This window comes from Gemmatimonadota bacterium (assembly GCA_016714015.1).
Taxonomy (GTDB): Bacteria; Gemmatimonadota; Gemmatimonadetes; order Gemmatimonadales; family Gemmatimonadaceae; genus Pseudogemmatithrix.
In genome coordinates this window covers 400,793-458,463 of record JADJNZ010000004.1, presented here as the reverse complement: position 1 = coordinate 458,463, position 57,671 = coordinate 400,793, and the positions used below count along the sequence as shown (strand labels likewise).

General features: G+C 72.0%; 41 protein-coding genes (2 of these 41 running past the window's edge). 14 read left to right on the top strand and 27 right to left on the bottom strand.

Annotated features, from left to right (window positions below; genetic code table 11):
• On the top strand, positions 1 to 239 hold the 3' end of the coding sequence (locus IPJ78_09190; protein MBK7906729.1) for a hypothetical protein. The gene continues 940 nt to the left of window position 1, outside the view; 239 of the gene's 1,179 nt are visible here — the last part of the coding sequence; its start codon lies off the left edge, out of view; its stop codon occupies positions 237 to 239.
• Here IPJ78_09190 and miaB read toward each other — a convergent pair.
• The 8 genes from miaB to alr form a co-directional block, all read right to left on the bottom strand.
• Positions 190 to 1,515, bottom strand: coding sequence for a tRNA (N6-isopentenyl adenosine(37)-C2)-methylthiotransferase MiaB (gene miaB, locus IPJ78_09185; GenBank protein MBK7906728.1), 1,326 nt, complete (start codon positions 1,513 to 1,515; stop codon positions 190 to 192). The genes IPJ78_09190 and miaB overlap by 50 nt on opposite strands.
• Before the next feature lie 111 nt (positions 1,516 to 1,626).
• On the bottom strand, positions 1,627 to 2,925 hold the full coding sequence (locus IPJ78_09180) for a MiaB/RimO family radical SAM methylthiotransferase (protein ID MBK7906727.1): 1,299 nt from the start codon (positions 2,923 to 2,925) through the stop codon (positions 1,627 to 1,629).
• Positions 2,922 to 4,142 (bottom strand): response regulator, encoded by a 1,221-nt coding sequence (locus tag IPJ78_09175; protein ID MBK7906726.1) that lies wholly within the window; start codon positions 4,140 to 4,142, stop codon positions 2,922 to 2,924. Before IPJ78_09175 ends, IPJ78_09180 begins: the two co-directional genes overlap by 4 nt.
• 10 nt (positions 4,143 to 4,152) lie before the next feature.
• Positions 4,153 to 5,292 (bottom strand): hypothetical protein, encoded by a 1,140-nt coding sequence (locus tag IPJ78_09170; protein ID MBK7906725.1) that lies wholly within the window; start codon positions 5,290 to 5,292, stop codon positions 4,153 to 4,155.
• Positions 5,292 to 6,578, bottom strand: coding sequence for a hypothetical protein (locus IPJ78_09165; GenBank protein MBK7906724.1), 1,287 nt, complete (start codon positions 6,576 to 6,578; stop codon positions 5,292 to 5,294). Before IPJ78_09165 ends, IPJ78_09170 begins: the two co-directional genes overlap by 1 nt.
• The gene (cdd, locus tag IPJ78_09160; GenBank protein MBK7906723.1) at positions 6,575 to 6,937 is read right to left on the bottom strand and encodes a cytidine deaminase; all 363 of its coding nucleotides are present in this window, start codon (positions 6,935 to 6,937) and stop codon (positions 6,575 to 6,577) included. The genes IPJ78_09165 and cdd overlap by 4 nt, the downstream gene beginning before the upstream one ends.
• Positions 6,938 to 6,990: 53 nt before the next feature.
• Entirely contained in the window at positions 6,991 to 8,157 is a 1,167-nt protein-coding gene (locus IPJ78_09155; protein ID MBK7906722.1) for a phosphopentomutase, read from the bottom strand.
• Between the two features lie 2 nt (positions 8,158 to 8,159).
• Positions 8,160 to 9,230 carry an alanine racemase gene (gene alr / locus IPJ78_09150; GenBank protein ID MBK7906721.1) on the bottom strand — a complete coding sequence of 357 codons (1,071 nt, stop codon included), beginning with the start codon at positions 9,228 to 9,230 and terminating at the stop codon, positions 8,160 to 8,162.
• A 55-nt stretch (positions 9,231 to 9,285) separates the two neighbouring features.
• On the opposite strand from alr, the gene mazG reads away from it, so the two are divergent.
• Positions 9,286 to 10,077, top strand: coding sequence for a nucleoside triphosphate pyrophosphohydrolase (gene mazG, locus IPJ78_09145; GenBank protein ID MBK7906720.1), 792 nt, complete (start codon positions 9,286 to 9,288; stop codon positions 10,075 to 10,077).
• Positions 10,078 to 10,080: 3 nt separating this feature from the next.
• Here mazG and IPJ78_09140 read toward each other — a convergent pair whose 3' ends face one another.
• The 4 genes from IPJ78_09140 to asnS are packed head-to-tail and all read right to left on the bottom strand — an operon-like array spanning position 10,081 to position 15,229.
• Positions 10,081 to 10,464 carry a hypothetical protein gene (locus tag IPJ78_09140; GenBank protein MBK7906719.1) on the bottom strand — a complete coding sequence of 128 codons (384 nt, stop codon included), beginning with the start codon at positions 10,462 to 10,464 and terminating at the stop codon, positions 10,081 to 10,083.
• The gene (locus IPJ78_09135) at positions 10,465 to 12,870 is read right to left on the bottom strand and encodes an aldehyde dehydrogenase family protein (GenBank protein ID MBK7906718.1); all 2,406 of its coding nucleotides are present in this window, start codon (positions 12,868 to 12,870) and stop codon (positions 10,465 to 10,467) included.
• Between the two features lie 14 nt (positions 12,871 to 12,884).
• Entirely contained in the window at positions 12,885 to 13,847 is a 963-nt protein-coding gene (deoC, locus tag IPJ78_09130; GenBank protein ID MBK7906717.1) for a deoxyribose-phosphate aldolase, read from the bottom strand.
• 59 nt (positions 13,848 to 13,906) lie between these two features.
• Positions 13,907 to 15,229, bottom strand: coding sequence for an asparagine--tRNA ligase (gene asnS / locus IPJ78_09125; GenBank protein MBK7906716.1), 1,323 nt, complete (start codon positions 15,227 to 15,229; stop codon positions 13,907 to 13,909).
• 173 nt (positions 15,230 to 15,402) lie between these two features.
• Here asnS and IPJ78_09120 point away from each other — a divergent pair, with 173 nt between their 5' ends.
• From IPJ78_09120 to IPJ78_09110, 3 genes are all read left to right on the top strand, one after another.
• On the top strand, positions 15,403 to 17,925 hold the full coding sequence (locus IPJ78_09120; protein MBK7906715.1) for an MASE1 domain-containing protein: 2,523 nt from the start codon (positions 15,403 to 15,405) through the stop codon (positions 17,923 to 17,925).
• 111 nt (positions 17,926 to 18,036) lie between these two features.
• Positions 18,037 to 19,191 carry an FIST C-terminal domain-containing protein gene (locus tag IPJ78_09115; GenBank protein ID MBK7906714.1) on the top strand — a complete coding sequence of 385 codons (1,155 nt, stop codon included), beginning with the start codon at positions 18,037 to 18,039 and terminating at the stop codon, positions 19,189 to 19,191.
• 22 nt (positions 19,192 to 19,213) lie between these two features.
• Positions 19,214 to 21,220, top strand: coding sequence for an EAL domain-containing protein (locus IPJ78_09110; GenBank protein ID MBK7906713.1), 2,007 nt, complete (start codon positions 19,214 to 19,216; stop codon positions 21,218 to 21,220).
• Between the two features lie 18 nt (positions 21,221 to 21,238).
• On the opposite strand, the gene IPJ78_09105 is transcribed toward IPJ78_09110, so the two are convergent.
• The 3 genes from IPJ78_09105 to IPJ78_09095 are packed head-to-tail and all read right to left on the bottom strand — an operon-like array spanning position 21,239 to position 25,505.
• On the bottom strand, positions 21,239 to 21,523 hold the full coding sequence (locus IPJ78_09105; GenBank protein ID MBK7906712.1) for a hypothetical protein: 285 nt from the start codon (positions 21,521 to 21,523) through the stop codon (positions 21,239 to 21,241).
• Positions 21,524 to 21,555: 32 nt separating this feature from the next.
• Positions 21,556 to 23,541, bottom strand: a complete 1,986-nt coding sequence (locus IPJ78_09100; GenBank protein MBK7906711.1) for a PAS domain S-box protein — start codon at positions 23,539 to 23,541, stop codon at positions 21,556 to 21,558.
• Positions 23,538 to 25,505 (bottom strand): PAS domain-containing protein, encoded by a 1,968-nt coding sequence (locus IPJ78_09095; GenBank protein MBK7906710.1) that lies wholly within the window; start codon positions 25,503 to 25,505, stop codon positions 23,538 to 23,540. Before IPJ78_09095 ends, IPJ78_09100 begins: the two co-directional genes overlap by 4 nt.
• A gap of 92 nt (positions 25,506 to 25,597) precedes the next feature.
• Here IPJ78_09095 and IPJ78_09090 point away from each other — a divergent pair, with 92 nt between their 5' ends.
• Complete coding sequence (locus IPJ78_09090; protein MBK7906709.1) at positions 25,598 to 26,707, top strand: glycosyltransferase; 1,110 nt, start codon at positions 25,598 to 25,600, stop codon at positions 26,705 to 26,707.
• Positions 26,708 to 26,717: 10 nt separating this feature from the next.
• Here the strand turns inward: IPJ78_09090 and IPJ78_09085 are convergent, their stop codons facing one another.
• Positions 26,718 to 27,209 (bottom strand): hypothetical protein, encoded by a 492-nt coding sequence (locus IPJ78_09085; protein MBK7906708.1) that lies wholly within the window; start codon positions 27,207 to 27,209, stop codon positions 26,718 to 26,720.
• Positions 27,210 to 27,357: 148 nt separating this feature from the next.
• On the opposite strand from IPJ78_09085, the gene IPJ78_09080 reads away from it, so the two are divergent.
• Positions 27,358 to 28,035, top strand: a complete 678-nt coding sequence (locus IPJ78_09080) for a hypothetical protein (GenBank protein ID MBK7906707.1) — start codon at positions 27,358 to 27,360, stop codon at positions 28,033 to 28,035.
• Positions 28,036 to 28,075: 40 nt separating this feature from the next.
• Here IPJ78_09080 and IPJ78_09075 read toward each other — a convergent pair whose 3' ends face one another.
• The 4 genes from IPJ78_09075 to IPJ78_09060 all read right to left on the bottom strand — a co-directional run bounded on the left by IPJ78_09075 (position 28,076) and on the right by IPJ78_09060 (position 30,889).
• Complete coding sequence (locus tag IPJ78_09075) at positions 28,076 to 29,023, bottom strand: alpha/beta hydrolase (GenBank protein ID MBK7906706.1); 948 nt, start codon at positions 29,021 to 29,023, stop codon at positions 28,076 to 28,078.
• Positions 29,020 to 29,991: a ParB N-terminal domain-containing protein gene (locus IPJ78_09070; protein ID MBK7906705.1), complete on the bottom strand. Its 972-nt coding sequence runs from the start codon at positions 29,989 to 29,991 to the stop codon at positions 29,020 to 29,022. The genes IPJ78_09075 and IPJ78_09070 overlap by 4 nt, the downstream gene beginning before the upstream one ends.
• Positions 29,992 to 30,053: 62 nt before the next feature.
• On the bottom strand, positions 30,054 to 30,554 hold the full coding sequence (locus tag IPJ78_09065) for an SRPBCC family protein (GenBank protein ID MBK7906704.1): 501 nt from the start codon (positions 30,552 to 30,554) through the stop codon (positions 30,054 to 30,056).
• Entirely contained in the window at positions 30,551 to 30,889 is a 339-nt protein-coding gene (locus IPJ78_09060; GenBank protein ID MBK7906703.1) for a helix-turn-helix transcriptional regulator, read from the bottom strand. The genes IPJ78_09065 and IPJ78_09060 overlap by 4 nt, the downstream gene beginning before the upstream one ends.
• A 115-nt stretch (positions 30,890 to 31,004) precedes the next feature.
• Between IPJ78_09060 and IPJ78_09055 the strand changes: the two genes are divergently transcribed.
• Positions 31,005 to 31,538 carry an SET domain-containing protein-lysine N-methyltransferase gene (locus IPJ78_09055; protein MBK7906702.1) on the top strand — a complete coding sequence of 178 codons (534 nt, stop codon included), beginning with the start codon at positions 31,005 to 31,007 and terminating at the stop codon, positions 31,536 to 31,538.
• Positions 31,539 to 31,547: 9 nt separating this feature from the next.
• On the opposite strand, the gene IPJ78_09050 is transcribed toward IPJ78_09055, so the two are convergent.
• Complete coding sequence (locus tag IPJ78_09050) at positions 31,548 to 32,738, bottom strand: asparaginase (protein ID MBK7906701.1); 1,191 nt, start codon at positions 32,736 to 32,738, stop codon at positions 31,548 to 31,550.
• Between the two features lie 109 nt (positions 32,739 to 32,847).
• Between IPJ78_09050 and IPJ78_09045 the strand changes: the two genes are divergently transcribed.
• From IPJ78_09045 to IPJ78_09035, 3 genes are all read left to right on the top strand, one after another.
• Entirely contained in the window at positions 32,848 to 33,798 is a 951-nt protein-coding gene (locus IPJ78_09045) for a polyhydroxybutyrate depolymerase (protein MBK7906700.1), read from the top strand.
• Positions 33,799 to 33,880: 82 nt separating this feature from the next.
• Positions 33,881 to 42,151: a carbohydrate-binding protein gene (locus IPJ78_09040; protein MBK7906699.1), complete on the top strand. Its 8,271-nt coding sequence runs from the start codon at positions 33,881 to 33,883 to the stop codon at positions 42,149 to 42,151.
• 23 nt (positions 42,152 to 42,174) lie between these two features.
• Positions 42,175 to 43,335 carry a DUF2911 domain-containing protein gene (locus IPJ78_09035; GenBank protein MBK7906698.1) on the top strand — a complete coding sequence of 387 codons (1,161 nt, stop codon included), beginning with the start codon at positions 42,175 to 42,177 and terminating at the stop codon, positions 43,333 to 43,335.
• Between the two features lie 22 nt (positions 43,336 to 43,357).
• Here IPJ78_09035 and IPJ78_09030 read toward each other — a convergent pair whose 3' ends face one another.
• The 6 genes from IPJ78_09030 to IPJ78_09005 all read right to left on the bottom strand — a co-directional run bounded on the left by IPJ78_09030 (position 43,358) and on the right by IPJ78_09005 (position 49,635).
• Positions 43,358 to 44,029: a hypothetical protein gene (locus IPJ78_09030; protein ID MBK7906697.1), complete on the bottom strand. Its 672-nt coding sequence runs from the start codon at positions 44,027 to 44,029 to the stop codon at positions 43,358 to 43,360.
• The gene (locus IPJ78_09025) at positions 44,029 to 45,261 is read right to left on the bottom strand and encodes a hypothetical protein (protein MBK7906696.1); all 1,233 of its coding nucleotides are present in this window, start codon (positions 45,259 to 45,261) and stop codon (positions 44,029 to 44,031) included. The genes IPJ78_09030 and IPJ78_09025 overlap by 1 nt, the downstream gene beginning before the upstream one ends.
• Before the next feature lie 108 nt (positions 45,262 to 45,369).
• On the bottom strand, positions 45,370 to 45,975 hold the full coding sequence (locus IPJ78_09020; GenBank protein MBK7906695.1) for a hypothetical protein: 606 nt from the start codon (positions 45,973 to 45,975) through the stop codon (positions 45,370 to 45,372).
• 65 nt (positions 45,976 to 46,040) lie between these two features.
• Positions 46,041 to 47,060, bottom strand: a complete 1,020-nt coding sequence (locus IPJ78_09015) for a hypothetical protein (GenBank protein ID MBK7906694.1) — start codon at positions 47,058 to 47,060, stop codon at positions 46,041 to 46,043.
• A complete protein-coding gene (locus tag IPJ78_09010; protein ID MBK7906693.1) occupies positions 47,057 to 48,244 on the bottom strand; it encodes a hypothetical protein in 1,188 nt (395 codons plus the stop codon). Before IPJ78_09010 ends, IPJ78_09015 begins: the two co-directional genes overlap by 4 nt.
• Positions 48,244 to 49,635: a GAF domain-containing protein gene (locus tag IPJ78_09005; protein ID MBK7906692.1), complete on the bottom strand. Its 1,392-nt coding sequence runs from the start codon at positions 49,633 to 49,635 to the stop codon at positions 48,244 to 48,246. The genes IPJ78_09010 and IPJ78_09005 overlap by 1 nt, the downstream gene beginning before the upstream one ends.
• A gap of 201 nt (positions 49,636 to 49,836) precedes the next feature.
• Here IPJ78_09005 and IPJ78_09000 point away from each other — a divergent pair, with 201 nt between their 5' ends.
• The 3 genes in view from IPJ78_09000 to IPJ78_08990 are tightly spaced (at most 44 nt apart) and all read left to right on the top strand, a layout consistent with a single transcriptional unit that may run on beyond the window.
• Positions 49,837 to 51,390 (top strand): aldehyde dehydrogenase, encoded by a 1,554-nt coding sequence (locus IPJ78_09000; GenBank protein MBK7906691.1) that lies wholly within the window; start codon positions 49,837 to 49,839, stop codon positions 51,388 to 51,390.
• 11 nt (positions 51,391 to 51,401) lie between these two features.
• On the top strand, positions 51,402 to 51,782 hold the full coding sequence (locus IPJ78_08995; protein ID MBK7906690.1) for a DUF779 domain-containing protein: 381 nt from the start codon (positions 51,402 to 51,404) through the stop codon (positions 51,780 to 51,782).
• A 44-nt stretch (positions 51,783 to 51,826) separates the two neighbouring features.
• Positions 51,827 to 57,671, top strand: partial view of a hypothetical protein gene (locus IPJ78_08990; GenBank protein MBK7906689.1) — the 5' portion only. Its footprint extends 155 nt past the window's final position; the window shows 5,845 of its 6,000 coding nt (coding positions 1-5,845); it begins with the start codon at positions 51,827 to 51,829; its stop codon lies off the right edge, out of view.

Below are 57,671 nucleotides of genomic sequence, written 5' to 3'. Positions count from 1 at the left end.
GCGACTCGTCCTGGATCTTCGCGGACGGTGAACCGGCGCGGAGCACCGACGCGATCGCGTTCCTTTCCACGCGGAGCGGGATCCCGCGGGACACGGCGATGGCGCGGCTGGTCGAGGGCTTCGCGGCGCGTCGACTCGCCTGTCCGGTGTCGTCGTCGCCGGGAGCGGTGACCGCACCCGGCGCTGTCGCTATCCCGCCATCGGCAACGGCGCGCGCTCCTGGACGGGCGTTCCCGTGAACGTCGCGCCCGTGGTCCCCGTGAGCTCGACGGTCAGGTAGCGGCCGATCAGTGCGGGTTCGCCCGGCACGAGGACCGTCTTGAAGTCGCGCGAGCGCGCCTGCAGGAGCTCACCCTTCCGCGCCTCCTTCTCCACGAGCACCTCCATGCGCTCGCCGAGGCGACCCATGTTCTTCTCGCGCGAGATGCCGCGGATGGTCGCGACGAGGGCCTCGTAGCGGGCATCGACGACCGCCTCGGGGATGGTCCACTCGACCGGCATGCGCGTGGCGGGCGTCCCCTCGCGCGCGGAGAACTTGAACGTGAAGGCGTCGTCGAAGCGCACCTCGCGACAGAGCGAGAGCGTGTCCTCGAACTCCGCATCGGTCTCGCCGGGGAAACCGACGATGATGTCGGTGGTGAGCGCGAGCCCGGGGATCGCCGCGCGGAGCCGTGCGACCGCGTCGAGATACTCCTCGCGCGAGTAGCGGCGCAGCATGCGCTTGAGCGTCGACGTGGAGCCGCTCTGCATCGGCAGGTGCACATGCTCGCAGACCGCGGGCGTCTCGGCCATCGCGGCGATCACGCGGTCGGAGAAGTCGTTCGGGTGCGGGCTCGTGTAGCGGACGCGCCGGATGCCGGGCACGGCGCCCACCGCGCGCAGCAGGTCGGCGAAGTCGTGCGTGCCGTCGTGATACGAGTTGACGGTCTGGCCCAGCAGCACGACCTCGGTGATGCCCTGCGCCACGACCTCGCCCGTCTCGCGGACGACGTCGGCGAGCTTGCGACTGCGCTCGGGGCCGCGGGTCGTGGGGACGATGCAGTAGGTGCAGCGGTAGTCGCAGCCGCGCTGCACGGGGATCCACGCCTTCACGCCCTCGAAGCGGCGCGCGGTGAAATCCTCGTAGTGCTCCTCGAGGTCGAAGTCGGTCGCGGTGAACCGCTCCCCCTTCTTCGCGTTCTCGATCAGCGCGGGGAGCATGCGATACGCGTCGGGACCGACGACCAGCTGCACACGGGTATCCGTCTCGAGGAGCCGAGGACCGAGGCGCTGGGCCATGCAACCGGTGACGCCGAGCACGGCGCCCGCCTTGAGGTCGCGGCGAAGCTCACCCAGCCGGCCGATCACGCGCTGCTCCGCGTTCTCGCGGATGGCGCAGGTGTTCACCAGCACGACGTCGGCGCCGTGCGGGGTGTCCTGGGTCGTGTAGCCCTCGGCGGCGAGCTTGCCGTACATGAGCTCGGAGTCGCTCACGTTCATCTGGCAGCCGTAGGTCTCGATGTATACCGAAGGCATGTCAGACGATACGGGATGCGAGGAGGGGGACGGCGATGCGGGGCGCACGGGCGGTACGGGGTACGGGGCTGGGACCGGATGCGGGGACCTTCGACTCCTGGCCGCGCTCGTTCACTTGGTGCGGAGGGCGGGGAGCGGCGGGAACAGCATCGGTTCGCTCAGCCGGGTGGTGAAGCGGGTGCCCCGGGAGGCGAGGGTCTCGGCGTGGACCTCAAGATAGTCCTCGGTCAGGCACTTCCGAAGTGCGGGATGCGGGAGGGATGCGGGGGACCTGCGAGATACGGGATGCGGGAGGGATGCGGGGGGCGAGACGACGACGAGGTCGGCCGCACCGCCGATGCGGGAGGTGGCGTACGCGCGCGCCTTCTCGGCGGCCAGCGCTCGGACCGCCGCGGCGCGGGCGCGGGCGACCGAGGCGGGGACCTCCGCGCCGAGGCGCGCGGCCGGCGTGCCCGGGCGCGGCGAGTATGGGAAGACATGGAGATGCGTGAACGGCAGCGCGCGCACCAGCTCCATCGTCGCCGCGTGGTCGGCGTCGGTCTCGCCGGGGAAGCCGGTCATCACGTCGGCCCCGAGACCGAAGACGGCGCGGTCGCGCGTGAGGCGCTCGATCGCCCGGGCGTAGGTCGAGGCCGTGTACCAGTGCCGGCCCATCCGCCGCAGGACCGCATCGCTGCCCGACTGCAACGGCGCGTGCACGTACGGACAGACTCGGTCACCACCGTCGCGGAGCAGCTCGGCAAGCTCGGCGTCGATCTCGGTCGCCTCCACGCTCGCGAGCCGGAAGCGGACCGCGCGCGTGCCGTCGACGAGCGCGCGCACGAGGCTGCCGAGCGTGCGCCCGTCTTCCGCGCCCCAAGAGCCGACGTGCACGCCGGTGAGCACGATCTCCGCATGATGCGCGCTGAGCGCTTCGGCCTCCTCGACGAGCGCAGCGACCGGGCGGGAGCGGTGCGCCCCGCGCGCGAGCGTGGTCGCGCAGAAGGTGCAGTGCTCGTCGCAGCCGTCTTGCACCCGCAGCGTGGCGCGCGCCGTCGACTGTCGCGCGGCGCGCGCGTTCGTCGCGTGGGCGACCGTCGTGTGCGGGAGTCCGACGGCCGCCGCGGTGGCGGCGACGTCGGCGCCGGGGATCACCGCGGTCACATTCGGCAGCGCGGAGATCTGTTCGCCCGATCGCGCGGCGGCACAGCCGGTCACGATCACGCGCATGGAAGGGTGTTCGCGCGCGAGCCGCCGCACGGCCTGCCGCAGGTCCGCCTCGGCGTCGGCGGTGACGGCGCAGGACGTGAGCACCGCGACCTCCGGCGACTCGTCGACCACCTGCGCGCCCGAGCGCGTGAGCAGGTCGCGCACCTGTTCCGCATCGTAGTGGTTGGCGCGGCACCCGAAGGTGCGCAGCAGGACCCTCACGCGCTCCCCACCGCCGGATACTCGCCCGTGCGGAGCGCGCGCGCCGCGCGCTCCTGCGGTTCGAGCGGGAGCAGGAGATGGAACGTGCTCCCCTGCCCCTCGGCGCTGCGCACCCAGATGCGGCCGCCGTGCGCCTCGACCGCGACACGGCAGAACGCGAGGCCGAGCCCCGAGCTGCGCACGCGCGGCGCGTTCGGGGTCCGCACCTGCTCGAACTTCTGGAAGACGAGGCCCTGATACTCCTCGGGGATGCCTGGTCCGTCGTCGGTGACGGAGAGCACGATCCCCGCCGGGTCGCGGCGCGCGCCGAGCGTGAGCGTCACCGGCACGGGACTGTGCGTGATCGCGTTCTGCACGAGGTTCGCGAGCACGCGCTTCACGAGGGCCTTGTCGGCGAGGAAGATCGGGGCGTCGTCGGCGACCTCGGTGCGCGCGGTCGTCTGCTCCTGGCGGAAGCGCAGTTCCCAGTCGAAGAGCATCTCGGCGAGGAGCGCCGCCGGCGCGATGGGCTCCGGCGCGAGCGCGAGCGACTGTTCCTCCACCTTGCTGACGTCGAGCAGGTCTTGGATGAGGCCCAGCAGGTCCTCGGCCTTCCCTTCCACGTCGGAGAGGGCGCGCGCGGGCCGGTCCTCGATGGGGCCGAAGTCGCCATCGCGGAGCATCTCGAGCGTCGCGAGCATGCTCGTGAGCGGCGTCTTGAGGTCGTGCACGATCATCCGCATGAGGTCGTCGCGCGCCTTCTGCAGTTCGCGCAGGCGCTTGAGGCTCTCCTCGAGCGCATCGGTCGCGCCCTTGAGCTTGAGGAGCGAGCGGACGCGCGCGCCGAGGACGTGGCGGTTGTGCGGCTTGAGGAGGAAGTCGTCGCCGCCGGCCTCGATGGCCTTCAGCCGGTCGCTCGCGTCGTTGAGCGCCGAGACGAAGATCACCGGGATGCGCGAGGTGCGCGGGTCGCGTTTGAGGCGGCGGCAGACCTCGAATCCGGTCTCGCGCGCATCGACGCCGAGGTCACCGGGCGGCATGGAGACATCGAGGATGCACAGGTCCGGATGCGCCTCGGCGCAGGCGACGAGCGTCGACGGGCCGTCGGCGGCGTGGATCACGCGAACGCCGAGCCCGGCGAGCTGGTCGCGAAGGAGTTCGACGTTGGCCTCGACGTCGTCGGCGACCAGCACCAGGGCGGCGGTGTCCGCGGCGTGAGCTGGCGTGGTCGCGGTCACGCGGCCGGCCTCAGGGGCGGATGCCGAGCCCGATCGAGACGAACCACGCCTTCTCGTCGGCGCCGGCGGCGCTGCGCGTCGCGCGCTGCAGGGCGAGGTCGACCTGCGCACGGCCGCGCGCGAACGGGACCGAGAGTCCGCCGCTCAGCGACCGCTCGGAGACCTGATCGCCATTCGCGCCGAACGGCAGCGTCCGCGAGCGGAAGCCGAACCGCGTGAAGGATGGCGCGCCGGCGACGCGGGGCCCCATCACCTCGACCCCGAGTCCGAGCTCGTTCGCGTCGAACGCCGTCATCTGCGCGCCGCCGAGCGACTGCATGTCGCTCCACGTGGTCTTCTCGAAGCGCGCGGCGAGTGTGGTATTCGGGATGCCCGTCCACGCGACCGTGAGGCCCAGGCGGTCCGGCGCGTCACCGGAGGCGATCACGATGGCGTCCTGATACGCATCGAGCGACCCGCCGCGGCGGATCGAACCGCCGAGGACGAGTCCCTTCAGCGGATAGTAGACCGCGCCGATCGTGAGCGCGCCCCCCGAGTACGTGAGGGTCGAGAGCTGCGTGAAGCCGCCGATCCCGGTGCTGTCCGGGAAGCTGCGGCCGAAGGTGGTGCGATTCTCGCCGACGAGCGCATGCACGCTCGCGCCCACCTGGAACGTCTCCTTCACCCACCACGCGGCGGCGACGCGCGCATCGGTCATCGCGCCGTTGCTCGAGGCGATGAGCGTCGAGGGCACCATCTCGCCCCCGATGCTCTGGCTGTCGGCGTAGACGTTGCGGTAGGTGCGATCGAGGAAGGTCGAGGCCGAGGCCGCGACGGTGAGGCGGCGGAACTGACCGGAGACGAGGAAGCCCGGGAACCGCATCACCCGCGCCGACGCCGACGCGCCCCCGACGGTCGTGCGTCGGAACTCGGGCTCGAACTGCATGTAGACCGAGTACCGGGTCCCGGCGCTGAGCGCCGCGGGATTGATGGGACTCGCCGGGTCGAGCTCGGCGGAGGCACCGCCAAGGCCCAGCGAGCCGGCGCTGAGTTGGCCGGTCGGATAGCCGTAGCCCTGGATCGAGAGCGCGCCCTGCGCGCGCGCGGCGACGGGCGCCAGCACGACAGGCAGGACCGCGAGGCCCGTGACGAGAAGGATGGTGCGACGCATCAGGGCTGTCCGAAGCGGATGGTGGGCACGTAGCTCACGCGGATGCGCGGACGGAGTGCAGGAGCGGCGCCGAGGCCGAAGAAGCGGAGGCCGCGAGCATCCACGCCCTCGATGTCCGAGCGGAAGACGAGGGCCTGCGGGATGTTCGGCAGGCCCGCGTTCGTCCGCCATGCGCGGAACAGCGCGTTGATCTCCACGCGCACGATGCCCGAATCGCCCGGCGCGCGGCGAATGGAGTCGCCGACGAAATAGCCCGGCGGCGCGAGCAACCGCGCGGCACGGACGAGATCGGTCGTCGCATGTCCCGCGAGCACGAGCTGCGTGCGCACGGTGACCGAGTCGGCGTCATCGAGTCCCCTGATCGGATCCTGCGTCAGCTCGAGCTGCGCGCGGAGCACCGCGACGGAATCGGTGAGCCACAGCGGGATGTTGAAGCGGAGGTACGACCGCACGGCCGGCAGGCCGCCCACCGCGAAGCGCGAGGCGGCCCGGGGGTCGCTGCCGCGAGCGATGAGCAGGTAGTCGAGATAGTCGCCGTTCACGTTGACCGGCGTGCGCGGGGTGTTCGAGGCCGGCCGCAGCACGGTCGCGGCGACCGCCGTGTCGGCCGAGACGCGATAGCGCACCCGCGGTCCGTTCGACGCGTCGTCGCTCGTCGTCGCGTAGAACATCGCCGACTCGGTGCTCCGGACCTGCAGGCCGATCCGCAGCACGGCCCCCGACGTCACGATCTCGCGGAGCCTGGCCGTGTCGAGCGGGATGGAGACCGTCGACGAGTCGAGGAAGGTCGCGCTGTCCACCTGCACCGATCCGAGCAGTCGCCCGGCGGTGAACAACGGCAGCAAGGCCGTCGGGAGCGAATCGGCGAGCGTGGTGTCGCCCACGTCGTACGCATCGACGTAGAACCGGTTGGGCACCTTCACGTCACTCTTGAAGATCCGCACCTGGAGCGACGCGGAGTCGACGAAGGTCACCGGACGCGCGGTGTCACCCGTCGGGGCGTAGAGGCGCGTCAACGAGTCGAACCGGACGATCGAGCGCACGTCGAGCGTGTCCCCGCGGCTCGCGAGCAGCAGCGGCGTCTCGAAGCCGATGAGCGGGAAGCCGTCGAGCGTCGTGTCGAGCGCGATCCCCGGGTCGAGGACGGTGTCGACGATGTCGAGCTGCTGCCCCGGGCAGAGCACCGGGCAGGAATCGGCGGTATCGAGACGCTCGGAGCAGGCCCCTGCGATGGTCGCGAGGAGGACGGCAAGGAGCGCGGGGGCGCGAAGCAGGCGCCGGGTCATCGGGTCTGGAGCTGGGAGGGCGTGAAGGGAAACGGCAGGAGCTCGTCGAGCGTCCAGCGCGCTTCAGCGCCCGAGGCGGTGCAACTCACCACCTCGAGCTGGAGGCCGAACTCTGCCAGCGCCTGCCGGCAGATCCCACAGGGCGGCGTCGGCTCCGCCGCGGCGGTGCACACCACCACCGCCATGAACCGCTGATGCCCCGACGCGACCGCGGCGCCGAGCGCGCATCGCTCGGCGCAGGTGCCCGCCGGGTACGACGCGTTCTCGACGTTGCAGCCGCCGATGATCGTGCCATCGGTGGCGAGCAGCGCCGCGCCCACCTTGAAGTGCGAATACGGCGCGTACGCCTGGTGCATCATCTCGGCGGCCCGCGCGCGGAGCGCCGGGAGGTACGGCTCGACGGCGGACCGCGTCACGCGACGATCGTCCGCAGGAACGAGGTGCCGCGCCCCCGGAAACCCACGCCGAGCCACTCGGCGACGGTCGCCCCGAGATCAGAGAAGGTCCCGCGCCGCCCGAGCGCGACCGGACGCACGCGCGCGCCGAACGCCAGCACCGGCACGCACTCGCGGGCGTGGTCGGTCGAGGGCGTGGTCGGGTCGTTGCCGTGGTCGGCGGTGATGAACAACAGGTCTTCCTGGCGGAGGGCGGCAGTGAGGTCGGGCAGCGCGAGGTCGAACTCGCACAATGCCTGATAGAACCCCGGAACGTCGTTCCGGTGCCCGTACTGTTGGTCGAAATCTACAAGGTTGGCGAACAACAACCCATCCGGACCCGTCCGGAGCCAGTCGAGGATCCTCGCGATGCCCTCCGGATTGTCCCGGGTGTGGCCTCCTTCGAGGCCCCGCCGGGCGAAGAGGTCGTCCACCTTCCCCACCCCGGACCGCGGGATCCCCGCAGCCGCCAGCGCGTCGAGGAGGGTCTCGGCCGGCGGCTGGATCGAGATGTCCTTGCGGTTGGCCGTCCGCTTCCACGCGCCGGGCACCCCAACGAACGGCCGGGCGATCACGCGGCTCACGTCGTGCGGGGCGACGAGCATCTCCCGCGCCGTCTGGCACCCGGCGTAGAGCTCGTCGAGCGGGATCGTCCCCTCGTGCGCCGCGATCTGGAAGACCGAATCGGCACTCGTGTAGAGGATCCAGGCGCCCGTGCGCACGTGCTCGTCCGCATAGGTCTCGATGATGGCGGTGCCGCTTCCCACGACGTTCCCGATCACCGGGCGACCGGTCCGCCTCGAGAACTCGGCCACGATCTCGGTCGGGAATCCCTGAGGGTAGGTCGGGAACGGCTGCGCGAGGTGCACCCCCGCGATCTCCCAGTGCCCCGTCGTGGAGTCCTTCCCCGCCGACTTGGGCTCCATGAGGCCGAAGGCGGCGGTGGGATGATCGACCGGCGCCATGCCCTTGAGCGGCGCGATGTTTCCGAGTCCCGCGTGACGCAGGTGCGGCAGGGCGAGCCCGCCGACCGCCTTCGCCACGTTCCCGAGGGTGTGCGAGCCGGCATCGCCGTAGGCTGCGGTATCCGGCGCCTCGCCGATGCCGACGCCGTCGAGGACGAGGATGATCGCGCGATTCGCCATCGTCAGGACTCCGTGTGGAAGCGCGGGAGGCGCAGCTTCAGGCCGACCAGCAGCTCGTACGGAGAGAGCCCACCCGCCGCCGCGACCTGTTCGGCCGTGAGGAGCGCGTCGCCGTCCCGCCCGAGGAACGTCGCGACGTCGCCCACCTCGCCCCCGCTGTCGGTGATGTCGAGCATCGTCATGTCCATGGTGACCACCCCCGCGATCGGCGCGGGTCGGCCGCGCACCAGGGCGTGCGCGCGATTGCCCAGATGCCGGCGGAGGCCGTCCGCGTAGCCGCAGGCGACCGTCGCGAGCTTGGTCACGCGTTCGGCGCGCCAGGTTGCTCCGTACGAGACCGTCTCGCCGCGCGCGAGCGTGCGGACCTCGAGGATCCGGGCGCGTAGCGAGGCGACCGGCTCGGGCTGCAGCGCGGCCTTGGGGCCGCTCCCGACGCCATAGAGGAAGACGCCCGGGCGTACGAGGTCCCACGCGCTCGGCGAGCGGCGGACGATCCCGCCGCTGTTCTCCACGTGCACCAGTCTCGGGCGCGCAGCGAGCCGCGCGAGGACGGCGCGGAACCGCGTCTCCTGCGCCTCCATGGAGCCGTCGTCCATCTCCGACGAGTGCAGGTGCGTGAAGATGCCCTCGGGCGCGCAGACGACCGCCGCCGCGAGCGCCGCATCGATGGCATCATGCTCCACGCCGGCACGATGCATCCCCGTGTCGACCGCGAGGTGCCAGGCACCGCCACCGCTCGCGGCCCAGGCGCTGATGATCGATGCCTCGCCGAGCGTGGGGGTGAGGCGTGCCGCGCGCAACCGAGCGAGATCGCTCGGCGCCACAGGTGTGAAGAGCAGGATCGGCCGCGTGATGCCCGCCGCGCGCAACTCCTCGCCCTCCGCGATCGACGAGACGCCGTAGCCGAAGGGATCGAGCGTCTCGAGCGCGCGGACCACCGGCACCGCCCCCAGCCCGTACGCGTCGGCCTTCACCATCGGCAAGAGCGGAACGCGGGCGTGCGCTGCGAGCGCGCGCGCATTGCGCAGCAGCGCGCCAAGGTCGACCTCGACCCAAGCGCGCGCGTCCCGCACGGCAGTAGATTCCCCCGGCATTCGAACGGTCAAGTTACCCGGCCCCCAGAGAGCGATGCAAGACAAAGCCACGCTTGAAGATGCCCTCGCGATCATGCGCGACCTCCGGGCGCGCGACGCATGGGACAAGGCGCAAACGCATGAGTCGCTGCGCCCCTACCTCAACGAGGAGATGCACGAGCTCGACGACGCGCTCCGCGAAGGCGACGATGCGGCGACGTGCAGCGAACTGGGTGACGTCCTGTTGCAGGTGCTCTTCCACGCGGTGATCGCCGAGGAACGCGGGGCGTTCGGCCCGGAGCAGGTCGCGGGATCGCTCGTCGGGAAGATGACACGGCGGCATCCCTGGCTCTACGGCACCGACACCGAGCGCACGCCGTGGGAGCAGATGAAGGCCAAGTCGCGCCGGTCACTCGCCGAGGGGCTCCCGAGCGGGCTCCCCGCCCTGCATCGCGCGCATCGCCTGCAGGAGCGCGCGGCGGGGGTGGGCTTCGACTGGCCCGACGTCGAGGGGCCGATGCAGAAGGTCGCCGAGGAACTCGGCGAGGTGCGCGAGCAGATCACGCAGGACGGCGCGGTGTTCGACACGCATGGCGTGCCGAGCCTGGACTCGCGTCACGCGAAGCTGGAGGAGGAGCTCGGCGACCTGCTCTTCGCGGTGGTGAACCTCTGCCGCAAGGCGGGGACGCACCCGGCGCTCGCGCTCGACCGGGCGAATGCGAAGTTCCAGCGACGGTTCGAAGCGGTGGAGGCGATCGCCGAGGCGCGGGGGATCGACGTGCGGACGGCGGGGCTCGAGGCGCTCGACCGGATCTGGGACGAGGTCAAGGCCGAAGAGCCGCGCTGACGTTCAGAACGGCTTGTAGAGGGCCAGGTAGACGGCGGCGCCGGCGAGGAGCGGCGTCGCGAAGAACGCGGGCCAGGCCCAGCGCGGCCGGCGATACGGCATCGCGACGGTCCCACCGAGCACGAGGAAGAGCGCGATCTTCGCCCACAGCCAGAGCGGGAAGCTCGCGATGCCCCCCTTCGCGATGCCGATCCGCGCCAGCATCCCGAACCCGCCGACGAGCAGGAGCAGCATCCCCGTGTGATGCGCGATCCGAAGGGCGCGCTGCGACCCGGGCCCCTTGAAGCTCCCGCCCGCGGACGCATGCGACGCGATGCCCCCGAACGCGAGCATCACGAGCGCGATCCCGATCACGTGGACGATCTCGTAGACGTCGCGCGGCAGCATCTACTCGCCGTACGGCACCCAGATGTTCTTCACCTGCGTCGCCTCGCGCAGGAACGCGCGCGCATCGATCGGGGCGCTCCAGTCGGCCGCGCCCGCATGCGCCCAGGTCCGCTTCATGTTCCCCGCCGACGCGAACTCGACCGCCTTCTTGCCGTCCTTGCTGCCCCAGTACCAGATCGCCTCGACGTCGTCGTGCTCGGCGAGCGACTTGGCGAGCACGTCCTTGGCTCCCGTGACGATGTTGACCGCGCCGCCGGGCACGTCGGAGCTCTCGAACACGGTATAGAGGTCCGTCACCGACAGCGGATGCGGCTCGCTCGGGATCACGACGACGGCATTGCCCGTCGCGAGCAGCGGCGCGACGGTGGAGACGAACCCCAGCAGCGGCGACGCATCCGGGGCGGCGACGGCGACCACGCCGATCGGCTCGTGCATCTGCAACGCGACCCCGCGGATGGGAACGTTGTGGACGGCCCCGTCCCACTTGTCGGCCCACGCGGCGTACGTGAAGAGCCTCGACACCGACGCCTCGACCTCGGCGCGCGCCTGCGCGGCGGTCGCGCCCGTCTGCGCGCGAAGGCGCGCGGCGAACTCGTCACCGCGGGCGCTCAGGTTCTCGCCGATGTAGAACAGGATCTGCGCGCGAAGGTGCGCCGTGGACTTGGACCACGACTTCGCCGCAGCGTGCGCCGCCTCGACGGCATTGCGAAGGTCCTTGCGGTTGCCCTCCCCGACCTCACCGATGCGCCGGCCGCGCGGGTCGACGATCGCGCGCGTGTAGCCCGAGTCGGGGCGCGCCTGCTTGCCGCCGATGAAGAGCTTCGGGGTGCGGTCGATGGGGGGGATGGAGGCTGAGGGCGGATGGACGGAAGACTGACCGGCGATGCGGGGAGCCGTGCGGGACGCAGCGGACGGACCGCCGTCCACCTTCACCCTTCCACCTTCCACCTTCATCTTGACGTACTCCCACATCCCTTCCCGCCCACCCTCACGTCCATACCCCGACTCGCGGTATCCACCGAACCCCGCCGCCGCATCGAACAGATTCGTCGCGTTCACCCACACCACTCCCGCCTTGAGCTTGGGGGCGATGTCGAGCGCGAGGTTGATGTTCTCCGTCCACACGCTCGCCGCCAACCCGAACGGCGTGTTGTTCGCCAGCGCGACCGATTCCTCCGGCGTGCGGAAGCTCATCGCCACCAGCACCGGGCCGAAGATCTCCACCTGCGCGATCGTGCTCGCGGGCTCGACCTTCGTGAACAGCGTCGGCGGATAGAAGCAGCCGTTCTTCGGCACGCTCCAGCTCGGCTGCCACAGCTCGGCGCCCTCGGCCTTCCCCTGCGCCACCAGCGTCGTGATGCGCTCGAGCTGCTCCGGCGCGACGATCGCGCCCATGTCCACCGCCTTGTCGAGCGGCTTGCCGACGCGGAGCTTCTCCATCCGCGCGCGGAGCTTGTCCATCAGGCGGTCGTGCACGCCCTCCTGCACGAGCAGGCGCGAGCCCGCGCAGCAGACCTGCCCCTGGTTGAACCAGATCGCGTCGACCACACCCTCGACCACACTGTCGAGGTCGGCGTCCTCATAGACGATGAACGGCGACTTCCCGCCCAGTTCGAGCGAGAGCTTCTTGCCGCTCCCCGCCGTCGCCTTGCGGATGATCCGTCCCACGTCGGTGGAGCCGGTGAATGCGATCTTGTCCACGTCGGGGTGATCGACGAGTGCCGCGCCGGTCCGTCCGTCCCCCGTGATGACGTTGAGCACGCCGGGCGGCAGCCCGGCCTCGGCCGCGAGCTCGGCGAAGAGCAGCGCCGAGAGCGGCGTGAACTCCGCCGGCTTGAGCACGACCGTGTTCCCCGCCGCGAGCGCCGGCGCGACCTTCCACGCGAGCATCAGCAACGGGAAGTTCCACGGGATGATCTGCCCGACCACGCCGACCGGACCGTACCCCGCGAACTCCGACGGCAGCAGCTGCGCCCAGCCGGCGTGATGGTAGAAGTGCCGCGCGACGAGCGGGATGTCGAGGTCGCGCGTCTCGCGGATCGGCTTGCCGTTGTCCATCGACTCGATGACGGCGAAGAGCCGCGCATGCTTCTGCACCATGCGCGCGAGCGCGTAGAGGTGCCGCGCGCGGGAATGCGCGCTCAGCCGCGCCCACTTGGGGAACGCCTTCCGCGCGGCGGCCACCGCCGCATCGACCTCCTTCGCGGAGGCCTGCGACACCTTCGCGAGCACCTGGGCATTGCTCGGGTCCGTCACGTCGAAGGTGGTGCCCGCCTTCGTCCACGCCCCGTTCACGAACTGGCCGAAGCGCCCGCCATGCGTGGCGAGCCAGGCGCGCGCCTCGGCATCGCTCTCGGGCGCGGGCCCGTAATCCATCGTCTCGAAGATCTCGGCAACGCTCGGCATCGTGCGCTCGCGTCTCAGGGCATTGGTTGACGATGAGCGGCGCTGTACCGCCCGGTCACGAAGTGCTCGAGCTGGCGCTCGATGTCGGTCAGCAACGACGACGCGCCGAACCGGAAGAGGTCGGGCTGCAGCCAGCGGTCGCCGAGCTCCTCCTTCATCAGCAGCAGGTACTCGAGCGCCTGCTTGGCGGTGCGGATCCCGCCGGCCGGCTTGTAGCCGACCTTGAAGCCGGTGGCCTCCTCGTACGCGCGGATCTGCCGCACCATCACGAGGCTCACCGGCAGCGTCGCGTTCGTCCCTTCCTTGCCGGTGCTCGTCTTGATGAAATCGGCGCCGGCCTGCATGGCGACCCAACTGGCGCGCGCGACGTTGGTGAGCGTGGCGAGTTCGCCGGTGGCGAGGATCGCCTTGAGATGCGCGTCGCCGCACGCCTCACGGAAGAGCCGCACCTCGTCGTAGAGGGCCTGCCAGTCCCCGGTGAGCACGTGCGCGCGCGTGATGACGATGTCGATCTCCCGCGCGCCGGCATCGACCGACGCGGGGATCTCGGCGAGGCGCTGCTCGAACGGCGAGAGGCCCGCCGGGAAGCCGGTGCTGACCGCGGCGACCGGGATGCCGGACCCCGCGAGCGCCTGCACGGCCGTCGAGACGTACTGATGGTAGACGCAGACCGCGCCGACGGTGATGCCGAGCCGGTCCGCGCCGAGGGCGTGGAGGATCTCGCCGCGCACCGGGGTGCGCGCCTTCGCACAGAGCCGCTTCACGTTGCCGTCGGTATCGTCGCCGGACAGCGTGGTGAGGTCCATCAACGTGATCGCCTTGAGGAGCCAGGCCGCCTGCCACTCCTTCTTGACCGTGCGGCGGGTCGGGATGGTCGCGGCGCGCCGCTCCGCGGCGCTCCGGTTCACCCGGATCGACCGCACGACGTCGAGGTCGAGCGGCTGCCCGGGATTCCGCGGTAGCTCGGAGGCGCTCATGCGGAAGCGCTCACGGGATCAGCAGGTGGGCGGAACGGTGTCGCGGCTCATCAGGTGCCTCAGGGATGGAGACGATGCATCATGCGCGGGAAGGCGATGCACTCGCGGATGTGCGGGGTGCCGCAGATCCACGCGACGGTGCGTTCGAGCCCGAGCCCGAACCCCGAGTGCACGAACGTCCCGTACTTCCGCAGGTCGAGATACCAGGAGTAGGCCTCGACCGGCAACTGCTCCTCGTGGATGCGCGCGAGGAGCTTGTCGTGATCGTCCTCGCGCTGCGAGCCGCCGATGATCTCGCCGTACCCTTCCGGCGCGAGCATGTCGTCGCAGAGCACGGTGCGCGGATCGGCCGGGTTCTCCTTCATGTAGAAGGCCTTCGCCTCCTTCGGGTAGTTGCAGATGAAGATCGGCGTGTCGTAGTCCTCGACGAGCAGCGATTCGTCCTCGGCGCCGAGGTCGTCGCCCCACTGCACCGCACTGCCCTTCTTCTGGAGCGTCGCGACCGCGTCGGTGTAGTCGATGCGCGGGAATGGCGCCTTGATCCGCTCGAGCTTCGAGAGGTCGCGCTCGAGTTCCTTGAGCTCGGCCGGGCGGCGCTCGACGCAGCGCTGCACGAGGTAGGACACGAAGTCCTCCTGCAGGCGCATGTTCGCGTGCGTGTCGTTGAACGCCACCTCGGGCTCGATCATCCAGAACTCGGTGAGGTGGCGGCGCGTCTTGGACTTCTCGGCGCGGAAGGTGGGGCCGAAGGTGTAGATCTTCCCGAAGGCGGCCGCCGCGGCCTCGCCGTAGAGCTGGCCGGTCTGCGCGAGGTAGGCGTTCCCCTCGTCGAAGTACTCGGTGGCGAAGAGGCCGGCACGCTCGCCGATCGCCGCCGTGAGGATGGGCGTGTCGACGCGGAGGAACCCGCGCTCGTAGAAGAAGTCGTGGATCGCCTGCTCGATCTCATGGCGGATCCGCATGATCGCGACCTGCCGCGGCGTCCGGAGCCAGAAGTGCCGGTTGTCGAGCAGGAAGTCGACGCCGTGCTCCTTGGGCTGGATCGGGTAGTCGAGCGCGCTGGGGCCGATGATCACCAGCTCCTTGAGCCCGAGCTCCACCCCACCGGCCTGGCGCGCGTCAGCCCGGATCTCGCCGGTGACGGTGATGGAGGTCTCGAGCGTGAGCTGCCCGAAGTGCTCCCACGTGCCCTCGCTGACCTCCTTCTTGGGCACGACGCACTGGAGCGTGCCGGTGCCGTCGCGCAGCACGATGAAGGCGATCTTGCCGGACGAGCGGAGGTGCTGGACCCAGCCGCTCACGCTCACCGTGGAGCCCACGAGGGCCGGGAGGTCGCTGATGCGGGTGGGGTCGACGGACGCAGGGGTGCTGGACACGGACATCGGGCGGGAGAGAGGCGAGGAAACCGCGCGGGCGCACCGATGCCGGGGCGCCCGCGGGGGATGCTCAAAGGTAGGGAGCGGCCCCCGGTCCGGGAAGCGAGTCGGCCCGGTGCCTTGCTCCGGTCGGTACCGGGCATGATGTTGCATGAGCAGCCCTCGCAGCCCCCGCTGGCATGGTCGCCTTCCTGCGCGCTCGACCGATCGCGACGAACCTCCTGCTGGCGGTGGCCTACGCGGCCATCGGCCACGCGACGCTCACGCTCGGTGAGGCGGGGGACATCGAGATCCGCCGGGTCATCTGGGCCTCCAGCGGGTTCGCGGTCGCCGCCGCCCTGCTCCTGCCGTTCAGCGTCTGGTGGGGCGTCGCCCTCGGCGGGGCTGCCACGACGCTCCTGTCGGGCGACCCGCTCCCGCACGTGCTCCTGACGGGCTCGGCCAATGCCATGGAGGTCGTGCTGGCGGTCGGACTGCTCCGTCGCGCGCGCTTCGACGTGGGCCTGCGATCCGTGACCGACGTGCTGCTCCTGCTGGCGCTCGCCTCCGGCCTCTCGGCGGCGCTCGCCGCGACCATCAGCGTCACCTCGCTCAAACTGTTCGTCGGCCTCCCATCGGAGGCGGTGCCGATGGTGGCGATCCAGTGGTGGCTGACGCACGCGATGGGCATCCTGATCATCACGCCGGTCGTGCTGGTCTGGAGCCGGACAGCGGCGCAGAAGGCGCTCGCGAAGTCGCTGCCGTCCGCCCTGCCGCGACGCACCGAGGTGCTCGCCGTGATCGTCGCGTCCTTCGCCGCCGCCTGGTGGCCCTTCACGGCGGAGGAGACGAGCCTGACGGTGCGACTGTTCTTCCTCCCCATCCCCGTGCTGCTCTGGGGAGCGGTGCGACTCGGCATGCGGTGGGCCGCGACCGGCGCGCTCGTCACCACCGCGATCGCGGTCCTCGCCGCCGTGGGGCACACTGGACCGTTCACCGTGGCCGCGGGGCAGGACGATCCGTTCAGTGCGGCCGAGGGGCAAGCCCCACCCGCCACCGCGGGGCCGAACCAGACGCTCACCCTCACGTGGGTGTTCGCGAACGTGGTCATGCTCTCCACGCTCGTGACCGCCGCCCTCGTCGAGGGCCTGCTCCGCTCGCAGCGTGAGCACGCCAACGGCGAACGACGCCTGCGCGCCGTGCTGGACGCCTCCGGCGAGGGGATCGTCGTCGCCGACCCGGCGGGGATCGTCACCCACATCAACGATGCGATCGTCGCGATCTGGCCGGTTGGTCTCCGGGCACCAGTGGTGGGCGAACCCATCGAACCGCCGCTCGACGGACTCATCGTCGCGACGGAGACGCCGGACGCCCGCTCGTTGCTCATCCCGCCGGCGGATACCGCTCGCCTGCAGGGCATGCTGACCTTCACCGACGGGCGCGTCTGGGAGGTGGAGGTCGACCAGCTGCCCGGCGCCACGCGCCGCGGCGACCGACTCTGGTCGTTCCGCGACGTCTCCGCCCGCGTCCGCGCCGAGGCCGAGCGCCGCGAACTCGAGGCGCAACTCCTTCACTCCCAGAAGCTCGAGAGCCTCGGCGTCCTCGCCGGCGGCATCGCGCACGACTTCAACAACCTGCTGATGGCCATCCGCGGACGCGCCGACCTTCTCGCGGTCGCGGACGGCTTGCCGAAGGAGGCGGAGGACGACGTCGAAGGGATCGTGCACACCGTCGACGAGGCGGCGAACCTCTGCCGGCAGATGCTCGCCTACGCCGGCCGAGGGGCCATCGAGACGCGCACGGTCGACCTCACCGACTGCGCACGCGAGATCAAGGAGATGCTCCGCGTCTCCGTCTCGCGGCGCGTCGCGCTCGAGATGGAATGGAGCGACACCCCGCTCCCCGTGTCGGGCGACGTGACGCAACTGCGACAGGTCGTCCTCAACCTCGTCACCAACGCGGCTGATGCCGTCGAGACCTCCGGTCACGACGGTCGCGTCACCGTACGTACGCGGCTCGCCGTCCTCGACCGCGAATGGCTCGCGCGGCAGGTCCTCGGCGGTGATCTGGAGCCGGGCGCGTACGCCCTGCTCGAAGTGCTCGACAACGGCGTCGGCATGGACGCCGCGACCGCGCGGCGGATCTTCGACCCGTTCTTCTCCTCCAAGGGCGCCGGACGCGGGCTGGGCCTCGCCTCGGCCCTCGGGGTGATCCGCAGCCACCGGGGCGCGCTGCGCCTCGAGTCGTTCCCCGGCGGAGGGAGCCACTTCACCGTCGCGCTCCCGCTCGCGGACGAGGAGGCCGCGCCGGCCGCGCCGTCGGCGCGCTCGGTGGCCGACCGCCTGCGCGGCCGACGGATCCTCGTGGTGGACGACGAGGAATCGGTCCGGAGCGTGGTCACACGCCTCCTCACACGCATGGGGATGTTCGTGGAACAGGCCCGGGACGGCGAGGAGGCGCTCGCACAGCTCGGCACGCCAGCCGGACGCACGATCGACGTCGTCCTCCTCGACGTCATGATGCCGCGACGCGGGGGCCCGGCGACCCTTGCCGAGATCCGCGCGCGGGGCTGGACCGTTCCGGTCGTGATGGCGAGCGGGTTCTCCGCCGAGGCGGTGCCGGAGTCGGTGCGGCTCTCGGCCTTCGTCCAGAAGCCGTTCTCCCGCGAGGTGCTGGAGGAGGCGCTGGCCTCCGTCCTCTCCGAGCCGGCGTCCTCGAGCTGAGGGGGACCGTCACAAGGTGAGTCGTGAAGCCGGACGACTCATGGCGGGACCGGTGCGGACGACACTCCATGAGAGGAATCCGTCCCGCCCCCGCTACCGCCCTGAGGCCCCGTGCAGGTCACTCGCGTCGAATACCATACGGCCACGGGATGGGCGCTCGCGCTCCCGGCCGAGCTCGATGGTCCCCGCACCCTCGTCCTCGCCTTCGGCGCCTGGAGCCTGCGCGACAAGGACGCTCCGTTCGCCGAACTCCGGCGCGCCTTCCCGCACTCCGTGCTGGCCGGCTGCTCGACCGCCGGCGAGATCGCGGGCGCGCACGTGCATGATGCCAGTGTGAGCGTCGCGATCACCGCCTTCGAGCGCACCGCGCTCCGGGCCGCGCACACGGCGTCCGCCGGGATCGCGGACTCCGCCGGCGCGGGCCAGCGCCTCGCCGAGGCGCTCCGGGCCGACGAGCACGGCCAGAAGCTCGCGGCCGTCTTCATCCTCTCGCACGGCGTGAACGTGAACGGCACCGAGCTGGTGCACGGACTCGCGGCCCACCTGCCCCCGTCCGTGCACATCACCGGCGGGCTGGCGGGCGACGATGCGAAGTTCGAGAACACCTGGGTCCTCGCGCACGGGGCACCCGTCTCGGGGGTCGTCTCCGCCGTCGGTCTCTATGGTGATGCGCTCGAAGTGGGCGTCGGCGTCAACGGCGGATGGCAGGACTTCGGCCCGGAGCGGCTCATCACGCGTTCGGAAGGTGCCGTGCTCTACGAGCTGGACGGGCGACCCGCGCTCGACCTCTACAAGGAGTTCCTCGGCGACTTCGCGGCGGAACTGCCCGGCTCCGGGCTGCTCTTCCCGCTCTCGATCACGCGCCGTGGCACCACGGCCCCGCCGGTGGTCCGCACGCTGCTCGGCATCGACGAGTCCGCGCGGGCGCTGATCTTCGCCGGCGACATCCCGCAGGGTGGCGTCGCGCGGCTGATGCGCACGACCAACGAGCAACTCGTGCAGGCGGCGAGTGCGGCGGTGGACCAGGCCTCGGGCGCGCTCGGCGGGACGGGCCCCGCGCTCGTCGTCTCGGTGAGCTGCGTGGGACGCCGGCTGCTGCTCGGCGAGCGCACGGACGAGGAGACGGAAGCCGTGCTCGAAGGGGTCCCGGAGGGGAGCGCGCACGTGGGGTTCTACTCGAACGGCGAGATCGCCTCGGCGCTGATCGGCGCGCCGAGCGAACTGCACAACCAGACCATCACCGTCACCGCCTACCGTGAGCGCTGAGCCGACGCGCCGCATGACGGTCATGCGCCCGACCCCGGGCGCGGCACCCGCGGTCGCCGGACTCCCGTCGAGCGTCACGCCGGTGCCGGAGCTGTCAGGCGCGGCCCTGCATCCGCTGCTGGAACGGCAGGTCAAGCGCGTCTGCAAGGACGGGAACGTGCTGTCGCCGGGCGATCGCCCCGAGACGCTGCGCACGTTGCTCGCGCGCGTGAGCAAGGCCTACAGCGACAACGACCGCGAGCGGTATCTCCTCGAGCGCGGACAGGAGATCTCGTCCCGCGAGATGTTCGCGCTCCACGAGCAGTTGCGCGCGAGCGAGGCGCGCCTCGCGAATCTCGTCTCGCTCTCGTCCGACTGGGTCTGGGAGACGGACCTCCGGGGACGGCTCACGTTCGTCACCGCCCCGTCCGAGCACCGCGAGTTCGACCTGCGGCCGTTCGTGGGGCGCCGCATCCTCCCCGCCCGACTCCCGGCCGTCGACGGGAATGACCCGAAGGAGCTGCGCCAGCTGCTCGCGAGGAAGTCCCCCTTCCGCAACTACGTCTTCGGCCTTCCCGGCTCGGGCGACCATCCGGTGTATCTGCGCGTGAGCGGCGAACCGTTCGTCCGCGACGGCGTGGTCGCCGGCTTCCGCGGGGTCGCGTCGGACGTCACCCGTGCCGTGCTCGACGCACAGGCGGTGAACCGTCTCGCCAGCTATGACGAGCTCACCGGCCTGCCCAACCGCGCGCGGTTCCTCGAGGAGCTCGGCTCGCGCATCACGCACGCGAGCGGCGCAGCGGGCGAGGTCTCGGTGATGTTCGTCGACCTCGACCGGTTCAAGGCGGTGAACGACTCGCTCGGTCATGCGGCGGGCGACAAGTTGCTCCGCGTGATCGCGGGCCGCCTGCGCCACGCCGTGCGCGAGCGCGACATGGTCGCGCGCCTGGGCGGCGACGAGTTCGTCGTGCTGCTGGGCAACGGCGGCGACGAGCGCACCCTGCAGATGATCGCGCAGCGCCTCCTCGAACAGATCGAGCGCCCGGTCCCGCTGGGGGACCGCCCCGTTCATGTGTCGGGATCGATCGGCATCGCGAGCTATCCCGAGGATGGGGACACCGCCGACGAGCTGGTGCGCAACGCCGACACGGCGATGTACCTCTCCAAGGAATCCGGGAAGGCCACCTTCCGGCACTTCACGCCCGAGCTCGCGGAGAAGCAGCGGCAGGAATACGTCGTCGAGGAGGAGTTGCGTCGGGCGATCGTCGAGAACGAACTGCGCCTGGTGTATCAGCCCATCCTCGATGCACAGCGGCTCACCTGCTCGGGCGTCGAGGCGTTGATCCGCTGGCAGCATCCGGCGCGCGGTCTCCTCACGCCGAACCACTTCCTCGACATCGCCGAGGACAGCGGCCTCCTGGTGCCGATCGGGCGATGGGTGCTCCGCACCGCGTGCCAGCAGCTCGCCACCTGGCGCGCCGAAGGGCTCGTTGTGCCGTCGTGCGCGGTGAACCTCTCCCTCAAGCAGTTCGCGAGTCCGACGCTGGTGGAGGACGTGCGGGCGGCGCTCACCGACGCCGGCATCGACGGCGCCTCGCTCGAGGTGGAGATCACCGAGAGCCAGATGATGGCCGACCCTGAAGGCGTGCAGGCGATCCTCCTCGAACTGCGCGCGCTCGGCGTGCGCGTGGCGATCGACGACTTCGGCACGGGCTACTCGTCGCTGGCGTACCTCAAGCGCCTCTCCGCGAACACGCTGAAGGTGGACCGCTCGTTCGTGCGCGGCCTGCCCGAGGACAAGGAGGACGTGGCGATCATGCGCGCGGTGCTCGCACTCGGCCACAGCGTGGGAATGGAGATCGTCGCCGAGGGCGTGGAGACGGAGGAGCAGCTCGCGTTCCTGCGCCACCTCGAGTGCGACCGTGTCCAGGGCTACCTGCTCGGCCGGCCGCTCCCGCCTGCCGCCCTGCGCGAAGCGATCTCGCGTGACCGGAGCGCGCTGCTGCCGCCGGCCGCCGCGGCCGCGTCGCTCTCGCAGTCCGCGGCCTGAACCCGCGGGGCGCGACCGTCAGATCCGCAGGTAGCGCCCCTGCTTGCCGCTCCCCTTGAGGGCGGCACCACAGTGCGGACAGTGGGCGATGGCGATCCCGCCGCCGCCCGCGTCGGGGGCGATGAGGACGAACCAGTTGCGCTGCCCGCTCCACCACTCGTATCGGATGTCGTGGTAGCAGGCGAGCGTGCGGGCGTCGAAGGCGGCGCAGCAGGCCGTGTACGCGCGCGGCACGGTGCGTGAGCCCTCGGGGCACGGGGTGCCGTCGAGGTGCGTCACGACCGGGGGGCGCGGGCGGGGCATGCGGGAAGATACTGCGCGGCCGAGCTCATCACTCAGCCAGGCGCCTTCCAGACCGGGAGATAGACGCGCGCCGTCGTCTCCTCGCGCGGGCCGGTCTCGATCACCAGCCGCCCGCCGGTGGCCTCGATCCCGCTCGCGAGCACCGCGATGCCGAGCCCGCCCATCTCCGTGAGGTCGGCGAGTCCGCGCGCGCTCGACGGCGACGATCGTCGCGGGGGCAACGTTGCGGCGAGCGTGCGGCCTCCGACCTCGGCGATCTCGAGGCAGATCCACTCCCCGAGCGGCGCATCGAGTGGCCGGCGTCCTGAGGTCGCCGGCACATGCCACGCGCGGAGCCGGATCCGCTCGGGCCCCGGCACCGTGTCGCGCGCGCGCACGAGCAGCGTGAGCACGATCTGCGTGACGAGCGCCGCCTCGGCGCGCGCCGGTGGCAACCCGTCGGCGATCTCGACCTCCACGTCCAGCTGGCTGGCGAAGAGGCGCGTGAGCACCGGTTGCAGGTTCGCGAGGTTCGCCCCCACGTCGAGCCGGCCCACATCGGTGGGCGCGCGCCGACTGAACGCGAGGAGTTGCGAGGTGAGACGCGCCCCGTCCCGCGCGCTCTGCTGGACCTGCAGCAGGTCGCTCGCGATCTCATCCGCCGCCGGACCGCTGATGCCCTCGAGGTGCCCGGCGGCCAGCTCGGCGAAGCCGCTGATCGCCGTCAGGAGGTTGTTGAAGTCGTGCGCGACGCCCCCGGCGAGCTTGCCCACCGACTCCATTCGTTCCGCACGCCGCAGCCCCTCCTCCATCGCCAGGCGCTCGGTGACGTCAGTGAGGATCGCGACGAACGAGGCGGGCGCGCCGCGATCGTCGCGCACCAGTTGCGCGAGGCACAGGAGGTGACGGACCGAGCCGCTCGCCCGCACCACGGGGAACTCGGCCGCGAACTCGTCGCGATCGCCGCGCTTGAGATCGTCGAAGAGCTGCGCGACGCGCGCGCGCTCCTCATCCGGCACGAGGGACAGCAGATGCGCGACGAGCGCCGGATGCCGGGATGCATGCACGCCGAGCAGGATCGACGTCGCGCCGCCCGCCGCTGACCGGCCCGTCGCGAGGTCGACCGAGAGCGCCCCGGTCCCCCGCGCGCGCATCGCGACCTCGAGCGCGGACCCGCTCTGCTCCATCTCCCGCGTCAGGCGATCGAGGCGCGCCCCGACGGTGTACGCCACCAGCATCGCGAGGAAGACCAGCAGGCCGACCGTCAGCCGGAACGCCCAGTGCCAATCGCGGATCGCGAGGCCCCACCCGACGGCCGGCATGGCGGCGATGCTCCACAGTTCGCCCTCGAAGGACACCGGCACGACCACCGGGTCGCTCACCGCCGATGCGGGGCCGCCGGCGATCACCGTTCCCTCCGCGTCCTGCACGACGAGCACGAGGCCCGAGGTGGGATCGGGGATCCGTGCATCGCGGAAGAGCGTCGGCGCATCGAGCACCACGCCGATCACCTCGGGGAACCCGTCGCGGTCGGGGAGGCGCGCGCGCATGAGGATCCCCGTCCCCCCCTCCGCGAGCGCGAAGGGGCCGGTGACGAACGGACGCCGGGCGAGCAGCGAGCGCGCGTGATCGGCACGGACATCGACGCGCGGATTGGTCGCCAGCGAGAATCCGAGGGCCGGTTCGTTGCCCTCGAGCGGCTCGATCCGCACGATCCGCCCCTCGTCGACATACTGCAGCGCCCGTACGCCGGGGGTCGCCTCTCTCGCGCCGCGCGCGAAGACGGCGAACTCCGCCTCGAGCTCCGCCCGGGAGCGGCGCAGCGAGACGAACGACCCGAATCCGGCGAGCAGACCGAGCCGCCGGTCCACTGCGCTGCGCAGGGCGTTCGCATACGGCATGAGTCGCGCGAGCACCCGCTCCCGCTCGATGCGCCGGACGTTGGCGAGGTACCAGCGATCGGTCGCCCAGCCGAGCAGGATGCCGACGAGGCCCACCAGCAGGACCGCGCGCCAGGCGCGCGTCGCGGTCGGGGTCATGCGGACCTCGCGAAGGGCGGGAACAACACCCGGAACGTGGTCCCTTCGCCTTCGACGGAGTGGACGGCGATGGTGCCCCCCGCCGACTCGACGATGCCGTACACGACCGCGAGCCCGAGTCCGGTGCCCCGCCCCATCGGCTTGGTGGTGTAGTAGGGCTCGAAGATCCGCTCGCGCACCTCGGCGGACATCCCCGTGCCCTCGTCCGCGACCTCGACCAGCACCCAACGCGCGGGCGCCGATCCGGCCGGTCGCGGCGCGGCGTCATCGGTCACCAGTGCGGTCCGCACCTGCACCGTGCCGCCCGACGGCATCGCGTCGGCGGCGTTGACGACGAGATTCGTGAGCACCTGCGCGAACTGTCCCGCGTCGACCGAGACGAGCGGCAGGGCCGATGCGAGCACCGGATCGATCCGTACGCCGTTCGCGCAGAGTTGACCGAGCGTCGGCAACAACTCCCGGATCGCGGCGCCGAGATCGACCGGGGCGCGGATGCCCTCGCGACTCCGGCTGAAGGTGAGCAACTGCTGCGTGAGGGCCGCGCCGCGGCGCGCCGAGGCGATCACCTGCTCGAGATCCGCCTGCACCACGGGCGCCGCCGCCGGCGGGAGGTCCGCCGCGCGCGCGAGCGCGAGCTCGCCGAACGCCCCGATCGCGGTGAGCAGGTTGTTGAAGTCGTGTGCCACGCCCCCTGCGAGCTTGCCAAGGGCTTCGAGTCGCTGTGCGTGCCGGAGGCGCGCCTGCAGTGCATGGCGCTCGGTCGCATCCGCGACGACCCCGACGATCCGCATCGGCCGTCCCGCCCGGTCGCGCGCGACGTCGCCGAGGACCAGCACCCAGCGAGGCTCGCCACCACTCGCCTTCACCCGGACCTCCTCCAGGAAGCCCGCCGCGTCGGGGCCACGCGCCCGCGCGAGCGCAGCGGCGAGCCGCGGACGATCCGCCGGATCGATGGCCGCCGCGAGCCGATCGACGCCTGCCTCGGCCGAGTCCGGCGGGCGGCCGATGATCGCATCGATATTCTCGTTCCAGGTCACGCGGTGCGTCGCGAGGTCCTCCTCCCACCCCCCCATCCGCCCCGTGCGCATCACGAGTTCCAGGGCCGTGCCTGATCGACGGACCTCGGCCTCGAGGTCGTCCCGCTGCCGCCCGAGCAGCCATGCGATCAGGGCCAGCGCGATCACGCTGAGGAACAGCACGCCGCGCACCGAGTAGCGCCAGCGCGCGCCGGACGTGGCCCACCCCTTCCGCGGCGCCGCGAGCATCCGGAACTCACCGTCGTTGTCGATGACGGTCAACGTCTCCGGCGCGACCGCCGAGCCGAGCGGGTCGCCGCCGAACCACGCGCCAGCGCGATCGTAGAGCTCGAACAGCATGCCACTCGACGAGTCGGGGATGCCCGCGCTGCTCACGAGGTCATCCACGTCGAGGACGATCGCCGCCGCGTCCGGGAACCCGCGGCGTGGCGCGAGGCGCTGGCGCACGATGAGCGCGAGCCCGCCCTGCGGGAGCTTCACCGGGCCGATCAGCGTCTCGTCACCCGGCGCCGCCGCGTCCTCGAGCGTCCCGGCGGGATCCTGCGGCCACGAGGCGACGACGCGACCGCCCTCGATCAACTGGAGCGCCCGCGAGCCGCGACCCGAGAGCACTCCGTCAACGAAGGTGCGGAACTCGGCGTCGAGCTGGGCGCGGGAGGACCGAGACGCCGTGAACGACGCGATCGCCGCGAGCCGCCCCGCCTCCCGCCGCGACGCGCGGACGAGCGCCTCGCCGCGGATCGCCGCGGCCGCGCGCACCTCGATCCGCGCGCGCTCCTCCAGCTGCGCCCCATACCACCGGTCCGCCACGAAAGCCCCGATGGTCGCGAGCGCGAGGGCGAGCAACGTCGCGCGCTGCGCATGCGAGCCTCGCCATGCCCAAGGCGCGCGCGGACCACTCGCGTCGGCGCCGGTGAGTTGGGTCATGATGAGAACATACCGTCGCAGCCCCCCTTGTCGCTCCCCCCATGCACCGGCCAGCTTGCCGGTGCACCGTCCCCCCTTTTCCGCCCGACCTCGTGCACCTGCCGCGCGGCCCCATCACGCACCTCATCGCTCCGGCACCCGCTGGCGGGGCCGAGTCGGTGATCCTCGCCCTCGCGTCCGCGGCCCCCGAGCGCACGCGCGTGATCTGCATCAACCAGCTGGCGGAGCCCGACGCGCCCGAGCTTCCCTTCACCACCCAGCTCCGCGCCGCGGGCGTCGGCGTCGACGAGGTCCGCTGCGGACGACGCCAGTACGCCGCCGAAGCCCGCGAGGTCGCGCGACTCCTCGCCGCGACGGGGTCGCAGCTCATCCACACGCACGGCTATCACGGGAGCATCGTCGGCTGGATGGCCGCGCGTCGCAGCGGGCTGCCGGCCGTCGCGACCTCGCACGGCTACCTCGATCGCGACGTGAAGGAGCGCCTGTACGGGTGGCTCGATCGCGGGGTCATGCGGCGCATGGATGCGGCCATCGCGGTCTCGCGCGGCGTCGAGGAGCGCCTGCTCCGCGGCGGGCACCGCCGCGATCGGCTCGAGGTCATCCGCAACGGCATGCCGGCCCCGGCGCGCCTCCTCTCCCGCGCCGACGCTCGCGCGCGACTCGGCGTCCCGGGCGACGGCCCGGTCGTCGGCTGGGTCGGACGGCTGAGCATCGAGAAGGGCGCCGATCTCTTCGTGCAGGCGATGGCCGCGACCGATCCCACGGTGCGCGCCGTCCTCATCGGCGACGGGGCGGAGCGCGGCGCCGTCGAACGCCTCGCCGCCGGCGACCCGCGGATCATCCTCGCGGGGCAGCAATCCGACGCCGCGAGCCTCCTCGCCGCCTTCGACCTGCTCGCCATCTCGTCCCGCACCGAGGGCACGCCCATGGTCGTCCTCGAATCGGTGAACGCCGACCTGCCGATCGCCTCGTTCCGCGTGGGCGGCATCCCCGACGTGCTCGCCGAGGACGCGGCCTGGCTGGTGCCCACGCTCGACGCACCCGCCCTCGGGCGCGCGATCACCGCCGCGCTCGAGGCGCCGGACGAGCGGCGCGCGCGCGCGACCCGCGCGAAGGCGCGTCTCACCGCCGAGCTCGGGATCGAGTCCTGGCTCGCGCGCGTCTGGGCCCTCTACGAGAAGGTCTGGGCGCGTCGGCGCTGAGCCCCGCGCGTCAGGGCGCATGCCAGCTCACGCCGACGGCGAGACTGCGGTGCGTCGCCAAGCCGCCACCACGATCGTCGATGTCGAACACGTCCAGCTCCGCCAGCGCATCGAGCTGCGCCTGCCCATAGGCCGCGCGCACGTACGGGCGCGTGCGCCGCATGGTCGCGACGTCGAACCGGGCGCCAAGGCTCCCGGTGCAGATGGTGAACGATTCGTCCTCGCCCTGACCGGCCGGGATCCCACCGGTGCAGGTGATGTCGAATGTCCACGCCGCGCGCGGGGAGAGGTGTCGCGCGAAGAGGAGGCCGAGGCGAGACCCGTCGCGGCGCGCGACCGCAGAGGCGAAGCGCGTGTGCCCCATGTCGACCGCGAGTTCGATCGCGCCCCGCTCCGGTCTGGTGGCCGCCTGTCCGTGAAGCGGGAGCGGCGCCAGGAGCGCGAACCACGCCAGGCAAGCCGCGGGAGGCGTGAACCGGCACCACATCGACCGATCCTGCATCCGGACCTCCTGGTCGGATGACACATCCATATTGGGGCGTCACGCGGCCGGGCGGGTCCGGCCGCTCCCTGACATCCGCTCAGGCCCCGCCCGACGCGACGGGAGCGCTCCCCGTGACGCGACGCACGCACCACGACAGATTGAGGGCATGACGGAACGCCGCTACGACGAGGAGGAGACCGCCGCGATCTTCGCGCGCGCGAGCGAGACATCGCCTCGCGAGGCGTCCACGCTCCCCGCGAAGCAGGGATGGTCGCTCGCCGAGTTGCAGGCGATCGGCCGTGAGGCGGGGCTCGCGCCCGAGGAGGTCGCCGCCGCCGCCCGTTCGCTCGACCGACCGCCACAGCCTGCCCCGCGTCGTTTCCTCGGCCTCACCATCGGCGTGGGACGCACCGTGCAGCTCGACCGGAAGATGGGCGACGCCGAGTGGGAGCGGCTCGTCGTGCTGCTGCGGGACACCTTCGACGCGCGGGGGCAGACCCGCGTCGACGGGTCACTCCGGCAGTGGACGAACGGGAATCTCCAGGTGCTCGTGGAGCCGACCGCGAGCGGGGATCGCGTGCGCTTCCGCACGCGCAACGCGAGTGCGCAGGCGTACATCACCGTCGGCCTGACCGCACTCGCGACGAGCGGCATCGTCGTCGCGGCCCTCGTGGCGCAGGGCGCGCTCACGCCCGGCCTCGCGGTGAGCACCGCCAGCCCGTTCTTCAGCGTGGGCATCGTGGGCGTGGTGGCCGGTTGGCTGCGCCTGCGCCGATGGGCGCCGACACGACTGCAGCAGATGGACGACCTCGCCCAGCGGCTCGAGGCGGGCGACGCGACCTGAGGCGCGCGCGCCTGAAGGCGCGCACCTCAAGGCGCGTGCCTTACGGCAGGTGCCGCGCGAGGAACGCGAACATCGCGGCGTTGAAGGTCCGCGTCTGCTCCAGGTGCGGCAGGTGCCCCGACGAATCGATCGGCACGAACTCGAGCGCGGGGATGCGGCCCCGTACGATCTCCGACTGCGCGAACGGCAGCGTCGCGTCCTGCTTCCCCCAGGCGAGCATCACCGGCGTCCCCTGCGCGGCGATCCGCCCGTGGAGCGCGGCGAAGTCCGCATCCACCAGGGTGAGTCGCGAGCGGAGCAGCGCGCGCCCGAAGCCACGGTACCGCATCTGCGGGCGGTACCGGTCGACCCACCCGGGGAATCGCTCCGGATGCAGGAAGTCGCTCGCCTGCCCGTCGGCCATCCCCGGCACGGCCGTCACCTGGAAGACGTACCGGCCCACGAGCGGCCACGCGAGGAAGCCCGGGTCCGTCGGGCCCTCGACGATCGGATCGACCAGCACGAGCGTGCGCACGCGGTCGCCGTGGGCGGCCGTGAAGTGCGCCGTGACGAAGCCGCCGAAGGAGAGGCCGAAGAGATCCACCGTGCCGCGAACGCCGAGCGAGTCGAGCAGCGCGAGGATCTGCGCATCGAACATCGGGCCGTCGTACGCCGCGTCAGGACGGTCGGACCAGCCGCGCCCCATCAGGTCGTACCGGATGACGCGATACCCGGCGGCCGCGAGCGACGTGAAGGTCGAGTCCCAGATGTATGACGGCACCGAGAACCCATGCACGAGCAGCGCGACGCGTCCCGTGTCGGGGCCGGCCACTTCGTAGTACGTCGTCCCCACCGGCGACCCGATGAACTCCCCCGGTACGCCGGCCGCGGTGCGCGCCTCGGCGTCCAGCGTCTCGCGTTCGGGGTTCCGCAGGTAGTAGGCACCGAGCGCCGTGAGCGTGAGCAGCGCCGCCGCCGCACCGATCGCCAAGCCGTAGCGGCGGATCATTCCTCGCTCGCCGGCGCGCCGCCGCTCTTCGCGACCTGATCGGCCTTCACGTTCGCGGGATTGAACCGCTTCGCCGCCTTGAGGATCGTCGCCATCGTGTCATCGAAGTCGGGGTGCTTCTCCTTCACGAAGCGCAGGTGGTTGATCCGCGACACGACGAACGCCTTCAGGTACGGACTCTCCAGGCCCTTCGCCTTGAGCCCCTTCACCGCTTCGTTCACGTGCTCGTTGAGCTCGAGCAACTGCGCGGCGCGCGCCCGGCGTTCCTCGAGCGCCACCGGGAGCTTGCTCCCGAGGAACTGGTCGATGCGCTTGAGGATCGGATGGTAGGCCCCGCCCGAGAAGCGGCCGTTCTCCATGTAGCAGAAGCCGAGGGTGATGAACGCGGCCTCCTCGAAGATCTCGGCGTGCGACTTCTCGGTCGAGCGCTCGTCCATCTCGGCGAGGGCCACAGCGAGCCGCGCGACCTCGAGCGACTTCTCGCGCAGGTTGTGCGCCTTCTCGGTGTTGAGCGCGAGGATGCGGTGCGCGACATCCTGGTCGGGCACGACGATCGCGACGATCGCCTTGGCCCCGAGCTGCGTCATCGCCCCAAGGCGGTGATAGCCGTTGGGGGACCAGTACGAGCCGGCATCGGCCGGGACCGCGATGATCGGGTCGAGGAAGCGGTCGAGCTTGTCGATCGCGTCGGCCAGCTTGGCGACGTGCGTCTCGGAGAGATCGCGCTGGAACGGCGTGGGCGACACGAGGTCGATCGGCAGCGACGCGAGCACCTGCCAGCGCCCGCCGAGCGGATCGCGATAGGTCGCGAGCACGGCGCCGCCGTCCTTCACGATCTGCTTCGCGAGGCCGGCGACCGGCGCCGGGATGGCGCCCGTGTCGAGCTTCGCCGCGTCCAGTCCGCGCGTGTGCGCGGCCGCCGCCTTCTTGGACTTCTTCGCGGCGCGTTTCTTCTTCGCAGTGGCCATGCTCGAAGCTCCGCCGTGCGCCGGGCCGCGTCAAGCAGTCGCGGCCCGGCGGCACGCGCGCATCAGCCCTGCGACTTGAGCAGGGCGACGAGCTGGTCGAGCGCCGTCCCCCAACCGCCATGGAACCCCATCGCCTCGTGCGCCTGCTTCCCCTCGGGATCGCGATGCATCACGTGCGCGCGATAGCGCGTGCCCGTTCCCTCGGTGGTGAAGGTCAGCACGCAGGTGAACACCGGCACGCCGGCGGGCACGTTCGTCGGACGGAAGCCCGGGCCCATCACGCCCGTCCAGACGATGCGCTCCCCGGGCACGACCTCGAGGTAGCAGCCGGCCGCCTCCTCGCTCTTCTCGCCATTCGGACCTTCCATCGCGACGGCGAAGACGCCGCCCGGCCGCAGGTCGATCTCGCACTTCGTGGTGCGCCAGGGCTTGGGGCAGAACCAGGGCATGAGGTGCTCGGGCACCGTCCACGCACGGTACACGAGGTCGCGCGGCACGTCGACGACGCGATCGAGGACGAGGTCGAGCTCGGGATTCACGTCGGGCAGGGTCGTGCGGGTCATCGGGGGGACTCCTTGAGGGTGAGCAGATGGGCGTCGAGCTGGTCGAGTCGCGTGTTCCACAGGTCCCGCTGCACATCGAGCCAGTGCCGAGCGGTCTCGACGCGCTCCGGCACGAGGGTCCAGCGCCGCACACGGCCCTGCTTGCGACTGCGCACGAGACCGGCCTCCGTGAGGACGTCGAGATGCTGCGTGAAGGACGGCAAGGCCATCCGGAACGGTTCCGCGAGTTCGAGCGTCGATCGGGACCCGCGTGCCAGCCGCTCCACCACCGCGCGCCGCGTGGGGTCGGCGAGCGCACGGAAGACGCGATCGAGCGACGCACTACGTTTAGGCATGTGCCTAAGTAATAGGACATGGAACGCTGCGTCAAGCGATCCCCGCCCGCTTCAGCCTTCTTCCTTCTCCCTTCTGCCTTTCCATTTGCCCGCAAACACGTCAGCTTATACGTCCATGAAACGCACCAACGCCCAGCGCGCGATCAAGCCGCTGACCACCGACGAGCCGCATCTCCCCGGCACCGTCCTCCGCACCGACAACCCGCTCGTCGGCGTCCTCGTGGAACAGTCCGAGCGTCGCCTCGTCACCACGACGGCGATCCCCGAAGGCACGGTCCTCTTCCGGATCGAAGGGTACGAGACGCGGACCCCCACCAAGTACTCGCTCCAGGTCGGCCAGGACCTGCATCTCGACCAGCGCGGGGCGCGCGACGCGACGGATCGCGTGCGGCGCTTCTATTGGCGCTACATGAACCACGGGTGCGAGCCGACGACCTTCATCCGCGACCGCGAGGTGATCGCGCGCCGCGACATCGCCGCGCTCGAGGGCGTGACGTTCGACTACAACACGACCGAGTACGACATGGCGGAGCCCTTCCCCTGCCGGTGCGGGGCGCCCTCGTGCGTGGGCCTCGTGCGCGGGGCGAAGCACCTCACGCCGGCGCAACGCGCGCGCGTCGCGGACATGCTCCCCGACTACCTGCGCTGAGTCCCGCCCTCAGTACTCGTTGAAGATCCGCTGGATCTCGCGCGGATCCTTCGTGCGCGTCAGGGCCACCATCAGCAGGATGCGCGCCTTCCCCGCCGTGAGGTGCAGGGCGGTCACCGCGGGAGGCGCCGGCGGCTCGGCCGGTTCGGCGCGGGCGGTGGTGTCGCGGGTCGCGGTCGCACGAACGGTCGTGTCGCGCACCGGCGTGGGCGGCGGGCCGTCCCCGCCGCCACCGTTCACGTTCTCCCCCGACGTGAATGAGGTCACCACCACGACCCCCTGCTGCCGCAGCGTACGGTACGCCTGCCCTTCGGCCCGCGTCATCCCCGTCGTCGCGACCACGACGCCCACCGGATTCGTCGCGAAGCTCGGCCCCGTGCCGCCGGGATAGCTCATCGTCAGCTCGACGCGCGGCAGCGTGTCCACGCCCGCGAGGTCGAACTCGCTCCGCGGCCCGAAGCGCCGCACCGGCGCGAAGAAGAACTCCGGCCCCTGGTTCGCCACCACGCCGAGCATCCCCATGTCGCCGGTGCTGAATCCCCCCGTGCGCTGATAGAGCTTGCGCGACTCGCGCGCCGAGAGGATCCGGTCGTCCATCACGACCATCACGCCCTTCGCGACGGCCTTCGGCGAGGCCGCCGTGCGCACCGCCGCGAGCAGATTGATCGGTCCGTCGGGACTGATCCCCGTCGCCGGGCGCTGCGCGCCGACCACCACCACCGGCTTCTCCGAGCGCACCGTGAGGTACAGGAAGAACGCCGTCTCCTCGAGGCGGTCGGTCCCGTGCGTCACCACGACCCCCGCGAGGTCCTCACGCTGGAGCACCTCGTTGATCCGCTTCGCGAGCGTGACCCACATCTCGGGCGTCACGAGCGTGCTCGCCACGTTCGAGAACTGTTCCGTCTCGACCTGCGCGAACCGCGCGAGTTCGGGCACGCTCGAGATGATCTGCTCGGCGGTCAATGTGCCGGCACGGTACGCACCGAGCGTCCCCGGCGCGTTCTGCACGCCGGCGATCGTGCCGCCGGTGGCGATGAGGAGGACCTTCGGCCGCGGCGTCGTCGGCACCGCGGGCGTCGCCGGCACCACGGGCACCGGTGCGGGCGCGCTCGTGGTGACCTGCGCGCACGCGGGCAGCGCGATGAGCGACAGGAGCAGCCCGCAGGCGGCCGGGCGGGAACGACGGAGCGAGAGGAGCACGGGACGGGTCCGGGGGGAAGCCGTGAGGTGTCGCACGGCGCGTGACACCTGTCACACGCACGCCACGAAACTATCCTTCACGTTCGGCACCCACCAGCGTCGAACCGACATGATCTCGCACTCCCGTCCCTGCTCCGCCGTGCGCCGCGCCGCCGCCCTCGCGATGCCGCTCGTGCTCATGCTCGCCATCACGACCGCGTTCCCGGTGCCCGCCCACGCGCAGCAACGCACGCTCCGGCACGAGGGCCGCGCCCGCACCTATGTCGTCCGCGCGCCGAGCGGCATCACGCGCACGAGCGCGCCGCTCCCGGTCGTCGTCGTGCTCCACGGCGGAGGTGGCAACGCCGCCAACGCCGAGGCGATGACGGGCTTCACGCGACTCGTCGAGCGCGAACGGATCCTCGTCGTCTATCCCAACGGCAGCGGCACCTTCAAGTCCAAGCTCCTCACCTGGAACGCGGGGCACTGCTGCGGCAAGGCGATGGAGGAGCGCCGCGATGATGTGGGGTTCCTCGACGCGGTGCTCGACGCGGTGATCGCCAGCTATCCGGTCGACCCGCGGCGCATCTACGTGACCGGCATGTCGAACGGCGCGATGATGGCGCACCGCGTCGGGCGCGAGCTCTCGCACCGCGTCGCGGCGATCGCGCCGGTGGTCGGCGCCGTCTTCGGTGACGAGAGGCCCGCCGCCTCGCCGGTGGCCGCGATCATCTTCAATGGCCTGCAGGACGAGAGCGTGCCGGCGCAGGGCGGGCTCGGCACCGGCATCGGACGGCGGGCGTGGGACGGGACACCCGCCCGGCCGAACCTCGACCAGGGCAACTACTGGGCCGGCGTGAACGGGTGCACCAGTTCGCCGCACGCCACCGATGACGGGCGGACCGTGCACTGGACCTGGACCTGCCCCGCCGGACGCGCGGTCGAGCTCCTGCAGCTCAAGGACAACGGGCACGCCTGGCCGGGCGGACGCGCGGGATCGCGACGCGGCGACACGCCGAGCACCTCGCTCGACGCGACCGAGCGGATGTGGCGCTTCTTCAAGGCGCATCCGCGTCCCTGAGCGTCCGCGGTGGCGATAGGGTATGGTTCGACATGCCCCGGCCACCCGATCGCCATTCGCCGCACGCGTTGACCGGCCGCCGATGATCCGGCGTCTGGTCCGTGGCCACGCCGCGCGCCGCCCCCCGCCCACCGCCGAGGACGTCTACGCGGGCCCGATCCGCGGCGAGTTGCTCGGCGCCGAACGCCTCGCCGAACGCGCGCGTTCGCTCGCCACCGAACAGCGGACGATCACCGAACGACGCAAGCGTCGCCTGATCGAGCGCCCCGCGCGCCTCCTCACCCGCCTGGCCCAGACGCGGCACATCCTCTCGGATGCGCGCGACCGTCTCGCCGACGTCGCCCAGCGCGGCGCCGACATCGGCCCCGCCGGCGACTGGTTCCTCGACAACTACCATGTCGTGCGCGAGCACGCGCTGCAGGTGCACGAGAGCCTGCCCGAGGGCTACTTCCGCGAGCTCCCGCTGCTCACGCACGGCACGCTCGCCGAGTACCCGCGCGTGTACGACATCGCGATCGCGCTCATCTCGCACACGGAAGCGCGGATCGACCTCGACAACGTCGATCTCTTCGTCGCCGCCTTCCAGGAGCGCGAGGAACTGTCCCTCGGCGAGCTCTGGGCGATCCCGGCGATGCTCCGCCTCGGTCTCCTCGAGAGCGTGCGCCGCATGACGCTGCGCACGCTGCAGCGACTGGACGAGATCGAGTCGGCGGACGCCTGGACGCGCCGCATCGTCGGCGAGGCGGAGGCCGGGCCGGGGCCGCTGCGCGACGCGCTCGCCGCCTTCGTCGAGGCCGGGCATCCCCTCACGCCCACCTTCGTCTCCCGCCTGCTGCAGCAGCTGCGGGCGACCGCCACCGCGGTGCCGTCGCTCCTGGGGATCGAGCAGTGGTTCGCCGAGGAGGGCGTCGGTCCCACCGAGGCGGCGACGCGCGCCGCCGAGCGACTCGCGCTCACGTCGCTGGTGATGGCGAACAGCATCCGCAGCCTGCGGAGCATCGGCCCGCGCGACTGGAGCCGCTTCGTCGAGCACCAGAGCGCCGTGCATCGCGCGTTGAGCGAGGACCCCACGGGCCACTACCCGCGCATGACGTTCGCGACGCGCGACAGCTATCGCCACGCGGTCGAGCGGATCGCGCGCCACGCGCCCCTCACGGAGTCCGAGGTCGCCGCGCGCGCGGTCGCGCAGGCGCGCCTGCACCCGCACGACACGCGACGCGCGCACGTGGGCTACTGGCTGGTCGACCGCGGCGTGGACGCGTTCGAAACGCACCTCGGCTACGCGGCGCCGCTCGGGGTGCGCGCGAGTCGCCGGCTGCGACGCCATCCGGACCTCGTCTACGGCACCGGCGTGAGCGTGGGTGCGGTGATCGCGCTCCTGCTCCTGCGACTGCTCGCCGGGCCCACCGAGGGCACCATCTGGCTCGCGATCTCCGCCGTCGGCTTCCTGCTCGGCTTCGACCTCGCGGTGCACGCGATGACGCAGGCGGTCACCGCGTTCCTGCCGCCGCGCCTGCTCCCGCGGCTCGACTTCGCGCGGTCGGGGGTGCCCGCCGACTGCCGCACGGCGGTGGTCGTGCCGACGCTCTTCGCCACGCTCAACGAAGTGGAGGACGCGCTCACCGGGCTCGAGGTGCAGTATCTCGCCAATCGCGGGGCGCACCTGCACTACGCACTCCTCAGCGACCACGCCGATGCGGCGACCGAGACGCTGCCGACCGATGCCGCGCTGCTCGCCACCGCGGTGCGCGGCATCGCGGCCCTGAACGCGCGCTACGCGCCCACGACGCACGACGCCTTCTACCTCTTCCATCGGGCGCGCCGCTGGAATCCGCAGCAGGGCGTCTGGATGGGCTGGGAGCGCAAGCGCGGCAAGCTCGGCGAGTTCAACCGGTTCCTGCGCGGCGGCTCGCCGGAGGCCTTCTCCGCCGTGGTCGGCGACGTCGCGGTGCTGCGCGAGGTGCGCTACGTCGTCACGCTCGACGCCGACTCGGTGCTGCCGCCGGACCAGACGCTCGCGCTCGTGGGGACCATCGCGCACCCGCTCAACCGCGCCGTCTTCGATCCGGCGCGGAGCCGCATCGTCGAGGGGTACGGGATCCTCCAGCCGCGCGTCAGCGTCTCATTGGCCAGCGCGCATCGGTCGCGCTTCGCCGCGCTCCATTCCGGGCATCCGGGCGTGGACCCCTACACGACCGCGGTCTCGGATGTCTATCAGGACCTCTACGGCGAGGGGAGCTACACCGGCAAGGGCATCTACGATGTGGACGCGTTCGAGACGGCGACGCACGGCCGCTTCCCCGAGAACGTGCTCCTCTCGCATGACCTGATCGAGGGCAACTACGCGCGCGCCGGCCTCGTCACCGACATCACGGTCTTCGACGACTACCCCGCGCGCTACCTGACCTTCTGGCGCCGGCGACACCGCTGGATCCGCGGCGACTGGCAGCTGCTCCGCTGGATCGGCCCGAAGGTCCCGGGACCGCAGGGGCTCGAGCGCAACCGGCTCTCGTTCATCGCGCGCTGGAAGATCCTCGACAACCTCCGGCGCAGCACCGTCGAGCTCGCCCAGCTCCTCTTCCTCCTCGCGGGCTGGCTCTGGCTGCCGGTCGATCCGCTGGAGTGGACGCTGCTCGGCCTGCTCGCGATCGCCGCGCCCTGGCTCATCACGCTCGTCGTCGCGGTGGGCGGTCCGCCGCGGGCGAGCTCGCGCCGCGCGTACTATCAGGCGGTCGGGCGCGATGCGGTGATCAGCGCGCAGCAGTTCGCGCTCGCGGTGATCTTCCTCCCGCAACAGGCCTGGCTCGCCGCCGATGCGATCGTCCGGACGCTCTGGCGACTGCTCGTCTCGCATCGCGCCCTGCTCGAGTGGCAACCGTCGGCGCACGTCGAGCTCGACCCGCACCGGGCGCTCTCGCGCGAGTGGCAGCAGATGTGGCCGGCGGCGCTCCTGCCGGTGATGCTGCTCGCCTATCTCGCCGGGCGCGCCTTCGGGCCCGTGGGTCCCGCGCCGGCCGGGAGCTGGGCGCTGATCCTCCCCGTCGCGCTCCTCACGGGGCTCTGGGCGGCGGCCCCCCTCGTCGCGCACGAGATGAGCCGGCCGCGGCGGCGGCGCATCGCGCCGCTCGACGTCGAGGATCGCGCCACCGCGCTCGAGTATGCCCGAGCGCACTGGGCCTTCTTCGCGCGGTTCGCCGACGCCTCCACCGCCTGGCTCGCGCCGGACAACGTGCAGGAGGATCCGTACCGCGTGGTCGCGATGCGGACCTCGCCGACCAACATCGGCCTCCAGCTGCTCGCGACGGTCACCGCGCACGACCTCGGCCTGATCCCGCTCGAGGAGATGACGCAGCGGCTCGAGCGCGCCTTCGCGACGATCGCGCGCCTGCCCCGCTGCCGCGGGCATCTGCTCAACTGGTACGCGCTCCCCGACCTCACCGTCCTCGACCCCGGCTACGTCTCGACGGTCGACAGCGGCAACCTCGCGGGCCACCTCATCGCGTTGCGGCAGGCCTGTCGCGGTCTCGCCGAAGGTGCGGAGTTCGCCTCCCCCACGCTCGCCGCGCGACTCCGTGCGCTCGAAGCGGCCGCCGAGCGGCTCGTGCACGAGATGGACTTCACCTTCCTCTACGACGAGGACACGAAGCTCTTCCGCATCGGATTCAACACCGCGACGCACCAGCTGGACGATTCCTCCTACGACCTCCTCGCGTCCGAGGCGCGACTCGCGAGCTTCGTCGCCATCGCCAAGCATGACGTCGGGCCGGAGCACTGGTTCCATCTGGGGCGCACCCTCACCCGCGCGCATGGGCACGCCGCCCTCGTCTCGTGGAGCGGCTCGATGTTCGAGTACCTCATGCCCCTGCTCGTGATGCGCGCCTTCCCGGGGACGCTGCTCGCGCTCACCTACGAGGGGGCGGTGGGCCGGCAGCAGCGGCACGGCGAGGACCGCGGCGTCCCCTGGGGCGTGAGCGAGAGCGCCTACCACCTGCGCGACCGCCACCTCACCTATCAGTACCGGGCCTTCGGCGTGCCCGACCTCGCGCTGCAGCGCGGCCTCGCGCGGGACCTCGTCGTCGCCCCCTATGCCTCGGCGCTCGCGCTCATGGTCGATCCGGCGGAGTCGATGCGCAACCTCGGCGCCCTCGAGCGCCTCGGCGCGCTCGGCGACTTCGGCTTCTACGACGCGCTCGACTGGACCCGCCCTCCGGCGGGCGATCCGTTCGCGCTCGTGCGATGTCACATGGCGCATCACGTCGGGATGACCCTCGTCGCGATCGGCAACGCGTTGCTCAAGCAGCGCTGGCAGCAGCGCTTCCACGCCGACCCGCTCGTGCGCGCGGCCTCGCTCCTCCTCGACGAACGCGTCCCGCGCCGCCTCGACTTCCAGGAGCCGCAGCCGGCGCTCCCCACGGCGAGCGCCTCGAGCGAGGTGCCCGAGGGGCCGGTCGTGCGCGAGTACCGGACGGCCGACACGCCGCGGCCGCATGTCGCGCTGCTGGGCCACGCGCCCGTGACGGTGATGGTGACGCACGCCGGTGGGGGCTACACGCGCAGCGGCGGACTCGCCGTCACGCGCTGGCGCCCCGACGGCACGCGCGACGACACCGGGCAGTTCTGCTACGTGCGCGACCTCGGCAGCGGCCGCGTCTGGTCCTCGGGGCACCAGCCGACCGGCGCGATCGCCGACCGCTACCTCGCCTCGCTCGCGACCGACCGCGTCACCATCGAACGCACCGACGGCGCGATCGATACCTGCACCGAGATCGTCGTGGCACCGGAGGACGGCGCCGAGGTGCGCCGGGTGACGGTGACGAACAACAGCGCGCAGGCGCGCGAGGTCGAACTCACGAGCTACGGTGAGATCGTCCTCGCGTCGCGCGCGGCCGATCGTGCGCATCCGGCGTTCGGGAACCTCTTCGTCGAGACCGAGTGGCACGAGTGGTGCCATGCGCTCACCGCCACGCGGCGTCCCCGCTCCGCCGACGAACCGACCGTCTGGTGCGCGCACGTCGCCGATGTGGGGCCGCACCGCGTGGGCGCGGTCACCTACGAGAGCGACCGCGCGCGCTTCCTCGGTCGCGGGCGGTCCACGCGCGACCCGGTGGCGCTCGCGCCCGGCGCCACGCTCTCCGGCACCACCGGGGCGGTGCTCGACCCGATCTTCGCGATCCGCGTCCGCCTCCAGCTCGCCGCCGGCGAATCGGGCGCGGTCGCCTTCTCCACCATCGTCGCCGCCTCGCGCGAGGAACTCTTCGCCCGCGCCGACCGCTACCACGGGGCGCACGCGGCGCGCCGCGCCCTCGACCTCGCCTGGACGGCGACGCGCATCGAGCTGCGCGAGATGGGCGTCACCGCCGCCGACGCCGCGGCCTGCCAGGACCTCGCGAGCTACATCCTCTTCCCCGACAGCGTCACGCGGGCGCCGAGCCTCGGCCTCGCGCGCAACGACGGCTGGCAGCAGGCGCTCTGGGCGCACGGCATCTCGGGCGACTTCCCGCTCGTGCTCGCGACGATCGACTCCGCCGAGGGACTCGCGTCGTTGCAGCCCCTGCTCACGGCGCACCGGTACTGGCGCCTGCGCGGCGTGCACGTCGACCTCCTCATCGTCACCAACGAGCAGCAGAGCTACCTCGAGGCGCTGCGCGAGCGGATCACGGCCATCCTCACCACGGCCGGCGGCGCGGCGGTGCTCGATGCGAGCGGCGGGGTGCACCTGCGGAATCGCGGCGCGCTCGGCGTCGCCGACTTCGACACGATCGGCGCGGTCGCGCGACTCACCATCGCGTGCGACGGCCGGACGCTCGCGCGCATCGTCGCGGACGTCGTCCGGATGACCGACGTGCCGGAGACGCGCGAGGCGGCATGGCCCGCCGCCGACGGGCTGGCGATGCCGCTCGCCCCGGCACCGCTCGATCCGCCCCTGCGGTTCGACAACGGGATCGGCGGGCTCGCCGACGGCGACCGCTATCACATCCGCGTCGCCGGTGACCGGCGTCCACCGGCGCCGTGGGCCAACGTGATCGCCAATCCGCGCGGCGGGTTCGTCGTCTCCGAGAGCGGCGGCGGCTTCACGTGGGCGGCGAGCAGCTACTTCCATCGACTGACGCCCTGGTCGAACGACCCCGTCACCGATCCGGTCGGCGAGGCGCTCTACCTGCGCGACGAGGAGACCGGCGAGTTCTGGAGCGCGACCCCGGCGCCCGTGCGTCACGGCATCGCGTACACCGTCACGCACGGCTTCGGCGAGAGCGAGTTCCGGCACGAGCATGGCGGGCTCGCCGCGGTGCTCACGCTCGGCATGGCCGGCGAGGAGCCGGTGAAGCTCTCGCGGCTCCGCCTCACCAACCACGGATCCCGCGCGCGGCACCTCTCGCTCACCTCGTACGTCGAGTGGACCCTCGGCACGCTGCGCGAGCAGACGCAGCATCGGGTGCGCACGCGCTTCGACGCCGCGACGGGCGCGGTGCTCGCCGACAACCCGTTCGACCCGCAGTTCGCGTCCTGGGTCTCCTTCTCCGCCATGAGCGCGCCCGTCACCTCGCACACCGGCGACCGGCGCGAGTTCATCGGCCGGAACGACGCCCTCGCATCGCCGGCCGCGATGCGCCGAGCGGCGCTCGGCGCCCGCACGGGCCTCGGCGTCGATCCGTGCGCCGCCCTCCGCGCCGAGGTGACGCTCGCCCCGGGCGAGTCGCGCACGATCGTCGTGCTCCTCGGGGCGGCACCCGACGAAGCGCGGGCGCGCGCCCTCCTCACGACCTATCGCGACGTCGGCGCCGCGGAGCGCGCGCACGCCGGGAGCGTCGCGGCCTGGGACGAGCGCCTCGGCGCGATCACGGTGCGCACGCCCGACCCCGCCTTCGACGCGCTCGTGAACCGCTGGGCGCTGTATCAGACGCTCGCGTGCCGCATGTGGGCGCGCTCGGCGACCTACCAGAGCAGCGGCGCATTCGGCTTCCGCGACCAGCTGCAGGATGCGATGGCGCTCGTGCACGCCGAACCGGGCCTCGCGCGTGCCCACCTGGTGCGGGCCGCCGCGCGGCAGTTCCCCGAGGGAGACGTCCAGCATTGGTGGCACCCCGAGAGCGGTCGCGGTGTGCGCACCCGCTTCTCCGACGACCTCGCCTGGCTGCCGTACGTGGTCGAGCACTACGTGCGCGTCACCGGCGACCGCGCGGTGCTCGACGAGGAGGTCCCCTTCCTCGCGATGCGGCGGCTCGAGCCGCACGAGCACGAGATCTACGACCTGCCGCACGTGAGCGAGGAGCGCGCGTCGCTCCACGAGCACTGCCGCCGCGCCCTCGCGAAGGCGTGCACCGTGGGCGCGCACGGCCTGCCGCTCATCGGGACCGGCGACTGGAACGACGGCATGAGTCGCGTCGGCAAGGACGGTCATGGCGAGAGCGTGTGGCTCGGCTGGTTCCTCGTCACCGTGCTGCGCGCGTACGCGCCGCTCGCCGACGCGCGCGGCGGTGAGGCGGATCGGACGGATGCCCGCACCTACCGCGCGCAGGCCGATCGCTACGTGGCGGCGGTGGAGGAGTCGGGCTGGGACGGCGCCTGGTATCGCCGCGCCTTCTTCGACGACGGCACGCCGCTGGGCACCGCGACCGCGCTCGAATGCCGCATCGACTCCATCGCGCAGAGCTGGAGCGTGATCAGCGGCGCCGGCCGGCCCGATCGCCAACGCCTCGCGATGCAGTCGCTCGAGGAGCACCTCGTCGATCCGGACGCGCGGCTCATCCGCCTGCTCACGCCCCCCTTCGACGAGATGCCGCACGACCCCGGCTACATCAAGGGCTACGTGCCCGGCGTGCGCGAGAACGGGGCCCAGTACACGCATGCCGCCATCTGGGCCGTCCTCGCCGCGGCGATGCTCGGCGACGGCACGCGGGCGATGTCGTGGTTCACGCTGCTCAATCCCTTCACGCACACCGACACCCCGGAGGGCGTCGCGACCTATCGCGTGGAGCCGTACGCGATCGCGGCCGACGTCTACACCGCCCCCGGAGCGGTGGGACGCGGCGGCTGGACCTGGTACACCGGATCCGCGAGCTGGATGTACCGCGTCGGCATCGAGGCGCTCATCGGCGTGCAGCGCACCGGCGACCGGTTGCGCCTGGAGCCCTGCGTGCCGCCGGAGTGGCCGTCGCTCACGGTGTCGTACCGCGTCGGGACCTCGCGCTACGAGATCGAGGTCGCCTGGCCGGGCCTGCTCCGCACGCAGGGCGCGATCGTGACGGCTGACGGTCGCCTGATTCCCGACGGGTGGATCCCCCTCGTCGATGACGGCGCCGTGCACGTGGTCCGCATCGTGCCGAGCGGGACGACGCCCGGCGAGGTAATGTAGGGGACCACCTTCCGGAGTCCTGCGTGCGTCTCGGTCGTCTCGTCCCTGCCCTCCTGCTCGGCGCGAGCGCGCCGCTCGCCGCCCAGCAGGCCTCGCTCGTGTACACGCTCGGCCGCGACACCATCGCCATCGAGCAGTGGACGCGCACCGCCTCCGCGCTCACGGGGGAGATGGTGCAGCGCTCCGGCGCCGCCGTGGCCCGCGTGCAGTATCGCATGACACTCGGCCGCGACGGGCGCCCCACCGGCGGCGCGATCGTCCGGCTCAACGCCGACGGCACGCTCCCGGCCAACGCGCCGAAGGAGACGCGCTTCAACATCACCGCCGACTCGATCGTCCGCGAGGTCGTGTTCGCCGACAGCACGCAGCGCCGCGCCTTCGCCGCCAAGGGCGCGATGATCACCTTCCCCGTCTTCGTGTACGGGCCGATGGAACTGCTCGCCGCGGTGAAGCGCGCGGGCGGCAATGCCGACTCCATCCCCGCGCTCGGCGCGGCCGGCGGCCTGGGCTACACCGGCCTCGCGGCCGTCTCGAGCGAGGGCGGGCGCACCACCCTGCGCCAGCGCGGCGGTCCCTACGCGATGGTGATGGCCTTCGATGCGCGCGACCGGCTCCTCACGTTCGACGGCTCGCTCACGACGAACAAGGCGATGGCCGAGCGCGGCAGCGGCGGGTTCGATCTCGCCGCGATCGCGCGGACGATGAAGCCCACCGGGACGCTGTCCGGCCGTGCCGACGCGCGCGCCGCCTTCGGTCCGGGCGGGATGGTGATCGTGGACTACGGCCGGCCGCAGGTGCGCGAGCGCACCGTCTGGGGTGGCACGCTGGTGCCGCGCGACAGCATCTGGCGCGCCGGCGCGAACGATGCGACGCACCTCTTCACCACGCGCACGCTCACCTTCGGCGACGTCACCCTCGCGCCCGGGATGTACACGCTCTGGGTGCAGCACACCGCCGCGGGGACCTGGCTCATCCTCAACAAGCAGACCGGCCAGTGGGGCACGCAGTACAACGCGGTCAACGACCTCGGCCGCGTCGCGCTCGAGCTCAAGCCGACGACCGAGCATGTCGAGGAGCTGACCATCACGCTCACCGCGCTCGGGCCGGCGCGCGGGCAGTTCGCGCTCGCGTGGGGCGATCAGGTGGCGAGCGTGGCCTTCGGGGTGAGCGCGGCGCGTCCCTGACGCGCCACGCGGGCGGGACGGCTCAACGCCTGAGCCGTCCCAGCCCGAGTCCCACACCGAACGACACCGCCTGTCGTTCCCCGAACACCGTCGCGGCGCGGAGCACCACGCGCCGCTCGACGTCGAACGCGAGGTCGAGTCCCGCCTCGAGCGTCGGATCGACGATGAACTCCTTCGCCGGCGCGCGGTCCCCGAGTCGCAGGTCCGCGGACGCGCCGACGACCACGTACGGCGCCGCCCACACCGAGCCCGATTGCCACGAGGAACTGCCGGCGAGTCCAACCGGCAGCGTGAGGAGCGAGTAATCGCCGGCGCTGAGCGCCAGCCCGGCCTGCCAGTCGAGCTCGATCGCCCATGGCGCGGTGCGCCGCCGGAGCGGTGACTGGAAGTCGATCCCGCCGAGGACGGCGCTGCGGCCACCGGCGCCCTGCCCTCCGCCGGCACGCAACCGGAACCCCGTGGGCAGCGCGGGCATCGCCCACGTCACGAGCATCGCCCCGGCGTCGCCCGGATAGGCCGCGTGCTGCACCCAATGCACGCCCATCCCCCCCGAACCGTGCGGCGAGACGAGCCGCGGGCCATCCGGCGCGACCTGCGCGAAGGCCGATCGCGGCGAGAGCGCCGCGAGCACCGCCAGCGCGATCAGCATCACGATGATCGTCGCGACCGCGAACTCCAGTCTGGACGCGCGCATCAGTTGGGCGCCCGCACGCCGGGCGCATCGTAGCTGCGGTCGCGACCCATCACCGCCCCGTGCAGGTCGAGGCCCTGATTGGTGTGCCGCGCGACCCACTGGCGGATCGACCCCGGGAACGGATCGGGACTGCCGCGCCGCCCGAGCGGGTCGGTGAACCAGACCGTCGGGCCCCCGGCGTTGTCGATGTGGTTGCCGTTGATGTCCACCACGCGCCGCACGCCCTTGAACGGCGAGCGCGGATCGTTCCAGGCGACCGAGTCGGCGAGCCCCGCGCAGCGACCGCGCCCGCGGATCGCCGGCTGGTAGCAGAGATCGATCGGCCGCGACATCGACCGGTCGGTCGAGGCCGCATCGTAGTACCGGCTCGGATCCATCACCTGGTAGTAGGGGCCGAACGCGACGAGCCAGTGGCCGTCGGCGCGACGGAGCGAGGCGCTCACCTCCCAGTTCTCATGGAGGATCCCGTCGAAGTGCGGGTTGTTCGGGCTCTCGGCGATCCGCTCGGCGACGCACAGGCCGTCCGGGAGGCGACGGATGCCGCCGCCATCGGGCGAGTTGGGCGGCGTCGGCAGGCCGGCGGTGATGGGACGCTCGCGGTCGCAGTTGGGGATCAGCTGCCCCGGCGTGCCGATCGGCGTGAGCAGCGTCGCGCTGAACGCGGTGCCGTCGGTGCAGCGGATGTGGTACGCGACCTCGTGCAGGTTGTTGGTGAACGCGTCCGGCGAGTGCGTCCCCTGATGGAGCTTGGTGAGCACGTCGCAGGTGACGGTGAAGGTGGAGGTCCCGGTGTTGCCGACCTCCATCGTCATGTCGTTCTCCCACTCGATCTTGTGCCCGACGTGATCCTCCACGCGCGCGGCGCCGAACCCGCTCTCGACGAGATGCTGGTTGGCGTAGCCGAACGGCACGTCGCCGATCTCGCGATAGAGGTCCGAGCCGCGCGGGTCGCGCCCATGCTCGTGCCCGAAGTGGCAACCGGTCGCCGGATCGACCGCCGGATGCCAGGTCGGATAGCGCAGCCCGTCGGGCCCGACGACGCTGAAGGCATCGTGCTGCTCACGGGTGCACGTGTCCGTGCCGGACGGGCTCCAGACCGAGTACGCCTGACCGAATCCGATCTCGGCGACCTGGTCGAAGCGCGGCGACGCGAGATCCGTCGAATCGCAGGCGGCGAGCGCGGCGAGCGCGAGCATCAGCGCGCGAGGGACCGGATGGGGACCACGGGACATGCGACTTCCTCCTCCGCCACGCACGCGTGGCCGATTCGGGAGCCGGTGACCCTTCGCAGGGCCTGACACGCTCCGTGATTGGATCTCCTTCGACCTTCCTCCTTCCGCCTATCTCCGCCGCAGCTGCACCGCCATCCTGATCGCGCTCAAGCCCACGTTGTCCACCACCGTCACGCTCTCGTTGCGCAGCTTGCCGAACGCCGCGAGGTCCATCGTCAGCACGTTGCCGGCCACCCACGCGCCGGCGAGCGGCACGTCGTACCCGATGCCGACCGAGGCCCGCGGCGCGCCGAACGTGTAGTCGCTCGCGCGATAGCTGGTCCACCCGGCGCCGCCGAGCAGGTACAGCCGGCTGCGCGCCGAGGGCTTCATGTGCGCGACGAGGCCGATGCCACTCGTCATCTCGCGCACCCCGACATCGCGGTACGTCCACCGCGACAGTTCGAGTCCCACGCGCAACGTGGGCGACGCGTACGCACCGAGCGCCCCGGTGATCACCGCGCCGAGATCACGGTGCGCCGAGCAGATCGAACAGGCGAGCCGCGAGCCCGCGCCGCCGAGCGTCACCTCGTACCAGAGGCCGGCATTGGCGGGCGCGGCCTGCGGCGCCGCCTGCGCCACGGCGCGCGATGGGGCCACCGCGAGCGCGACCGCACCGAGCAGCAGCGCGAGCCGTCGTCGGTAGCGATGCGGGGATCCGTGGCGGGAGGTCATGCGGGACATCCTGCCCCCCGGGACGCGCACCGGGCAATGCCGCTCTCACGATGTGACGGTCGCCCTCAGGGCGGCGCGCCCCATCCGCGCAGGATCACCTCGAAGTCGTTCGCGCGGAGCGCGTGGAACGCCGGGTTCAGCACGTCATTGTCCCAGCGCGGGTCCATCGTGCCCGAGACGTACAGGTCGCTGCCGTTGTCCGCGACGATGAGCCCGTACGTCTTCATCGCCTGGAAGATCCGCTGCACGCCGGCCGGGTAGCCGCTGATGTCCACCGAGGCCTTCAGGCGGAGCCGTGCACCCATCGGGAGGGCGCCCGTGGTCGACCCGGCCTCGTGCGACGCCGGCCAGACGTAGCCGTTGGTCGCGCGCACCGTCACGCGGAAGGCGTGCGTGATGGGCGCGTTCCGCGCGAACTCGTCGTAGCGCACGAGGCCGGGGAAGATCGCGAGTCCCGCCGCATCGGCCGAGGTCCACCCGTCGGGGCGGCGCGCGTTGCTGCCGAGATCGAACACCGCCCCCGACCCGGCCTCCCATCGACCGTTCCACCGGGTCGCCCAGGTCTCGAACAGCAGGTTGCGGTCGCGGTCGACGAGGATCAGGTGCCGGTCGCCGCTCGTCCCGCCACCGGCGACGCCGCCTTCGATGAAGTTCGCGCGCGTGCGCGCGGCGCGCGGGATCGGGAAGCCGGCCGCTGCGCCGGGCGCCCCGGCGTCGCTCTGCGCGCCATAGAGCACGTAGGTCACCGGCGACAACGGCTCCGCATCGCTCACGCCGATGTACGGGATGCCATACGGCGGCGGCCCGAAGTCGGGATGCATCTGCCGGTTCGCGCCCGGATTCGCGAGCGTGCGCGCGGAGATGAAGTGGATGAGCGTGTCCGAATCCGGATCGACCGGCGCCGACGCGACGCTCACGTTCCACCAGTTGTCCGCGGGGAGGAATGTCCGCGCCGAGAAGTCCTCGAGGAGGATCGCGCTGTCGGCGCCCACCGGGCCCGGCGATGCGGGCCCGTCGTCCCCACCACCGCAGGCGGCGACCGCGAGTCCCGCCGCGGTGACGAGCGTGCATGCGAGGCGCCTCATCGCGCCGCTCCGAAGCGAAGGATGGTGTGCGCGCCGGTCTCGCGATCGATGCCGATCGCCGCGATGCCGTCGAGCGAGAGGTACGGCGTCGGCAGCACCGCGATCTCGCGCGGCACCTCGACCACCGCGCGGAACCGCCCATCGGCCTCGAAGACGTCGAACACGCTGCGCGCCTCGCCGCCCGGCACCCAGCGCCGCACCCAGATGCGTCCATCGACGCCCGCATACACGGCCATGTACGGCGGATAGACCTCCGGCAGCTTGAGCGCCCACACCTCGGGCGGCGCCCCCTGCACGCGGGTGCGCATCCCGGCGACCGAGTCCACCCGCGCCTTGAGCGCCGCCAGGCTGTCGCGTCGCTCGGCGGCGGGGATCCGCACCGGCGCCACCGCGCGCGTGAACTCGCGCACGACCTTCCCCGCCCGGTCCACCTCGCGGATGCGATACGCCGCGCCATCCCCGAGCAGCAGCGTGCGCCGCGGCGTGACGTCGTAGACCGGCAGCGGTGCGAACGGCACATGGTTCAAGCCGCGCAACATGCGCCCCGAGTTCGCGTCGATCGACACGCGCGCGTACATCGCCGGTGCGCCGGGGAAGCTCGGCACCACGAGCGAATCGCGCACCGCACCGTCGGCGCCGAGCACGAGGAAGCGACCGGTGCGCGCCTGCGCCGGGTCGCGCATCACCACGTTGAACTCCGGATGGATCAGCGCGCCATCGGCGGTGAAGCGCGAGGCGCGATCCGACATCCAGTCGCCCATCGTCGGCCCCGGCGCGCTCGCCTCGTACCGCGTGAGCCGTCCCGTCGCGGGATCCGCCGCGAACCGGCTGATGCGCGTCACGTCGCGCACCCAGAGCCGTCCATCGGGCCCGACGACGAGACCCGTGGGGCTCGTGAACTCGCCCGGCCCCTCCCCCTTCCGTCCGATCCCGCGCAGGGATCGTCCGAGCGAATCGAACACCCAGACCTTCGTGGCGCCGCGATCGGAGACGTACACCGTCCCCGCGCGATCGACCGCGATGCCCGAGAGCACCCCGAGGGACTCGGCGACCGCGGCACCGCCCTCGGCGATCTCCCACCGCAGGCGGAGGCGCAGCGTGTCGGCGCGCGGCGCGGTCGACTGAGCGCCGAGGGGACCGGCGAGGAACGCCGCGCAGAGAGCAGCCCGATGGTGAGCGCGCATCAGTCGCGGCGGACGACCCGGCCCGGCTTGAGCCCGAACCGCTCCATGCGCCGGTAGAGCGTGCTGCGCGTGATCCCGAGCTCCGATGCCGCTTCGGCCATCGTCGCGGCGCGCTGCACCACCTCGATCAACCGCGCATCCTCGGCGTCGATCGCCGACGTGTGCACGTCCACCGTCCCCGCGTACGCTTCGCGGATCGCGTGCGGAAGGTGCTCCACGCGGATCTCGCCGGTGGTGAGCTGCAGCATCCGGCGGATGACGTTCTTCAACTCGCGGACGTTCCCCGGCCAGTGGTACGCCTGCATCGCGTCGTACACGGCGGGCGCGACCATCGGGCTGAGCCGGCCAAGGTCGCGCGCGCCGGCCTCGAAGAAGCGCCGCGCGTAGACACGCACCTCGCCGGGCTTGAACGGGATCCCTTCGCTCCCCGACGGCAACGCCGCCCCGTCGAGCACGAAGCACCCCCCGACCACCAGCTGCCCCTGCAGCACCGGATACCAGGTGGCGGCCTTCCGGTCGCCGATCGCGACGGGGACGGCGTTCTCCTTCGAGAGGCAGCCGTTCGCATGCCGCACGAGCACCGCCAGCGCATCCACCACCGGCGGCGCCACGCTCGGCGTGAAGGCGAGCACATGCCCGCCGCGATCCACCGCGATCACGCCGTCGCCCGCGTAGCGCGACGAGAGCTGCTGGAACGACTGCAGGATCGCGAACCGCCGCTCGTACTCGCGCGCCGTGAGCGTCTGCTCGATCGCGACGCCGAGCGCGATGGCGAGGTTGAGCGTGTGCGGATGCGCCGACTCGCGGAAGCCGCTCAGGTCGAGCACCCCGGTGATGCGCCCGGTCGCCGGGTCCTTGATGGGCACCGCCGCGCAGTGCCACCGGTGCCAGCGCTCGACGAAGTGCTCCGCGCCCACGATGTGCGTCGCGGCACCGGTCGCGAGCGCGGTGCCGGGCCCGTTGGTCCCCACCGCGCGCTCGCTCCAGTCGCCGCCGGGACGGAAGTTGATCTCGGCCAGTCCTTCGAGCGCCGCGGCGTCGCCTTCGGCGGCGAGCATGCGCGCGTCCTGGTCGAAGAGCGTGAGGATGTGCCCGTCTCCCGCGCGCATGGTGCGGTGCCGCGCGATCGCCTCCGACGCCACGCCGTACCAGTCGGTGTGGACCGTCGCGTCCTGCACCGCGCTCTCGTCGAGCACGACCGGGGCCGCGTCGAGGTCGGGACGGATGCGCGCCGCCAGGCTCCGCTGCCAGCTCGTCCGTACCACGTCACGGACACCGCGCGCGGCCAGCAACGTGCTCGCGGTGCGCCGCGTGCCCACCAGCGCACTCCACTGCGCCGCCTGCTCGCGCTGTGCCGCCGACTCGTACGGGATCGCGTCCGTCTGCTGCATCGCTTCCGCTCCTGTGCCGGGCGTCCGGGGCCGCCGCGGGAATGTCCGCTCCCCCGCTACGCCTCGCAAGCTGGGGCCGTTGGGGCGCGACAGAAGGTCCGCGGGACAAATGTCGCAGGCCGATTGACCCCCTTGCCGGGCCGGTCCTACCCTCACGCCACGTTCCGCGGCACCTCACCCCCTTCAAGCGAGAGTTCCGAGATGGGCACCATCACTGCACCGAGCGGCACGGCCACGCTCCCGGCCAGCGCCTCGTCCTTCGCCTCGACCATCCCCATCCGCGCCCGGTACGAGAACTGGATCGGCGGCGAGTACCGCGCCCCGGTCCGCGGACAGTACTTCACGAACATCTCGCCCATCACCGGCCAGCCGCTCTGCGAAGTGGCCCGCTCCACGCACGAGGACGTGGACCGCGCGCTCGACGCGGCGCATGCCGCCGCGGTCTCCTGGAACGTCACCTCGGCGACCACGCGCTCGATCATGCTCAACCGCATCGCCGACCGCATGGAGGCCAACCTCTCGTCGCTCGCGTTCATCGAGACGATCGACAACGGCAAGCCCATCCGCGAGACGACGCACGCCGACCTGCCGCTCGCGATCGACCACTTCCGCTACTTCGCCGGCGTGCTGCGCGCCCAGGAAGGGACCGCGGGCGAACTCGACAACGACACCGTCGCCTATCACTTCCACGAGCCCCTCGGCGTCGTCGGCCAGATCATCCCCTGGAACTTCCCGCTGCTCATGGCGGTCTGGAAGCTCGCCCCCGCCCTCGCGGCCGGGAACTGCGTGGTGCTCAAGCCGGCCGAGCAGACGCCGGTGAGCATCATGGCGCTCATGGAGCTCATCGCCGACATCCTGCCGAGCGGCGTGGTGAACGTCGTGCAGGGCTTCGGCGTGGAGGCCGGCAAGCCGCTCGCGTCGAGCCCGCGCATCGCCAAGATCGCCTTCACCGGCGAGACCACGACCGGCCGCCTCATCATGCAGTACGCGAGCGAGAACCTCATCCCGGTCACGCTCGAGCTCGGCGGCAAGAGCCCCAACATCTTCTTCGCCGACGTCATGGAGGCCGACGACGACTTCTTCGACAAGGCGCTCGAGGGCTTCGCGATGTTCGCCCTCAACCAGGGCGAGGTCTGCACCTGCCCCTCGCGCGTGCTCGTGCAGGAGTCGATCTACGACCGCTTCATGGAGCGGGCCGTCGCGCGCACCAAGGCGATCGTCGAGGGCAACCCGCTCGACGCGGGCACGATGATCGGCGCCCAGGCGTCGAACGACCAGCTCGAGAAGATCCTCAGCTACATCGACATCGGGAAGAAGGAGGGCGCGAAGGTCCTCACCGGCGGCGCGCGCCGCGTCCACCAGGGCGAGCTCAAGGACGGCTACTACATCCAGCCGACCATCTTCGAGGGCCACAACAAGATGCGGATCTTCCAGGAGGAGATCTTCGGCCCCGTCGTCTCGGTGACGAAGTTCAAGACGCAGGCCGACGCGCTCGAGATCGCCAACGACTCGCTCTACGGCCTCGGCGCCGGCGTCTGGACGCGCGACATCAACACCGCGTATCGCATGGGCCGCGCCATCAAGGCCGGTCGCGTCTGGACCAACTGCTACCATGCCTACCCGGCCCACGCGGCCTTCGGCGGCTACAAGCAGTCGGGCATCGGCCGCGAGAACCACAAGATGATGCTCTCGCACTACCAGCAGACCAAGAACCTCCTCGTCAGCTACTCGCCGAAGAAGCTCGGGTTCTTCTGACCGTGCCCGACATCTCCCGGGTCGGCATCACCCCGGAAGCGACGGCCGTGCTCCGCCAGCTGGTGGCGGAGCACGGCCCGGTGCTCTTCCATCAGTCCGGCGGCTGCTGCGACGGCAGCGCGCCGATGTGCTATCCGCAGCGCGAGTTCAAGGTGGGCCAGCGCGACGTCCACCTCGGCGACGTGGACGGCACGCCGGTCTACATCGGCGGGGCGCAGTTCGAGGTCTGGAAGCACACGCAGCTGCTCATCGACGTGGTCCCGGGGCGCGGCGGCGGCTTCTCGCTCGAGGCGCCGCTGGGAGTCCGATTCCTGACCAGGTCGCGGGTGTTCGACGAGGCGGAGCGGGCGTGGCTCGACGCCTGTGCGATCCCGGGGCGTCCGCCAGTGTGACGCACGACCTATCCGGCGGCCGTCTCAAGGGGCAGTTTCATAGGATGCGATCCTTCACGCCCCGTGCGACGGCCGTCGGTCTGCGCCGCTTCGCGCTCGTCGGTCTCGGTCTCGTCCTCTCGGTCCTCTCGTGCGGTCGTGAGGTCACCGGCCCCGGCGGCGTCCGGCTGGCGCGCAACATCAGCTTCGTCGGCCAGTTCCCCGGCGCCCTCGCGCATGTCGCCGAGGGCGCCGGATCGGTCGTCGCGTTCGACCGGATCCGGGTCGTGCTCCGTCGCAGCAACGGCGCCGTCGCGATCGATCGCCTCGTGCAGTTCGCCGCCGGCGTGGACAGCGTCGCGCTCGACCTCCGCGTCCCGTTGCAGGGCAGCAGCACCGAAGGGGAGCCGCTCGCGCTGAACCTCGCGTACCTGAACACCGCGGGCGACACCGTCTTCCGCGGCGGTCCCGTGAGCGTGCTCGCCGTGCCGCAGGGGTCGAGCAGCGAACCGCCGGCCGAGGTGCCCGTCCCGCTCACGTATACCGGCCCCGGCGCGACCGCCGTCTCGGTGCAACTCTTGCCGGACACGATCAACGTGCTCGCGGGGGCCCCGTTCGCCTTCGTCGCCATCGCCCGCGACGCGCAGGCCACGGTCGTCACCGCGCCCATCGTCTATCGCTCGTTGGACACGTCCCGGGTCGTCGTGCCGGCGATCGCCACCGCCGCCGCGCTCGCGCGCGAGCCGCGCGGCATCGCGCGCATCACCGCCGAGCTCGCGGCGGGCAGCGCACCCGACACCGCCGTCGTGATCATCGTGCCGCGCGCCGGCGCGCTCGTCGCCATCGCCGGCGGGGCGCAGTCGGCCACCGCGGGGGCGTCGCTCGCCGACTCGGTGCGCGTCCGCCTCCTCGCCACCGACGGCCTCGCGCTCGTCGGCGTCCCTCTCACCGTCTCCGTCACCACCGGCGGCGGTGCGGTCTCCACCGACACCATCGTCACAGACGCGGCGGGCGACATTCGCTTCGCCTGGACCCTCGGCGCCACGGTCGGCGCGCAGAGCGTCACCGTGCGCGCCACCGGCGTCCCCGATCTCGTCGTCACCGCGACGGCGAGCGAGCCGCCGCTCGTCGCCACGCAACTCGTCATCACGCAGCAGCCGTCGGCGGCGCAGGTGGTGGGCGTCACCCTCGCGCCGGCACTCCGCGTCGAGGCGCGCGACGCGGTCGGTGTGCCCGTCCCCGCCTTCACCGATTCGGTCACCATCGCGTTCGGCGAGAACCCCGGCGCCGGCACGCTCTCCGGCACGCTCCGGGTCGCGGCGGTCAACGGCGTCGCGACCTTCCCCGGCGTGAGCATCGGCGCGGTGGGCTCGGGCTACACGCTCGTCGCGAGCGCGGCCGGACTCGCGAGCGACACCACCACGAGCTTCGACGTCGGCAGCGCCGGCCCCGCCGCGCTCACCGTCGTCAGCGGTGATGCGCAGACGGGCTTCGTCTCACAGGCGCTCGCGTCCCCGATCGTCGTGCGCGTCACCGACGCGCTCGCCGCGCCGAGCGTCGGCGCGACGGTGACCTTCGCGGTCGTGTCCGGCGGCGGGGCGCTCACCGGCACGACGGCGACGACCAACGCCAACGGCGAGGCCGCGCTCGGCAGCTGGACGCTCGGCGCGACGCCGGGCGCCAACAGCATCACCGCGAACGTCGCGGGGGTCCCCGCGCTCACGCTCACCGCGACCGGCACCCTCCCGCCGCCGGCGATCGTTCTCGCCGTCGCCGGCTCCAACGTCGTCGGCTTCGAACGCGCCGGCACGCTCAACGTGCAGCTCCTGCAGCCCGCGCCGGTCGGCGGGCTCACCGTGACGCTCGCGAATCAGGCGCCGGCGGTGCTCGACATCGCGCCGCCGGGCAGCGTGGACTTCACCGCCGGCCAGACGCTGCGCACGATCGCGCTCAGCGGCCTCACGATCGGCAACGCGACGGTCGTCGCCACGGCGCCCGGCTACGCGCCCGACACGCTCGTCGTGCCCGTCTCGCTCAACCTCATCTCACTGCCGCCGTCGCTCACCGTGCCGCTCGCGCAGACGACGACGCTGCCGGTGCAGATCTCCACGCCGGCACCGGCCGGAGGGGCGGTCGTGAAGGTCGTGAGTTCCGACCCGGCCATCGCGCGCCCCGCCGTCGACTCGGTCATCATCGCGGCCGGCACGTCGTCGGTGAACGCGACCATCGAAGGGCTCGCGCTCGGGACCGTGACATTCACCGCCAGCAACCCGAACTACGCGCAGGACGTGAGCACCGTCCGCGTGGCGGCGGAGCTCGCGTTCACCGCGACCACGGCCGCCGCGAACGCGACCTTCGGCGGCGTCGCGACGGTCCGGCTCGAGAGCGGCGGCACGCCCGTCGCCGCGCCGGCCGGTGGCATCGCGCTCGACTTCACGTCGCGCGACGCGACCTGCGCCGTCGCCCCCGCCACCGGCACGATCGACGCCGGTCTCGTGAGCACGAACGTCGCGCTGAGCTACGGCGGCACGGCCGCCCTGCCCTGCAGCACGCGGATCGTCGTCTCGGGTCCGATCGGCTTCGTCACCGACAGCATCACGGTGAACATGGCGATCGCGCCGACCTTCACCCGCGTCGCCTCCACGCTCGGGCATGGCCTGCAGCGCAACATCGGCGCGTCGCTGACGGCGGCCAACCATGGCGGCGTCACCGTCCGCGTCACGAGCCTCGACAGCAGCATCGTGCTCGTCTCGCCGAGCGTCTCCGCGGCGGGCACGGGCTCGTACGACACCGTCATCCTTCCGGGCGCGACGTCGATCCCGCTCGTCATCAGCGCCATCCCCACCGGCCGCGTCGCGGACACGATCGCCGTGCGCCTCGAGGCGCCCGGATTCGTCACGCACGTCTTCAACGTCACGGTCTTCCAACCGGTCTTCCAGCTCACCGGGCTCGACGTCGCGACCAATCCGGCGGCGATCGACGACGCGGTCTACGTCAGCATCGGCACGCCGTTGACGCCCGCCGGCACGAGCATCTGGAACGCGGATGACGTGCGCGTGGGTGGCGGACCGATCGCCGTCTCGTTCCTCAACGGCGCCCCGGGGATCGCGACGCTCGTCACGTCGGCGCGTACCGCCGACTCGGTCGTCGCGCTCATCGCCGAAGGCGTGAACACGACGCCGACGACGGTCGCCGCCGGCGGCGTCGCGGTGCGTCCCCTCGCGACGGGCACGGCCACCATCAGCACGCTCGTGCCGGGCTCGCGCGCGCTCACCGCGGCCAGCGGCACGGTGACGATCACGCAGGCCGCGCTCACGCTCGCCGCCGACTACCTCGGCTCCGGCCTGCAGCGCGCGCGGACCATCTCGACCCCGTCGGCGCCCGCGCCGGCCGGTGGCACGCCGATCACCATCACCGCGGCCAGGACGGGCCTGGTGCAGTTCGCGCCCAACGCCACCACGGCCGGCGTCGACACGCTCGTCGTCGTCGTCCCCGAAGGCCAGACATCGGCGAGCTTCTACGTGCAGGCCGCCGACGGCATCGCGCAGGACAGCGTGGTGCTGACCGCGACCGCGCCGGGCTTCACCACCGCGACCGCGATGCAGCGCGTGTGGGCGGCCGTCTATGCGTTCTCCGGACTCAACGCGAGCGGCACGCCGCTCACCGCCGACGATGCGTTCTTCGTGTCGCTCGGATCGCCGAACTCCGCGGCCGGCACCTCCATCTGGTCGGCCGATGACCGCCGTGCCGGCGCCCCGCCGCTCGACGTCAGCATCGTGAACAGCACGCCCGCCACCGGCACCCTCGTGCGCACCGGCCCCGTGCTCGCCGACTCGGTCGTGGTGCCGATCGTGCCCGGGGTCTCGAACACGCCCACGTCGGTCGCCGCGGGCGGCGTCGCCTTCCGCTATCTCGCCGCCGGCACCACGCAGGTGCGCGCGACGATCCCCGGCGCCGGCATGCGCGCCCTCGCCGGCGCGACCGCCACCGTCACCGTCAACTCCACCGCGCTCACCCTCGCCAACGATTACATCGGCTCAGGGCTCCAGCGCTCCCGCACGGTCGGACTCTCCGCGCCTGCGCCGGCCGGCGGCGTGCCCGTCACCATCACCGCCGACCGGCTCGGCGTCGTGCAGTTCGCGCCCAACGCGACCACGCTCGGCACCGACACGCTCGTCGTCACCATCCCGCAGGGCGCCACCACCGCGAGCTTCGTCGTCCAGGGCGCCGACGGCATCATCGCCGACACCGTGCTCCTCTCCGCGACGAGCCCCGGCTACGCGTCGGGCAGCGGCGAGCAGCGCGTCTGGCAGGGCGTCGTCGAGTACAGCGGGCTCCTCACCGCGATGACCACCCTCGCCGCGGACGATCCGTTCACCGTCACCGTCGGCACGCCGGTCTCCCCGGCCGGCACGCAGATCTGGTCCGCCGACGCGCGCCGGTTCGGGAGTGCCCCGATCACCGCGACGGTCACGAGCGCGACCTCGACCGTGGCGCAACTCGTGTCCACCGCGCGCACGGGTGACACCGTCACCGTGGATTTCGCATCAGGCCAGCGCACCACGCCGACCACCGTCGCGCTCGGCGGCGTGGCCGTCCAGCCGCTCACCACCGGCACCACGGTCATCAACGTCGAGGTGCCCGGCTTCCGCAACGTCGCCGGCGCGCTCGGCACCACCGTGACCGTCACTGCGCCGGCGCTCACGCTCAACGCCATCACGAACGTCGGCGCCGGCCTCCAGGTGGGGGCGAGCGGCAGCCTGAACGCCGCGCAGCACGGCGGGATCGACCTCGTCATCCGCAGTTCCAATCCGGCGCTCGTGCGCGTCTCCGCGTCGGCGACGGTCGCCGCGACCGACTCGATCGTCATCCCGCTCGCCAACGGCGCCGCGAGCTTCTCGTACATCGTCGCCGCCGAGGATGGCGTGACCGGCACCGCGAGCATCACCGCGAGCGCCGTCGGCTTCACGCAGGATGTCGCGACCGTCACCGTCGTGCCCTCGGCGATCCAGCTCAATGGCCTCGTCGCCAGTCGCACCGCCTTCGGGGCCGACGACGTCTTCCAGGTGCAGGTCGGCATCCCGCTCCCCAACAGCACCGCACTGAACGTGACGCAGGCGCGGCGCGCGGGGGCGGCGCCGCTCGTCGTGACGCTCAGCAGCGCCAATGCGGCAGTCGGCACCCTCGTCACCACCGCGCTCGTGGACGACACCGTCACCGTCGAGATCGTCGGCGCGTCCGCCGTCTCCCCGACGTCGGTCGCCACCGGAGGCGTGGCGATGCGGTATCTGTCCGCCGGCACCACGGTCGTGCGCGCCACGCATCCGACGCTGCCGACCATGAGCACCAACGGCGTGCAGACGGTCACCGTCACCGCACCGACCGTCACGCTCGCCGCGATCCCGACCGTCGGCGCCGGACTCCAGGTCGCCGCGACCGGTTCGCTCAGCGGACTCCAGCACGGCGGCACCACCGTCGTGATCCGCAGCAACGACCCGAGCCGCGTGCTAGTCGCGCGCAACGCGACCGAACTCGCGAGCGACTCGATCGTGATCGCCGTCGCCGACGGCGTCACCGCGTTCAGCTATGTGGTCGCCGGCGTCGAGGGCACGACCGGCGCGCCGACCCTCACCGCGCTGGCGGTCGGACACACCGCCGGCGTCCAGACCGCGACCGTCGTCGCCCCGCGCCTCGACATCAGCGGACTCGTCGCCTCGCGCGCCGCGGGCGGTGCCGATGACGCCTTCGCGGTGCGCGTCGGCATCCCCAACGCGACCAACGCGACGCTCACCACCACGCAGTCGGTCCGCTTCGGTGTCGCGCCCCTCACGGTCACGCTCACCTCGAGCGCTCCTGCGGTCGGCACCCTCACCACGACGGCCCTCACCGCCGGCACGCTCACGGTGCAGA

What these genes read in the sequence shown, in the direction of transcription:
- miaB (MBK7906728.1), bottom strand. Translation starts at nt 1,515, where the DNA reads ATGCCTTCGGTATACATCGAGACCTACGGCTGCCAGATGAACGTGAGC.
- IPJ78_09170 (MBK7906725.1), bottom strand. Translation starts at nt 5,292, where the DNA reads ATGCGTCGCACCATCCTTCTCGTCACGGGCCTCGCGGTCCTGCCTGTC.
- IPJ78_09165 (MBK7906724.1), bottom strand. Translation starts at nt 6,578, where the DNA reads ATGACCCGGCGCCTGCTTCGCGCCCCCGCGCTCCTTGCCGTCCTCCTC.
- cdd (MBK7906723.1), bottom strand. Translation starts at nt 6,937, where the DNA reads ATGATGCACCAGGCGTACGCGCCGTATTCGCACTTCAAGGTGGGCGCG.
- IPJ78_09155 (MBK7906722.1), bottom strand. Translation starts at nt 8,157, where the DNA reads ATGGCGAATCGCGCGATCATCCTCGTCCTCGACGGCGTCGGCATCGGC.
- mazG (MBK7906720.1), top strand. Translation starts at nt 9,286, where the DNA reads ATGCAAGACAAAGCCACGCTTGAAGATGCCCTCGCGATCATGCGCGAC.
- IPJ78_09140 (MBK7906719.1), bottom strand. Translation starts at nt 10,464, where the DNA reads ATGCTGCCGCGCGACGTCTACGAGATCGTCCACGTGATCGGGATCGCG.
- IPJ78_09135 (MBK7906718.1), bottom strand. Translation starts at nt 12,870, where the DNA reads ATGCCGAGCGTTGCCGAGATCTTCGAGACGATGGATTACGGGCCCGCG.
- deoC (MBK7906717.1), bottom strand. Translation starts at nt 13,847, where the DNA reads ATGAGCGCCTCCGAGCTACCGCGGAATCCCGGGCAGCCGCTCGACCTC.
- asnS (MBK7906716.1), bottom strand. Translation starts at nt 15,229, where the DNA reads ATGTCCGTGTCCAGCACCCCTGCGTCCGTCGACCCCACCCGCATCAGC.
- IPJ78_09120 (MBK7906715.1), top strand. Translation starts at nt 15,403, where the DNA reads ATGGTCGCCTTCCTGCGCGCTCGACCGATCGCGACGAACCTCCTGCTG.
- IPJ78_09110 (MBK7906713.1), top strand. Translation starts at nt 19,214, where the DNA reads ATGCGCCCGACCCCGGGCGCGGCACCCGCGGTCGCCGGACTCCCGTCG.
- IPJ78_09105 (MBK7906712.1), bottom strand. Translation starts at nt 21,523, where the DNA reads ATGCCCCGCCCGCGCCCCCCGGTCGTGACGCACCTCGACGGCACCCCG.
- IPJ78_09100 (MBK7906711.1), bottom strand. Translation starts at nt 23,541, where the DNA reads ATGACCCCGACCGCGACGCGCGCCTGGCGCGCGGTCCTGCTGGTGGGC.
- IPJ78_09095 (MBK7906710.1), bottom strand. Translation starts at nt 25,505, where the DNA reads ATGACCCAACTCACCGGCGCCGACGCGAGTGGTCCGCGCGCGCCTTGG.
- IPJ78_09085 (MBK7906708.1), bottom strand. Translation starts at nt 27,209, where the DNA reads ATGCAGGATCGGTCGATGTGGTGCCGGTTCACGCCTCCCGCGGCTTGC.
- IPJ78_09080 (MBK7906707.1), top strand. Translation starts at nt 27,358, where the DNA reads ATGACGGAACGCCGCTACGACGAGGAGGAGACCGCCGCGATCTTCGCG.
- IPJ78_09075 (MBK7906706.1), bottom strand. Translation starts at nt 29,023, where the DNA reads ATGATCCGCCGCTACGGCTTGGCGATCGGTGCGGCGGCGGCGCTGCTC.
- IPJ78_09070 (MBK7906705.1), bottom strand. Translation starts at nt 29,991, where the DNA reads ATGGCCACTGCGAAGAAGAAACGCGCCGCGAAGAAGTCCAAGAAGGCG.
- IPJ78_09065 (MBK7906704.1), bottom strand. Translation starts at nt 30,554, where the DNA reads ATGACCCGCACGACCCTGCCCGACGTGAATCCCGAGCTCGACCTCGTC.
- IPJ78_09060 (MBK7906703.1), bottom strand. Translation starts at nt 30,889, where the DNA reads ATGCCTAAACGTAGTGCGTCGCTCGATCGCGTCTTCCGTGCGCTCGCC.
- IPJ78_09055 (MBK7906702.1), top strand. Translation starts at nt 31,005, where the DNA reads ATGAAACGCACCAACGCCCAGCGCGCGATCAAGCCGCTGACCACCGAC.
- IPJ78_09045 (MBK7906700.1), top strand. Translation starts at nt 32,848, where the DNA reads ATGATCTCGCACTCCCGTCCCTGCTCCGCCGTGCGCCGCGCCGCCGCC.
- IPJ78_09040 (MBK7906699.1), top strand. Translation starts at nt 33,881, where the DNA reads ATGATCCGGCGTCTGGTCCGTGGCCACGCCGCGCGCCGCCCCCCGCCC.
- IPJ78_09030 (MBK7906697.1), bottom strand. Translation starts at nt 44,029, where the DNA reads ATGCGCGCGTCCAGACTGGAGTTCGCGGTCGCGACGATCATCGTGATG.
- IPJ78_09025 (MBK7906696.1), bottom strand. Translation starts at nt 45,261, where the DNA reads ATGTCCCGTGGTCCCCATCCGGTCCCTCGCGCGCTGATGCTCGCGCTC.
- IPJ78_09020 (MBK7906695.1), bottom strand. Translation starts at nt 45,975, where the DNA reads ATGACCTCCCGCCACGGATCCCCGCATCGCTACCGACGACGGCTCGCG.
- IPJ78_09015 (MBK7906694.1), bottom strand. Translation starts at nt 47,060, where the DNA reads ATGAGGCGCCTCGCATGCACGCTCGTCACCGCGGCGGGACTCGCGGTC.
- IPJ78_09010 (MBK7906693.1), bottom strand. Translation starts at nt 48,244, where the DNA reads ATGCGCGCTCACCATCGGGCTGCTCTCTGCGCGGCGTTCCTCGCCGGT.
- IPJ78_09005 (MBK7906692.1), bottom strand. Translation starts at nt 49,635, where the DNA reads ATGCAGCAGACGGACGCGATCCCGTACGAGTCGGCGGCACAGCGCGAG.
- IPJ78_09000 (MBK7906691.1), top strand. Translation starts at nt 49,837, where the DNA reads ATGGGCACCATCACTGCACCGAGCGGCACGGCCACGCTCCCGGCCAGC.